A 55,458-nucleotide genomic window follows, 5' to 3' on the forward strand; every position below is an offset into this window, starting at 1 on the left:
GACTTGATCTCGCCGGTCTCGTTGTTGGTGAACTCGGCGGTGACGAAGAGCGGCGCGGCGTACGTGAAGTCGCGCTCCTTGCACTCGTCGATGGAGTTCTTCGGGGGCTCGAAGCGGTGGTCGCGGAAGGTCAGCGACATCGACCCGGAGAAGTCCTCGATCGGGGAGATCTCCTCGAAGATCTCCTCGAGGCCGGACTTGGTGGGGACGTCCTGTCCGTGGTCCAGGGCATCCTCGACACGAGCCTTCCAGGCGTCGTTGCCGAGCAGCCAGTCAAAGCTCTCGGTCTGGAGCGCAAGAAGGTTCGGAACCTCGAGGGGCTCCTTGATCTTCGCGAAAGAGATGCGCAGCGGGGCGGTGCTGGCGCCGTTGTTCGTACTAGCGGTCGAGGCGGTGCGCGAGGCGGCCAAGAGGGGTCCTTCCGAGGGCTCGGACTCACTACGCGCGTACCGGTCCCAAAACCCACACGGGAGAGGAGACGCCCAGGTCAAAGCGTGTCTCTCAAGATCGTACGAGCTCTGGACAGACCCCTGGTGACGGGCAGGGGGCAGTTAACAGGCAGCGCAAAGGGTCAGTGTAGCGACTCGCCACACTGATGTCCAGCGGAGGCTGGAGACCAGCAAATCTTCGATCTCTCCCTGCCTGGGGAGCGCCCGCCTCGCGTGGGGCCTCCCCTGAAGTTATGCCGAGTACCGGATGCCTTCGCGCTTGAAGCCATTCCCACTCCGTCATCGATCCATGCCTCGGAGTACGGACCGATGTGACGACCTGAGAATCGCGCGCCGCTGGCCGTTCGTCAAGGCCCCCCTGCCCCAGGGAGATCATGTCGGCGCGCCCCTGCCGGTGAAGATCACCATACCCGCAGGTGCGCGCGGGGCAAGCGCTCCGGCCGGGGGCCCGGCAACACAGCGAGGGCGACCACCCGGATGGGTGATCGCCCTCGTCGGCGACACGGAGGCCCGGCAGGGCCCCCAGGCCCGGCGGGCGGGGCTCACAACGCCCCGACCGGCCGGGACGGGGTCACTTGACCTCGACGGAGGCGCCGGCGCCCTCGAGGGACTCCTTGGCCTTCTCCGCGGCCTCCTTGTTGACCTTCTCCAGAACCGCCTTCGGCGTGCCGTCGACCAGCTCCTTGGCCTCCTTCAGGCCGAGCGAGGTCAGCTCGCGCACGACCTTGATGACCTGGATCTTCTTCTCGCCGGCGCCGTTGAGGACGACGTCGAACTCGTCCTTCTCCTCGGCGGCCTCCGGGGCGGCGGGGCCACCCGGAGCGGCGACGACGGCGGCCGGCGCGGCGGCCTCGACGTCGAACTTCTCCTCGAACTTCTTGACGAACTCGGAGAGCTCGATGAGGGTCATCTCTTCGAACTGCGCGAGCAGGTCGTCCTGGCTGAGCTTCGCCATGGTGGCGGTCCTTCCACTAAGTCGGCTGGTGCCGGTTGTGCTGTTGCATCAGTGCGGCGGGCGTTCACGGTGCCCCCCAAGCCGCGGGAGCGCTCTCGCTACTCCGCGGCGTCGGCGGGAGCCGGTGTACCGGCACCGCCCTGCTCGACCTTGTCGCGCAGCGCGTCCGCGGTGCGGACGAACTTCGACAGCGGGGCCTGGAAGGTCGCCGCGGCCTTCGCCATGGACGCCTTCATGCCACCGGCCAGCTTGGCGAGCAGCACCTCGCGGGACTCGAGGTCCGCGAGCTTGTTGATCTCCGCGGCGGTCAGGGCCTTGCCGTCGAGGACACCGCCCTTGATGACGAGCGCGGGGTTGTTCTTGGCGAAGTCACGCAGCCCCTTGGCCGCCTCGACCGGGTCACCGGTCACGAAGGCCACCGCGGTCGAGCCCTGGAGGTGCTCGTCCAGCTGGTCGAGCCCGGCCTCCTTCGCCGCGATCTTGGTCAGCGTGTTCTTCACCACTCGGTACTGCGCGTTCTCTCCAAGAGAACGGCGCAGGTCCTTCAGCTGCGCCACGCTCAGTCCGGTGTACGCGGTCACGACGGCCGCGTGGGAGCTACGGAGCTTGTCCGTGATCTCCTTGACGGCCTCGACCTTGTCCGGCGTCGCCATGAGCCTCAGCCTCCTTCCGGGTGATGTGACCGCCCTTCGGCTGCACGAGGCCCTCGCACACGACGAACGCCCCGGCGCAGGCGCACGGGGCGTGACTCGACCGCACGGACCCGGGGCCCGGCGGGAGGATCTGCCTCATTCACCTGCGCGGGCCGTCCGCGGCGTACGCGGAGCCTTCGGCCACCGCACCCCCTTGCGGGCGCACGGCGACGGCCAGCGGTCTTTGGCTACGAGGAGGAAGCGTACGGCAGCGGCCGTCCCACGGGCAAATCGCCCCCGGGACGGCCGGCCGTACGCGACGCGCCGTCCAGCGCTACATGGTGCCCCCGTTGAGTTCCGGGTTCTGCGTCACGTCGCTCATGTCCGCCGTCTCGGACGGCGGCGGGGCCTGCACCGTGACGGGCTCGTTGTAGCTCAGGAAGGTCATGGTGGTGTCCATGGGTCCCTCCTTCGTCTCGGCCCGCGTGCGGAACTGCTTGGTGTGGTCCTCACCGTCGATCCACATGTCCATGGTGAGCTCGTCGACGCCGAGCTCCGCCATCTCGTCGATCTTCTCCCGGCGGTCCTTCTTCGTCTCCGCGTCCTCGTCCTTCAGCTCCGCGCGGAGGTCGTCGAGGGTGACCGTGCCGGTGTAGCGGGTGGTCCCGACCCCCTCGATCTCCTCCTCGCCGACCTCCTTCAGGTCCTCGGCCGCGGTCATCATCTGGGCGTCGTCGGTCGGGTTCTCCTTCGCCAGCTCCTGATCCAGCTCCAGCAGCGCGTCCTCGCCGCCGGCCTCCGCGTCGGGCATGCCGATCTTGATCCAGGTCTTGCCGCCCATCTCGGCGGCGGCCTCTTCGCCGGGCTTCATGTACGCGGCGTCGTCGACGAGACGTATCTCCATCTCGCCGCTCTCCGCGGCGGTCGCCCCCTCCATCGTCATCTTCATCTCCATGGCGGGCGGGTCCGTGCTCATGGACCCGGTGCCCGCCATGACGCCTTCGCCGGGGACCTTGCTGTCCATCCGGTACGTCAGGGAGGTGAGCTTCTCCGCGTTGTCCGTGGCCTTGCGGACGGCGGCGGCGGGCGTGACATCCACCGCCTGGCCGGCGTTCCCGCCCTTCTTGCCGTCCGCCCTGCCGTCCGCCGTGCCGTCTCCCCCGTCGTCGGAGCAGGCCGTGAAGGCGGTCAGGGCGAGGGCTGCCGCGCCGAGCGCGGCACCGCCCCGTACGAACGTCGAGCGCATCGTCATCCTTTCCGTCCGGGCACACGTGTCCCGGCGAGTGGAAGGAACACGCTAGCGCCCCCGGCGAGGTGCGGTGCCGCCCGGGCAGAGGGGCCCGACCGTCCCGTGAACCTCGCCGGAGGCGCCAGGCGTCTCCGCCACCTGCTACTGGATCTCGGTGAAGTCGATGCTCTCCGCCGACGAGGGCTCCTCGACCTCGACCTCGGTGCCGTAGTCCGAGTAGTAGACGGTGGAGCTGAACTCGCCGCCCGTCATCTTCCCGGCCTCCTCACGCTTGATCATCAGGTCGTTCTCGTCCACCCAGATGTCGACGGTCTGCGTGGTGACGCCGGACGCCTCAAGCTGGTCCTCCAGGTCCGACAGCTGCTCCTCGCTGAGCGTCTTGGACGACGCGCGGGCCAGGTCGGCGACGTCCACGGTGCCGGAGTAGTGCGTGGTCTGGACGCCGCGCACCTCCTCCTGGCCGACCTCCTCGACGTCCTCCGAGGCCAGCAGCAGCGTCACGGCCTGCCCCGGGGTGCTGTTCTGCATCTGGTCCTTCATGTAGTCCCCGGACGGGCCCATGACCTCGGCCATGTCGTCGTAGTCGTAGCGGATCCACTTCTTGTCCGGGTACTGGGTCTGGAACGCGCCCTCGACGCCGGCGTAGTACGCGTCCGGCAGGTAGCGGGCATCCAGGGTGCCGTCGTCGTCCATCATCTGGATCGAGGAAGCCATCTGGCCGTCGGTGTACTTGACGGTGGCGGTGCCGATCGCGCCGTCGGACCAGTCGAGTTCGCCCTCGTTCTCGGTGGTCATCGCCTCGCCCATGACCATGGTGCTCTCGAACTTCGACGACGCCGCGCCCGTGGTCTTGTCGTTGATCGCCTGCAGCGCGGCCTGTGCGCCCCGTACGGTGCCGCTGCCGCCACCGCTGCCGCCGTCGCTGCCCCCGTTGCCGGAACCGCCGTCACCGCCGCCGGAGTCGGATCCGCAGGCCGCCGCGAATGCGAGCAGCACCGCCGCCCCCAGCGAGACACCTGCGCGCTTCACGGTCGTGTGCATGAGAATCGCCGCCCCCTCGTGGTCAGTTCGTTCGCCGGGCAGATGTTCTGCCCGTACGGCCAGTGAACACGAGAAACGGGCCGGACCCGGTTCCCTTTGGGCGTTCCGGATCCGACCCGTTGCCTGGCCGTGACAGTCGATGCGTGTTCGTCGAACGGGTGTTGCCCCGTACGGGCCCCGCCGGACCGCCTCAGACCGCGGAGTCCTCCGTCAGGAGGTTGCGCACCCGCGCCGGGTCCACCGGGATACCGGGGCCCATCGTCGTGGTGATCGTGGCCTTCTTGATGTAACGGCCCTTGGCGGCCGACGGCTTGAGCCGCAGCACCTCTTCCAGCGCCGCGCTGTAGTTCTCCACCAGCTTCTGCTCGTCGAACGAGGTCTTGCCGATGATGAAGTGCAGGTTGGAGTGCTTGTCGGTGCGGAACTCGATCTTGCCGCCCTTGATCTCGGTGACGGCCTTCGCCACGTCGGGCGTGACCGTGCCGGTCTTCGGGTTCGGCATCAGACCGCGGGGGCCGAGGACCCGGCCGAGGCGGCCGACCTTGCCCATGAGGTCCGGGGTGGCGACGACCGCGTCGAAGTCGAGGCGGCCCTTCTGCACCTCCTCGATCAGCTCGTCGGCGCCGACGATGTCGGCGCCCGCGGCCTCCGCGGCCGCTGCACGGTCACCGGTCGCGAAGACCAGGACCCGGGCGGTCTTGCCGGTGCCGTGCGGGAGGTTCACGGTGCCGCGGACCATCTGGTCGGCCTTGCGCGGGTCGATGCCCAGGCGCATGGCGACCTCGACGGTGCCGTCGAACTTCGTCGTGGACGTCTCCCTGGCGAGGCGGATGGCCTCCAGGGGTGCGTACTGCCGCGTGCGGTCGACCTTGGCGTCGCCGCCGCGGAGTGCCTTGCTGCGCTTCACTGCTGCTCCTGATGTGTCGGTACGGAGTCGTGGTCCGGGCCGGCGCAGGGCCCTGCCACAGGTGCTACGGAGTGCTGCGGACGGTGCCGCGGACCGCTCAGCCCTCGACCGTGACGCCCATGGAGCGGGCGGTGCCGGCGATGATCTTCTCGGCGGCGTCCAGGTCGTTGGCATTGAGGTCGGCCATCTTGGTGGTGGCGATCTCGCGGACCTGGTCGCGGGTGATCTTCGCGACCTTGGTCTTGTGCGGCTCGCCGGAGCCCTTCTCCACGCCCGCGGCCTTGAGGATCATCTTCGCGGCCGGCGGGGTCTTGGTGATGAAGGTGAACGAGCGGTCCTCGTAGACCGTGATCTCCACCGGGATCACCCAGCCGCGCTGCGACTCGGTGGCGGCGTTGTAGGCCTTGCAGAACTCCATGATGTTCACGCCGTGCTGGCCCAGCGCGGGGCCGACCGGCGGGGCCGGGTTCGCGGCACCGGCCTGGATCTGGAGCTTGATCAGCCCCGTGACCTTCTTCTTCTTGGGAGGCATGTCTCTCCGGGTCCTTGGATGAGAGGTTTGCGCCTCGGTCCGGCATCGCCTTCGCGATCATCCGGATGGAGGCAGACCGCACCACGATAGCCGTATCGGGTACGAGTCCTGAAACCGAGCAGGTCAGAGCGGCTGCGAAGCCCTCTGACCTGGTCGGAAGCGTACGGGGTGGGCGGGGCGCCCTCAGTCGTTCTTCTGGATCTGGTCGAAGCTCAGCTCGACCGGGGTCTCCCGGCCGAAGATCTCCACCAGGCCCTTGACCTTCTTCGAGTCGGCGTTGATCTCGTTGATGGTCGCCTGCAGCGTCGCGAACGGGCCGTCGGTGACGGTGACCGAGTCGCCGACGGCGAAGTCGAGCACCTGCACCTCGACCTTGCGGGACGGCACCGGCTTGCCCTCGGCCTCCGCGGCCTCGCGGGCGGCCCTCTCCTCGGCCTCCGGGGCGAGCATGCGGACGATCTCTTCGAGCGTCAGCGGGTACGGGTCGTAGGCGTTGCCGACGAAGCCGGTGACGCCCGGGGTGTTGCGCACGACGCCCCACGACTCGTTGGTCAGGTCCATCCGCACCAGGACGTAGCCCGGGAGCTTGTTCTGCCGGACGTTCCTGCGCTCGCCGTTCTTGATCTGGACGACCTCTTCCTCGGGCACCTCGGCCTGGTAGATGAAGTCCTCGACGTTCAGGGAGACCGCGCGCTGTTCGAGGTTGGCCTTGACCCGCTTCTCGTAGCCCGCGTAGGTGTGGATCACGTACCACTCGCCGGGCAGGCCGCGCAGCTCCGAGCGGAGCGCCTCGACGGGGTCGACGGCCTCGCCGCCCTCCGCCTCGTCGTCGGGCTTCTCGTCGCCGGCCGCCTCGTCCTCGGCGACCGCTTCCTCGGCTGCCTCGTCTTCGGCCGCCTCGTCCGCGACCGCCTCGTCTTCGGCCGCCTCGTCCGCGACCGCCTCCTGCGCGCCGTCCGCCGCGCTCTCGGCGTCCTCGTCGACCTCGGCGCTCTCGACGTCCTCCGCGCCTTCGATTTCGGCCTCCGCCGCCGCCCCGGCCTCCTCCACCTGCTCGGCAGGGGCACTCTCGGCAGGCTCTGCCTGCGCAGCGCCGGCAACCTCGTCGGTCGCGACTGCGTCGTTCAGGTTCGGGTCAGACACGGTAGCTGCTTCTTCCTGGCTCAAAAGGGGATGTGCACATGCAGTCGCCTACCTTACGTACTTTACGGGGCGGCGTACGCGAATCGGTCAGCCGAAGACGTACTGCATGAGTTCGGTGAACCCGAAGTCGATCACCGTCACGATGCCGATCATGACCACCACGAAGATGATCACCACGGTCGTGTACGTCGTCAGCTGGTTCCGCGTCGGCCAGACGACCTTTCGCAGCTCCGCGACGATCTGGCGGTAGAAGAGCGCCAGGCGGGCGAACGGTCCCTTCCGGCCGCGCTTGCCGCCGCGGCGAGCGGGTCGCGCGTCGCCTTCGGGGCGGTCAGGCGTCGCGGTGGAGGCTTCCGTCACTCGTCCTCACCTGGATCCCGGGTCGTTGACCTGCCGCGCCCGGTGGAGCCGCACGGCGGGGCTGCTGTGAACTGCCTACGCATCTCCTGAGGAGATGCGCGTAGCAGGGCCGGAGGGACTTGAACCCCCAACCGCTGGTTTTGGAGACCAGTGCTCTACCAATTGAGCTACGACCCTTTGTGTCATCCCAACCTAACGCATTCCTGCAGGGGCTTCACGAGCGCGTGCAAGATCTGCACCGGGGCTGGCACGGTGCATGAGTGTACGGGTTTCACGCCCCGCCGTCGAACGAGTACGCCGTGCGCCCCGCGTAAGAGCCGGGTAACCCATGTGCCGCGGCCCCCGCCCGTCTGGAACGATGGGCGCCATGACCGCTGCAAACTCCGCACCCCAGTCCCCGACCGAACACCGGGTGTCGGCCCGCGTCGGCGCTATCTCGGAGTCCGCGACGCTCGCCGTGGACGCCAAGGCCAAGGCCCTCAAGGCCGCCGGCCGCCCGGTGATCGGCTTCGGCGCCGGCGAGCCCGACTTCCCGACGCCCGACTACATCGTCGAGGCCGCGATCGCAGCGTGCACCAACCCGACGTACCACCGCTACACGCCCGCCGGCGGGCTGCCCGAGCTGAAGGCCGCGCTCGCCGCCAAGACCGCGCGCGACTCCGGCTACGAGGTGGAGCCGGCCCAGGTGCTGGTCACCAACGGCGGCAAGCAGGCGATCTACGAGTCGTTCGCCGCCCTGCTCGACCCGGGCGACGAGGTCATCGTCCCGACGCCGTACTGGACCACCTACCCCGAGTCGATCCGGCTGGCCGGCGGCGTGCCCGTCGACGTCGTCGCCGACGAGACCACCGGCTACCGGGTGTCCGTCGAGCAGCTGGAGGCCGCGCGCACCCCGCGCACGAAGGTGCTGCTCTTCGTCTCCCCGTCCAACCCGACCGGCGCGGTCTACTCCCGCGAGCAGGTCGAGGCGATCGGCCGCTGGGCCGCCGAGCACGGGCTCTGGGTGCTGACGGACGAGATCTACGAGCACCTGGTCTACGGCACCGCCGAGTTCCACTCGCTGCCGGTGGTCGTGCCGGAGCTGCGCGACAAGTGCGTCGTGGTCAACGGGGTGGCCAAGACGTACGCGATGACCGGCTGGCGGGTCGGCTGGGTCATCGGGCCGAAGGACGTCGTCAAGGCCGCGACGAACCTGCAGTCGCACGCCACGTCCAACGTCTCCAACGTCGCGCAGGCCGCCGCGCTGGCGGCCGTCTCCGGCGACCTGGACGCGGTGGCGAAGATGCGTGAGGCGTTCGACCGGCGGCGGAAGACGATCGTGCGGATGCTGAACGAGATCGAGGGCGTGGAGTGCCCCGAGCCGGAGGGCGCGTTCTACGTGTACCCGTCGGTGAAGGGGCTTCTCGGTAAGGAGATCCGCGGCCGGCGGCCGGCGAACTCGGTGGAGCTGGCCGAGGTGATCCTGGAGGAGGCCGAGGTGGCCGTGGTGCCGGGTGAGGCGTTCGGGACGCCGGGGTATCTGCGGCTGTCGTACGCGCTGGGGGACGAGGACCTGGTCGAGGGCATCTCGCGGCTGCAGAAGCTGCTGGCGGAGGCGTCGTAGCGGCGGCACCTCAATCGAGTGACGTCACTCGATTGCGATAGGGCTTGGGCTTGCCCGGACAGCCGTCCGGGCAAGCCCCCTTTCGTTGGTGCCGGTGTCGCCCGTCCCCGGGGATACGGCAAGATCTGCCCATGGAGCACGAGCACCGCCCCACCCCGCGAGACGTCCGCCGCCTGCCCAAGGCCCACCTGCACCTGCACTTCACCGGCTCCATGCGCTCCGCCACCCTGATCGAGCTGGCCGCCAAGTACGGCGTCCACCTGCCCGAGGCACTGAGCGGCGGCGAGCCGCCGAAGCTGCGCGCGACCGACGAGCGCGGCTGGTTCCGCTTCCAGCGGCTGTACGACCTCGCCCGCTCCTGCCTGCGCTCCCCCGAGGACATCCAGCGGCTGGTGCGCGAGGCGGCCGAGGAGGACCTCGCGGACGGCTCCCGGTGGCTGGAGATCCAGGTCGACCCGACGTCGTACGCGCCGCGCCTCGGCGGGCTGATCCCGGCGCTGGAGATCATCCTCGACGCGGTCGAGACCACCTCCCGGGACACCGGCCTCGGGATGCGCGTGCTGGTCGCCGCGAACCGCATGAAGCACCCGCTCGACGCCCGTACCCTCGCCCGCCTCGCCGTGCGCTACGCCGGCCGCGGCGTCGTCGGCTTCGGGCTGTCCAACGACGAGCGCCGCGGCTTCGCCCGCGACTTCGACCGCGCCTTCGCCATCGCCCGCGACGGCGGCCTGCTGGCCGCCCCGCATGGCGGCGAGCTGGCCGGTCCGGCGAGCGTCCGCGACTGCATGGACGACCTGGACGCGCGCCGCATCGGCCACGGCATCCGCGCCGCCGAGGACCCGCGGCTGCTGTCACGGCTGGCGGCGGCGGGCGTGACCTGCGAGGTGTGCCCGTCCTCGAACGTCGCGCTGGGGGTGTACGAGCGGCCGGAGGACGTGCCGCTGCGGGCACTGTGGGACGCGGGGGTGCCGATGGCGCTGGGCGCGGACGACCCGCTGCTGTTCGGGTCGCGGCTGGCGGCGCAGTACGAGCTGGCGCGTACGTACCACGGGTTCACGGACGAGGAGCTGGCGGAGCTGGCGCGGCAGTCGGTACGGGCGTCGGTGGCGCCGGACGACGTGCGGCGGGGGCTGCTGGCGGACGTGGACGGCTGGCTGGCGGCCGAGCCGGGGGACGGCGGCCGGGACCGCGGCGCCGGGGACGAGGGGCGTCAGGCGGCGGACGGCGGGTCCGCGGCGGGCGGGGGCTCTGCGGCGGGCGGGGGCCCTGCGGAGGACGGGGAGACCGTGGGCGGCGGGGCTGCGGCGGGCGGCAGGCAGACCGCGGCCCAGACCGTACGGGACACCGCCGCGGCGAAGTCATCCGCCGGCTGAACCGCCGCCGGCCCGCCGAAGGCCACGAAGAACGCCCGCTGGAAGCACGCGCCGAGCAGCAGCACCGCCGCGGCGCGGGTGTCCGCGTCGGCCCGGATACGGCCGCGCTCCCGCTCCCGTGCCAGGTACTCCGCGAGCGCGTCCCCCGCCTCGTACGGCCCCTTGCGCCCGACCGCGGCGAGTCCCTCGGCGAACCGCGTGAGCAGCCCGGGCTCGACCAGCAGCGCGCCCACCATGGGCAGCATCTCCTCGTAGAAGTCCGCGGCCTTCCGGGCGACGGCCCGCAGGCACTCCTCGACGCCGCGCTCGCCCGGGTCGTCGGCCAGCTCGGTGAGCAGCACGCCGAGGCGCGGCAGCCGCTCGAAGAGGACGCGGAGGAAGATCTCCTCCTTGTTGACGAAGTGCTTGTAGAGCAGCGCTTCCGAGCAACCCGCCTCGCGTGCGATCTCCTTAGTAGTCGCATGCACGAATCCGGCGGTGCGCACGAGACGCTCGGCGGCGTCCACGATGCGCTCCGGGGCCGGCCTTGACGGCGAGGTGGGCATTCACTCACCCTAACAGTGGGTGGGTGATTACCCACCCACGGGGAGGGGACGATGAAGCTCACGGTCTTCGGCGCGTCCGGTGGCACCGGCCGGGAGGTGGTCCGGCAGGCGCTGGCCGCCGGGCACGAGGTCACGGCGGTGGTGCGCAAGGGCGCGCGGCTGCCGGGTGCACGGCCGGCGGACGGGCGGAGCGGGACTGCCGGGGTTGCCGGGCCGGGCACCGGCGCCGCGGAGGGCGAGAAGGGCCGTAGGAGGGAAAACGACCAGGACCGGGCCGGCGTGGCCGGCGGCGGGCACGGGCGGCTGGCGGTGACGACCGTCGAGGACGTGACGGACCCCACCGCCCTCGGCCCCGTCGTCCGGGGCCGTGACGCGCTGCTGTTCTGCCCCGGCCTGCAGAGCACCGCCCGGCCCCCGGGCCGCCTCGGCGCGGCGGCGCACGCGCTGGTACGGGCCGCGCGGGCGGCGGGCGTACGACGGCTGCTCGTCGTCAGCACAGCGCCGGTCGGGCCGCTGCCGCCGGACGAGGGGGTGCTGGGGCGGGCGGTGTCGCCGGTGCTGCGGACGGTGTTCAAGGACGTGTACGCGGAGGCCGCCGCCATGGAGTCGGAGCTGGCGCACAGCGGGCTGGACTGGACGGTGCTGCGGCCGGGCAAGCTGACGAACCGGCGCGGCAAGGGGCGCTACCGCCGCCGCGTCGGCGGCAACGTGCCGGGCACCGGCACGCTGGCCCGCGCGGACCTGGCCCGCGCGGTGCTCGACCTGGTCGACGACCCGGCGGTGCGGGGGCAGACGGTGGGGCTGGGGTCGGCGCGGGGGTGAGGGTGGGCCGCGGTGCGGGTGGGCCGCCGGGCGGGGATGCAGGCGTGCCGCGGTGCGACTCGTACCGTAGGAGCCCAGGCGGGCGCGGGGCCCGTCGCTAGAGGCGCACGCCGACCGTCACCGGCTCGTTGACCAGCGTGACGCCGAAGGCGTCCCGCACCCCGTCGCGCACCTCGCGGGCGAGCGCGAGCAGGTCCTCCGTGGTCGCCGAGCCGCGGTTCGTGAGGGCCAGGGTGTGCTTGGTGGAGATGCGGGCCGGGCCCGTGCCGTAGCCGCGGGTGAAGCCGGCGCGGTCGATGAGCCACGCCGCCGACGTCTTCGTCAGCCCCTCCCCCGCCGGGAACGCCGGGGCGAGCACGTCGGGCCCGAGGCGGTCGGCGACGCGGGCGCGGAAGGCGGCGTAGGCCGGCTCGTCGAGGACCGGGTTGGTGAAGAAGGAGCCCGCCGACCACGTGTCGTGGTCCTCCGGGTCGAGCACCATGCCCTTGCCGGCGCGCAGCTTCAGCACGACGTCGCGCGCCCGGGCGGCCGGCACCCGCTCGCCGACCGCGACGCCGAGCATGCGCGCCGTCTCCGCGTACCGGATGGGCGCGGACAGCCCGCCCTCGTCGGCGAGGCGGAAGCGGACGCGCAGGACGACGAAGCGGCCGGGGTCGGCCTTGAAGCGGCTGTGGCGGTACGAGAAGCCGCAGTCGGCGCCGGGGACGGTGACGGTCTCGCCGGTGGTGCGGTCGTACGCGACGACCTCGGTGATCGTCTCCGCGACCTCCTGGCCGTACGCGCCGACGTTCTGGATGGGCGTCGCCCCGGCCGAGCCGGGGATGCCGGCGAGGCACTCGACGCCGGCGAGGCCGGCGTCGACGGTGCGGGCGACGGCATCGGACCAGTCTTCGCCGGCGGCCAGTTCCAGGGTGGTGCCGTCGAGGGCGAAGCCGGTGGTGGCGAGGCGCAGGGCGGTGCCGGGGAAGCCGGCGTCGGAGACGACGAGGTTGCTGCCGCCGCCGACGATGAGCAGCGGCGTCCCGGCGGCGTCGGCCGCGCGCACGGCGTCGACGACCTCGGCGTCGGTGGTGGCGGTGACGAGGCGGGCGGCGGGGCCGCCGAGGCGGAAGGTGGTCAGCGGGGCGAGCGGGGCGTCGTGGCGTACCTGCACGAGGCCAAGGTTACGGGCCGGGGGTGACAGGAGGCGCAGGCGGTGCCGGGACCCCGAGGGCGGCGGGGAGCAGTTCGCGTTCTTCGTAGGAGAAGTGTGCGTCGAGGCGGGCGGCGACGGCCGAGCGGCTGGACGTGGCCCCGACGACCGTGAGGCTCATGGCCGCCGGGCTGAGCCGCACGGACGTGCTGGAGCGGCGCGCGGACCCGGCGGCCCGGCGGCGGAAGCTGGTCAGCGGCGCGGCGTCACGGCGACGCGGCAACGGGGCGGCCGGCGACGGCCTACGCGCCCCGCCGCGGCGCCCGGTGCCGCCCGCGGCCGGCGGCGACGGCCCGTACGCCCAGGAACACCACCACCGCCAGCGCCACGACGCCCAGCACCACCTTGGAGTACACACCGACGAGGTCACTGATCTCGTGCCAGCGCGAACCCAGCCAGTACCCCGCGAGCACGAACACCGTGTTCCACAGCGCGCTGCCCGCGGCCGTGAGCCCCAGGAAGACCGGCACCGGCATCCGTTCGACGCCCGCGGGCACGGAGATGAGGCTGCGGAAGATCGGGATCATGCGGCCGAAGAACACCGCCTTCGTGCCGTGCCGGGCGAACCACGCCTCCGTACGCTCGATGTCGCGCACCTTCAGCAGCGGCAGCCGCGCCGCCAGTGCGACCGTCCGTTCGCGGCCGAGGAGCGCGCCGACCCAGTACAGCGCGAGGGCGCCGACGACGGAGCCGAGGGTGGTCCAGACGAGCACCGCCGCGAGGTTCAGCCCGCCCTGGTTCGCCGTGAAGCCCGCGAGTGGGAGGATGACCTCGCTGGGCAGCGGCGGGAACAGGTTCTCCAGGGCGATGGCCAACCCGGCTCCGGGCGCTCCGAGATCCTCCATGAGCCCGGCGGCCCACCCGGCGACGCCGCCGCTGGGCGCCTCTCCGGCAGCGATTCCGATCATGGCGTTGACGTTACGGGGCGCGTCCGGCAGCCGGAATCCGGGGTACCGCCCAACCCCGTACGGGAACCCGCACCTTGGGAGAGGGCACCACCCCACCCGCACCCTGCGGAAAGCCGCAATGCGCCGCTCCCCCGCCCGCGGTTAGCGTGACCGCATCATGCGTCCGATCCTGCTCCGCCGCCTGCGTACCGCGGCCGGGGTCCTCACCGGCGGCCTGACGGCCCTGGTCGAGCTGCCGTTCGTCGCGCTGAGCGGGCTGTGGCTCCTCGCCACCTGGCCCTGGCCCCGGCAGCCGCGGCCGGCCCGGCAGGCCCGGCAGGCCGCCGCCGGTGGCGCCCCGCGCGCGACCCGCCTCCCGTACGCGGCCGCCGCCCGCATCGCCGCCGCCGAGCGCACGCGCATGACGTACTTCTACGGAAGCGAACTCGCCCCGCCCCGCGCCACCCCGCGCGCGCTGCAATACCTCGCCCTCCGCTGGGGCGTCGGCGCGCTCGGCGGCGCCGTGCTCCTGACCGGGCTCGTCGGCGGGGCGTACGGCTCGACGCTGCTGTGGATCTGGTTCGTCGCGGAGGACGCCAGCCCGGTCGTGATCATCTCCTCCGCCCTCGCCGGCCTCTTCCTCCTCTTCCTGTCGATCCAGGGCGTGGACGGGGTCGCCGCCCTCGACAACCACCTGGCCCACCGCTTCCTCGGCCCCAGCCCCGCCGACCTGCTGCAGCGCCGCATCGGCGAACTCGCCGCCACCCGCGCCGGCATCGTCGCCGCCGTCCACGACGAGCGCCGCCGCATCGAACGCGACCTCCACGACGGCGTACAGCAGCGCCTCGTCGTCCTCGGCATGCTCCTCGGCCGCGCCCGCCGCACCGCGGCGGCCGACCCGGCGAAGTCGCAGGAACTGCTCCGCCAGGCCCACGAGCAGGCGCAGCTGACGCTCACGGACCTGCGCGAGGTCGCCTGGCACGTCTACCCGGCGGCGCTGGACGACGCGGGGCTGCGCGCGGCGCTGGAGGCGCTGGCGGAGCGCGCGGAGCTGCCCGTACGCATCGAGTACGCCCTCGCCGAGCCGCTGCCTGAAGCGGTCCGTACCGTCGCGTACTTCACGGTCTCCGAGGCCGTCACGAACGCGATCAAGCACTCGTCCGCCACGCTGGTGACCGTACGGCTGACGCGGGATGCGACGATGGCGCGCGTGAGCATCGAGGACGACGGTACGGGCGGCGCGAACCCGTCGGGCGGCGGCCTGCTGGGCCTCGCCCGCCGCGTCGCCGCCCTCGACGGCCGGCTCACCGTCTCCAGCCCGCCGGGCGGGCCCACCACCGTCACCGCGGAGCTGCCGTGCGCGTAGTGCTGGCCGACGACTCGACGCTGCTGCGCGAGGGCCTGGCCCGCCTCCTCGCCGACGAGGGCCACACCGTCACCGCCGCCGTGGGCGACGCTCCGGCCCTCGTCGCCGCGGTCGCCGCCGGCCCCCCGGACGTCGCGGTCGTCGACGTGCGCATGCCGCCCGGCCACTCCGACGACGGGCTGCGGGCGGCGCTGGAGATCCGCGAACGGTGGCCGGAGACGGGGGTCTTGGTGCTGTCGCAGTACGTGGAGCGGCGCTACGCGGCGGAGTTGGTCACGGGCAGCACGGGCGGCGTGGGATATCTACTGAAGGACCGCGTCGTCCAGGTCGACGAGTTCCTCGACGCGCTGGACCGCGTGGCCGCGGGCGGCACGGCGCTGGACCCCGAGGTCGTACGCCGCCTCCTGGCCCACAGCACCCGCACGGACCCGCTGGACCGCCTGACCCCGCGCGAACGCGAGGTCCTGGACCGCATGGCCCAGGGCCACACCAACGCGGCCATCGCCACCCGCCTGCACGTCTCGCAGAGCGCGGTGGAGAAGCACGTGAACGCCATCTTCGACAAGCTCGAACTGGGCCACGCGGAGGGCTACAGCCGCAGGGTCCTGGCGATCCTGCGCTACCTGGATCCGTAGGGACGTAGGGGCCGCGAACCGGCTAAGGGACGCGATAAGGCCCTCAATGCGGGTGCGGAAGCCGTCGCGGATGGGGCGTACGGCATCGACGCCCTGGCCGGCGGGGTTGACGTTGTCGGCGGCGAGCGGGAATCAGGAGCCGTAGTGCCGAAGCGTCTGCCCCAAGGCGGCGAGGACCGACGGCTCGACGCGGTAGAAGACCCAGGTGCCGCGGCGCTCGGAGGTGAGCAGGCCGGCGTCCTTGAGCTTCTTCAGGTGGTGGCTCACGGTGGGCTGCGAGACGCCGACGTCGGAGATGTCGCACACGCACGCCTCACCGCCCTCATGCGAGGCGACCAGGGAGAACAACCGCAGCCGCACCGGATCGGACAGCGCCTTGAACATGGCGGCGGTCCTCACCGCCTCCTCGGCGGTCAGGGGCCGCTCGGTCAGCGGCGGACAGCAGGGGGCCACCGATTCGGGGGCGCCGGGCTCCAGCACCGGCAGTGCGGTCTTGGTGTTCGACATACGTCTATGTTCACACAGGTCGAATCAGGTGGGCCCAACCACGGCCGGCACTCGGCCCAAGAGGCAGTGGGTGCCGGAGGCACGCGGCGATGCACGACCTCCGGCACACCGGGAGAGCGTGAAGATGTTCAGCAGTGACTCGGCCACGAGAGACCGTCGATCACGCTCGACGTCTGCCGGTCAGCGGGTACACCTAGCGGTAGTTGACGAACTGGACCGCGAAGCTGAGGTCCTTGCCCTTGATGAGGGAGATGACGTCCTGCAGGGAGTCCCGGCTCTTGGAGGTCACCCGCAGCTCGTCCCCCTGCACCTGCGCCTTGACGCCCTTGGGCCCCTCGTCGCGGATGATCTTCGCGAGCTTCTTGGCGTCGTCCTGGGAGATGCCCTCCTTGACGGTGGAGTACAGCTTGTACTCCTTCCCGGACGCCTGCGGCTCCCCCGACTCCAGAGCCTTCAGCGAGATCCCCCGCTTGACCAGCTTGGACTGGAAGATGTCCAGCACGGCCTTGGCCCGCTCCTCGGCGTTGGCCCGGATCTCGATCCGCTCCCCAGACCACCCGATGGCGGCCCCGACGCCCTTGAAGTCGTAGCGCTGCGAGATCTCCTTGGCAGCCTGGTTGAGAGCGTTGTCGACCTCCTGCCGATCGACCTTCGAGACGATGTCGAAACTGGAGTCGGCCATCTTCGGTGCGCTCCTCGTGCACTGGTTCCCTGATACCGCACCCCGGTCCCGGGGCCGTGGACCAGCCTAGTCACCCCACCCGACCCACGAGCCCCACAACCGAGTGGCGGACCACCCCCGGCCATCGGGTATGGTTTACGACGTTGCCGGACAGCCCCAGCGGCCGGACCAGGCGACATCCCTTGGCGGTGTGCCCGAGTGGCCAAAGGGAGCAGACTGTAAATCTGCCGGCTCAGCCTTCCCAGGTTCGAATCCTGGCGCCGCCACACCTGGAGAAACCCCCTCCGAACTGCGAAAACGCAGCATGGAGGGGGTTTTTTGTTGCCCGAACAGGCTTACTCGAACGAAGATCGAAAAGAGCCGTTTGTCTCACCTTGTTTCAGGCGATGCCGAGTCTGGATCAGCGCGTGTCCCCCAGGTGTCCCCCAGGGGGCCGGGGCTGCACGGCGAACGTCGCCGGGACCGACGGCGCGGGGGTGGTCGGGGTGAGGGTGTAGCCGGTGACCACGCGGCCGTCGGGCAGCACCACGCTCGTCACCACCGGGACGATGCCCGGCTGGATGGGCACGGGCGGCGCCGCCGCGGGGGCGGCGGGGCCCGGGGCTGGTGGATGGTCACGGGCGGTGTTCCGCCGGGCCATGACCGGAGTAGTCGGAGTGCATCCGGAACCGCGGGGAAGGGTTCCAACTTGTGCGACTGGTGCACCTACCCCATCGCCGCTCCGGAGCGCTCTTTCAGCGCCGGATCTGAGATCTGGCATGCGTCGCCGGAACCGGGGCTCGCCGTACAGACGGGCAGGGCGGGCGGGGCGGTCCGTGTCCGGTCGCAGGTGACGCGCCGTCGACCGGACGGGGGGCCGCCCCGCCGATGGCCAACGCCGGCCGGGGGCAGGACCAGTGGGCAGAATGGCGGCGGATGAGTACGGTGTGGGCGCGCACGCCTTCGCCGCGTTGCGAGACGTGAGCTGCTACAAGATCCTTAGTCCAACACGAGACTTGGACTTGCCGTCGCTGGACGCCGTGCGTAGCGTCCAAGTCGCGTACTGGAATAGCCGACGCGAGGGGGCACCATGGCGGAAATCAAATTACAGATGACCGCGGGCGGCCCTTGTCGCAGCAGCGATGAACCGGATGACTGCGGTAACGGGGACTGCCCCACCGTGTACCGGACCGACCGACCCGGCACCATTGCTGTGCAGGGGTACACCGTGGATCGAGAGACGCCAGACGGCGAATCGATCGTGACCGTTCCTGAAGAGGTTCTCAAGGAGGCCGCACGTGCCCTCGGGTGGTGATCCCATCTATCTAGATGGTGAGGAGTGGCAAGCGTACTTCCGCACCTTCAAGAAATCCGCGTTTCGCATGGAGGTTCACCAGACCTACACCATGCCTGGCGAACAAGACTCGCTTGCCGCATTCCTGCGCGGCGAGCCCATTCCGGAGAATTTCAGTGAGGATTGGCACGAGCTGATTCGGTCGCATCGCGCCGCCGGCCGAACGATGACGCGGGCGCACCTCGTACGCGAACCACTCACGCCATACTCACAGTACCTCTTCGAGTGGTGCATCCCCGGAAACGTTGCGGCTGGCGAGAACTACCAGATGTTCAGAGAGTCTGCGGGTGTCCCGCTCCAAGACTTCTGGCTGTTCGACGAAACCACGGTCGTTCACTTGAATTACAGGGAGGACGGCACTCAGATCAACCGTGAGTTGATTCAAGACCCTGACCTTCCCGCGTATTTGGCGTGGCGTGACGCGGCCTTGATGGAAGCTGTACCGTTCAGTGCGTACCGAACCTGAGCGCCAGGACGAGCAGCGAAACACGTTGGCTGAGGCCCTGCGGGAACTCCGCAGGGCTTCCGGTCTGTCTGGGCAACGTGTCGCCGACCGCTGCCACATGAGCCAAGCAAAGATTTCCCGGATCGAGCGGGGCCGGGTCCTGCCGTCCGTAATCGATGTAGAACGCATTCTGCAAGCGCTCGACGTGCCGGAGGACGCGGCGCGAGACCTGATAGCGCTGGCACGCAGCACCAACGTGGACTACACCGCATGGCGGTCGTACGCCCGAGTGGGGCTGTACGAGAAGCAAGCGGAACTTGCCGCCATGGAACGCAACGCGCGCTTGCTGCGCTACTTCCTGCCCGCTATTCCGACCGGATTACTCCACACGGAGGCGTACGCGCGTGCGTCGCTCTCCCCTCCGGTGGGATCCGAGCCTGGGAAGGACGTGGAAAGGATCGTTCAGGCGCGTTTGCGGCGGCAAGAAGCGCTGGCAGACGAGTCCCGCACTTTTATGTTCCTGATGACGGAACAGGCTGTCAGGTGGAGGCTTGCGGACGCTGAAACCATGTCGGGTCAGGCACGCCACATGGCGGAACTCGCGAGCCGGCCGAACATCGGAATTGGCATCGTCCCGTGCAGTGTCACCGTTCCCGCAATCCCGTTGAATGTGTTCGTTACTTATGACGACCGACTGGCCACTATCGAGATGTTCTCTGGCGAAGTCGTGTTGCGCGACCCGAGGGACGTTCGGCATCATCTCGACCTGTTCGACTTCTTCCACTCGCGCGCGCTGCACGGGGCGGATGCGGTCGCCTTCCTTCGGGATGCGTCCGCAGAGTTTATGCAAGTACGCGAGTAATCGTGGCCGCGCCCACCTGTAAGCGGAATCATGACGCCCATGGTGATGAAGGCGAATTACGGCCCGTTGGGGTCGGCCCGACAGTTGGCCGAAGCATTCCATCCCGTGACCGTGGACGCGGCAGGCGGTGGTGCGTCGTGAGAACGGCCGATGGGAAGGTTCAGGAGGCAGAGGCGGCGCGGGCTGAACTCTCGGCCGCGCTGCGGAAGGCGGGGGTTTCGTTCCCTGCCATGGACGTGAAGCCGCAGGGGGTGAAGGGCGGCAAGCCGTCTTACGGCATGGTCGAGTTGGGCACGGTGTCGCCGCCGGTGGCGCGGTGCCTGGCGCGGCTGATTGCGCGGGGGGCGGAGACGTGAGCGCGCGCCTGTCGGAGATGCGGTTGCTGCCGTGGACGACGCCGGAGGGGCGTCCGTGCTACGTGACCGGCGGGTCGGGGTGGCTGTCGGAGTACGCCGACGCCATCGAACGCCAGCAACTCATCTGGGGGCACGACCTGTTGGAGCGCTCAGCGCAGGTGCTCAAGGGCGGGGCGTCGGAGACCGAGTTGCGGTTCCTGGTGGAGCGGCTGAGCGAGGCACTGCGCGACGCGCTAAGGGTCGCGGAGTGCCGCGGGAACGGGTAGCCGAAGCGGACGACGACGACGGGCCGGGCTGGACACCCCCGGCTGAGGCGTTCGGATGAGCGGCACTCCCCGGTCCGACGCGGCTGTGTAGAGGCCCCCTGCGGCGTGCGGCGACGACCGCCCGCCGCAGGGAACGTGGCGGCGCCTCGTCCGGGGGCGCCGCCATCTCACGCCTGCACGTCCGGCGGCTGGTCCCGTTCCCCGTCTGGGGCCGGGCCACCGGGCGCGCGGGTCGGTGGCGTGTCGGGCGCTGCCGAACGCGGCCCGGCCCCCTTGGCTCCCACCCGGGGGCCGGGCCGCGTACAACCGGCTCACCTGTGGGGCAGGAGTGGGGCAGGCGACGCCCCACCCCGGAAACTGCCGGCTCAGACCGGCTTGCCGGGGTGGACTGTAAATCTGCGGGCTCAGCCGCCACGCTCCCTGCGCAGCCGCGCCAGGTTGTGCTCCGCGTCCGCGTGACCGGCCGCCGCGGCGCGGTGCCACCAGCTGTCCGCGCCGTCGAGGTCGCCGCGGTTCATCAGCAGGAAGCCCAGGTTGTACATCGCGTGCACCTCCCCCGCCGCCCCCGCCCGGCGCCAGCAGCGCTCCGCGGCGGCGGCGTCGCCGTGCTGGGCCAGCAGCAGGCCCAGGTTGTACGCACCCGTCGGTTCGCCCGCGTCGTCCGCCCGGCGGAGCCACCGCTCGGCCGCCGCGGCGTCGCCCCGGCGGGCCAGGCTGATGCCCAGGCCGACCATCCCCTCCGCGACCCCCGCCTCCGCCGCCCGGCGGAACCAGCGCTCCGCCTCCTCCTCGGCTCCGCGGGCGTCCAGCAGGACCGCGAGGTTCGCCATCGCGTGCTCCTCGCCGGCGTCGGCCGCGCGCCGGTACCAGGTCTCCGCCTCCTCGGCGTCGCCGCCCCGGCGCCGGAGCAGCCAGCCCAGTGCGAACATCGCCTCCGGGTGGCCGGATCCCGCGGCCGTACGGAACCACCCCTCCGCCGCCGCGAGGTCCCCGCGCCGCTCCGCGACGACGCCCAGGGCGGCCACCGCGCGCACGTCGCCGCGGTCGACCGCCCGCCGGTACCACGTCTCCGCCGTCTCCGGATCACCGCGCCGCAGCGCGTCGTCGCCCCGTTCCAGCCACCCGTCGCCGGGATCCGGCCTCCCCATACCGCCTCCGCTTCCCTCGGCCGTCCCAGTCTGGTTCCGCCGCAGGGGACCCCTCCCGGGCCGGCGGCCCGCTATAGGCTGCCCGCAGACCTGTTCCTCGTGGAGGGGGCCGCCGCCGTGATCGACACCACCGTCCCGCACATCGCGCGGGTGTGGAACTACTGGCTGGGCGGCAAGGACAATTACGAGGCCGACCGCCAGGCGGGGGAGCGCGTCAAGCAGGCGTTTCCGCAGATCACCGACATCGCCCGGGCCGACCGCGCCTTCCTCGGCCGCGCCGTCGCGTACCTCGTCGAGGAGGCCGGCGTCCGGCAGTTCCTCGACATCGGCACCGGCCTGCCCACCGCCGGCAACACCCACGAGGTGGCCCAGTCGCTCGCGCCCGAGGCGCGCATCGTCTACGTCGACAACGACCCCCTCGTCCTGACCCACGCCCGCGCCCTGCTCACCTCCCGCCCCGAGGGCGCCACCGACTACGTCGAGGCCGACGCGCGCGACCCGGAGACGATCCTCGCCGCCGCCGCGCGGACGCTGGACTTCGACCGCCCGGTGGCGGTCATGCTCCTCGGCGTCCTGCACTACGTCCCCGAGTACGACCGGACGCTCCAGGTCGTACGCCGGCTGCTGGACGCCGTGCCGTCCGGCAGCCATCTCGCGATCACCCACGCCACCTTCGACACCGCGCTCGGCGGTCAGGACGGCGCGGACGAGAACTCGGAGGCCACCGAGTACTGGAACAAGAACACGCCCATGCCGCTCGCGCACCGCGCCAAAGAGCTGATCACGGCCTACTTCGACGGCCAGGACCTCGTCGACCCCGGCGTGGTGTCCATGCCGCTGTGGCGCCCCGGGGCCATGCCCTTCGGCGAGCCGCCGCCCCTCTTCGGGTACAGCGGAGTCGGCCGGAAGCCGTGACCGCCGCCCGCGCCGCCGTCGAGCTGACCTTCCTCTCGCGGGTCGCGTTCCGGGGGCGGGAGATCACCGCGCCGCGGGTACGCGGCCTGCTGGCCCTGCTCGCCGGGGAGCTGCGCGGCGGCTGCAGCGTCGCGCGGCTCGTGGACGGGCTCTGGGGCGACGAGCTGCCGGCGGATCCGGCGAACGCGCTGCGGATCCTGGTGTCCCGGGCGCGGGCCCAGGTCGGGGCCGACGTCGTCGTCAGCACGCCGGCCGGGTACCGGCTGGCGCTGGCGGCGGACCGGGTCGACACCGCGGCGGTGGTGCGGTGCGCTGAGGCGAGTGCGCGGGCCGCGCGGGGCGGGGATCACGCCGGGTCGCTGGCCGCCGCGGAGGAGGGGCTCGGGTTCTGGGACGCGGCGCCGGAGACGGAGGCCGCGCCGGGGGATCCGGTGGCGGAGCTGCGGGCCGCGCGGGCGCCGCTGCACGGCGATCTCGTACGGGCCCGGGCCCTGGCGCTCGCGCGGGTGGGGCGGCGGGCGGAGGCGGCGGCGCCGCTGGCGCGGCTCCTCGCCGGGGCGCCCCGCGACGAGGAGGTGCTCGCCGAACTGCTGCGCGCCGAGGCGGCGTCGGCCGGGCCCGCGGCGGCGCTCGCCCGCTACGACACGTACCGGCGCGAGCTGCGCGACGACCTCGGCACCGACCCGGGCGCCGCGCTCCGGGCCGTCCACCAGGAGCTGCTACGCGACGAGGCCCCCGCCGTCCGGCAGGGGGTGCCGCACGACCCGAATCCGCTGCTGGGGCGGGACGGCGATCTCGCGGCGGTGGCGGGGCTGCTGCGCTCGTCGCGGCTGACGTCGATCGTCGGGCCCGGCGGGCTGGGCAAGACGCGGCTCGCGTACGCCGTCAGCCGGCGGGCGGAGCAGCAGCTGGTGCACTTCGTGTCGCTGGCCGGCGTCCGGGCCGACGAGGACGTGGCCGGGGAGGTGGCGTCCGCGCTGGGAAGCGGGACGGGAAGCGGGACGGGAGGCGGGGCGGGAGGCGGGGCGGGGAGCGGGACGGGAGGCGAGGCGGGCGCCGGAACCCGGAGCGGCACCGGAGGCGGCACGGGCGCCGGCACCGGGGGCGGGACCGGGCGGCCCGGCGCCGACGCCCACGCCGCCATCCTCGCCGCCCTCGGCGGGCGGCCCGCGCTGCTCGTCCTCGACAACTGCGAGCAGGTCGTCCACGGCGCCGCCGACCTGGTACGGGAGCTGGTGGCCCGCGCCGCCGACCTGCGCGTGCTCGTCACCAGCCGGGCGCCCCTCGGGCTCAGCTCCGAGGCCGTCTACCGGCTCCCCCAGCTCACCGCCGCGACCTCCGCCGAGCTCTTCGCCCAGCGCGCCCGCGCCGCCCGCCCCGACGTGGAGCTGCCGCCCGCCGCGGTCGCGGAGCTGTGCCGGCACCTGGACGGGCTGCCGCTCGCGGTGGAGCTGGCGGCGGCGCGGGTACGGGTGCTGTCCGTACCGGAGATCGCGCGGCGCCTCGGCGACCGGTTCGCGCTGCTGCGCGGCGGGGCGCGGGACGCGCCCGAGCGGCACCGCACTCTGCACGCGGTCGTGGAGTGGAGCTGGAACCTGCTGGCCGAGGACGCCCGGGCCGCCCTGCGCGCGCTGTCCGTCTTCCCCGGCGGCTTCACCGCGGCGGCGGCGGATCACGTCCTGGCCGACGACGACGCGGACGACGCGGACGACGCGCTGGAGCTGCTGGAGCAGCTCGTGGATCAGTCGCTGCTGAAGGCGGGCGACACCGCGGCCGGGATCCGCTTCCACATGCTGGAGACGGTGCGCGAGTTCAGCGCCGCCCGGCGGGCGGCGGCCGGCGAGGAGGAGGCGGTCACCGCCCGGTTCCTGGGCTGGGCACGGGACTTCGGGGTCGCCCACCACGACGCGCTGTTCGGCCGTGAGCCGCTACGGCACTGGGCCCGCCTGCGCGCGGAGCAGGACAACCTCGTGCTCGCCCTGCGCCACGCCCTCGCCCGCGGCGACCACGCCACCACCGCCGCGGCCGGCGCCGTGCTCGCCGGCGTCTGGACCACCGACTCCGCCAGCTTCCACCGCACCTTCGCCCTGGCCGCCGAGACCGCCCGCCCGCTGTCGCACTACCGCCCCGACCCCCGCCACACCGAGGTCACCCGCACCCTCAGCGCCCTGTGCACCGCGGCCCCGTTCATGGGCTACGGGCCGCTCCAGCCGCGCCACCTCGCGACCCTGCGCCGGCTGCCGCCTGCCGAGCCGGACACCCTGCTGCGGGCGCTCTCCGTCGTGCTCTGCGCCGTACCGGACATGCGCGCGCCCCACTACGAGGCGCTGGACGAACTCCGCACCAGCGACGCGCCGTTGCTGGCCGGCATCGCCGAGTGCGTCGCCAGCTACCTCTGGGAGCACGGGCACGAGCCGGAGCGTGCGCTGGCCGCCGCGCGCCGGATGCTCGCCGCGGTCGACGCCGTGCCCAACCCGTCGCTGAAGCTCCTCGGCCACTCCCGCTGCAGCGAGCTGTGCATGGAGGCCGGGCTGGGTGAGGAGGCGTACGTGCATCTGCTGGCGGCGCTGGACGCCCTGTCGTACCTGAGCGACCAGTCGCCCACGACGGGCCTGCGCCGCGGGCTGGTGCTGGCGTGCTTGCAGCGCGGTGAGCCGGACGAGGCGGAGGAGTGGCTGCGGCGGGTGGAGGAGGCCCGGTCGCCGGCGGAGCAGCCGCAGATGGTGGCGGGGGACACGGCGGGGTGGGCCGAGATCGCGCTGTCGCGCGGGCTGACCGAGCTGGGGCTGAAGCGGTGGCGTACGGCTGTGGAGCACCTGCGCGCTGCCGCCCCGCCCGCCACCCGCCCGGACGCCCCGCCGGACGCCCCTTCCGCCGCCCCGCCGGCCGACCCACTGGCCGACTCCTGGGGCATGCACATCGCCGCCACCGCCGTCGCCGCCCACGCCTACGCCGGCCGGCTGGAGCCCGTCGCCGCCCTGGTGGCCGAGCTGGAGGGCAGGATCCGTACGCTGCTCGCCACCGGCCCCCGCGCCGACGGACAGGTCCCCGCGGAGGCCGCGGTCGACGGCACCGCCGTGCTCTGCCTCGGCCTCGTCCGCCTCGCCGCGGGCGGGGCCGACGAATCAGCGGTACGGCTGCTGGCACTGGCGGAGCGGCTGTACGTGCCGCAGTCGTTCCACCCCACGCTGTCCGCCGCCCGCGCCCGCCGCACCGCCGAGAACGCCGACGGGGCGGCGTACGCCGACGCGGTGTCGGAGTACGCCGCCCTGGGGCGGGACGAGCTGCGCGAGGTGGCGCGCGGGCTCATCTCAGTTACTTAGCGTCGCGGTTGAACGACGCCATGGACCAGAAGTAGCCGAGCACGATCAGCCCCACGCACCAGACGACGGCCAGCCAGCCGTCGCGCCCGATCTCCGTACCGAGCAGCAGCCCCCGCAGCGTCTCGATGGCCGGAGTGAACGGCTGGTACTCGGCGATCGGCCGGAACCACCCCGGCATCGCGTCGAGTGGCACGAAGGCACTGGACAGCAGCGGCAGCAGGATCAGCGGCGTGGCGTTGTTGCTGGCGCCCTCGGCGTTCGGGCTGACGAGCCCCATGCCGACCGCGATCCAGGTCAGCGCCAGGGCGAAGAGCACCAGCAGGCCGAAGGCGGCGAGCCACTCCAGCACGGTCGCGTCGGTGGAGCGGAAGCCTATGGCCACGGCGATGGCGCCGACGAAGACCACGCTGGCGAGGCACTGCAGCACGCTGCCGAGGACGTGCCCGATGATCACGGAGCCGCGGTGGATCGCCATCGTGCGGAAGCGGGCGACGATGCCCTCGGTCATGTCCGTGGCGACGGAGACGGCGGCGCCGACCGTGGTGCTGCCGATGGTCAGGAGCAGCAGGCCGGGCACGACGTACGCGATGTAGACGTCGCGGTCCGGGGCGCCGCCGGCCAGGCCGGCGCTCATGGTGTCGCCGAAGACGTAGACGAAGAGCAGGAGCAGCATGACCGGGGTCAGCAGCAGGTTCAGGGTCAGGGAGGGGTAGCGCCGGGCGTGCAGCAGGTTGCGGCGCAACATGGTGGACGAGTCGCGTACGGCGAGGGCGAGGCTGCTCATCGGGCGTTCTCCTTGAAAGAGGCGGTCTGGGCCGGCTGGCCGGGCTGGTCGGGGGTGGCGGTGAGGGCGAAGAAGACGTCGTCGAGGTCGGGGGTGTGGACGGTCAGCTCGTCCGCGTCGACGTGCGCGGCGTCGAGCCAGTCGAGGATCGCGCGCAGCTCGCGCTGCGTGCCGTCGCTGGGGATCTGCAGGGTCAGCGCCTGGTCGTCGCGTACGGTCTCGCGCAGCGCGCCGGCGGCCCGCTCGTACGCCCCGGGGTCCTCGAACCGCAGCCGGACGTGACCGCCGGGGACGAGCCGCTTCAGCTCGTCGGCCGTGCCCTGGGCGGCGATCCTGCCGCCGTGCAGCACGGCGATGCGGTCGGCGAGTTCGTCGGCCTCTTCGAGGTACTGGGTGGTGAGGAAGACGGTGACGCCGTCGGCGACCAGCTCGCGGATGATCTGCCACATGTTGTGGCGGGAGCGCGGGTCGAGGCCGGTGGTCGGCTCGTCGAGGAAGATGATCCGCGGGCTGCCGACGAGGGTCATAGCGATGTCGAGGCGGCGGCGCATGCCGCCGGAGTAGGTGGCGGCGGGCTTGCCGGCGGCGTCGGTGAGGTCGAAGCGGGCGAGCAGTTCGGCGGCGGCCCGCCGGCCCTCGCGGCGCGGCAGGTGGTGCAGGTCCGCCATGAGGAGCATGTTCTCCTCGCCGGTGATGAGGTTGTCGACGGCGGAGAACTGGCCGGTGACCCCGATGGCGCCGCGTACGGCGTCGGGGTGGACGGCCGGGTCGTGGTCGGCGATGCGGATGTCGCCGGCGTCGGCGGTGATGAGGGTGGACAGGATCTTCACGGCGGTGGTCTTGCCGGCGCCGTTCGGGCCGAGGAGGGAGAAGACCGTGCCCTCGGGCACGTGCAGGTCGATGCCGTCGAGGACGGTCTTCTCGCCGTACGACTTGCGCAGCCCGGTGGCCGCGATGGCGGAGGTGGCGGTGGTGGTGGTCGTCGTCGTCGTCATGTCCCGTAGCCTGCGGGGCGCGGCGCTCAACGGCCTTTCAGCGCCGTTTCAGCGGCCGGCGTCGGCCGGAAAGCCGGTGAAATGCGCAGGTCAGGGGCGGGTGGTCGCCGTAGTGCCGCTGACCGCGCTCGGGATCGTCCGTACGAAACGGACGGGGCGCGCCTCCGTACGGAACGCACGGGCGCGCCTCCGCACGAAACGCACGGCCGCGACGCGCGCCGCACACCCGCCCGTTGGCGGGTCCGCACCACCCCACCGCCCCAGGACTGTCGCCCCGACTCACCTCCCTCCGGCGGCCGTTGTGCTCCAATCGAATATGGCCACGACCACCGACGGCGCCACGCCCTCCGTACCGGACGAACCGGCCCACCGTCTGCGTACCGAGGTCGAGCGGTTACGGGACGAGGCGACACGGCAGAAGAAAGTCGCCCACGGCAGAGCCGAGTTCTGGGCCAAGGCCGACATCGCGCTCGGCTTCCCCGCCGCCCTGCTCGCCGCCGTCTCCGGCGCCGCCGCGCTGGCGTCCGCGGACGCGCGGGTGCCGGCGGCGCTGGCCATGCTGGTCTCGGCGGGCTTCGCGGCGGGGGCGGCGTTCCTGCGCAGTGAGCGGCGGCGGCTGGCGAACAAGTGGTCCCGGCAGGCGTGGGCCGCGGTGGAGGCGAAGGCCATCGTGCTGCTGGCGCGGGACCGGATCGACGCCGCGGACCTGGCCGAGCTGTTCGAGGTGCGGCAGGCGGCGCTCGCGGCGTACGAGGGCGACGAGAACCCCCGGCCGCCCGGCCCGCCGCCACCGGCCGTTCCGCCTGCGGTCTGACACACCACCCTCCGGCGGTGCGGGGCGGGGACGGTGAGCGCCTCCGACCGGCTGGGCGTCGGCTCAGAGGGTGGGCTTGCCGAGGATCACGGTCCCGGCGGTGCGGAGCAGGGTCACGGGGTGTGACGTGGGGCGTAAGGAGTACGCCGGCGGCGAGCAGCCGGGTGCCGGGGGCGGCGTACGGGGTGGGAGGCGTACGGAGGTGGTGGGCGTACGGGGCGGGAGCTGGCTACGCCGTCGCTGTGCCGGCCACCGCCGCGACCGCTTCCAGCACCGGCGTGTCGCCGCCGACCAGCTCCAGCGTCAGCCCCGCCGTCCGCGGCTCGTCCAGCAGCGCGACCAGCACCGCCGCGACGTCGTCGCGCGCGACCTCCGAGCGGCCCGTCTGCTCGGCGAGGTTGACGAGGCCGGTGCCCGCGTCGTTCACCAGCCGCCCGGGGCGCAGGATCGTCCAGTCGAGGCCGGCCCGGGCCCGTACGTCGTCGTCGGCGGCGGTCTTCGCCCGCAGGTACGCGGCGAAGACCGGGTCCGTGCCGGGCGGCGGCTCGCGGTCGGTGCCCAGGGCGGAGACGACGACGAAGCGCCGCACGCCGGCCGCCTCGGCGGCGTCGGCGAAGAGCACGGCGGCGCCGCGGTCGACGGTCTCCTTGCGCGCCTCGCCGCTGCCGGGCCCGGCACCGGCGGCGAACACCGCGGCGTCGGCGCCTTCGAGCTGCCGGGCGACCTCGTCGGCGGCGGCGGACTCCAGGTCGCAGACGACCGGTACGGCGCCGACGGCCGTCAGGTCGTCGGCTTGGTCGGGGCGGCGGATGAGGCCCGCGACTTCGTCGCCGCGGGCGGCGAGCAGGCGCTCCAGTCGCAGGGCGATCTGACCGTGTCCTCCAGCGATGACGATGCGCATGAGTCCGACGTTAACGCCTCCCGGGCCCCCGTGCGCGGCGCGAAGCGCGCGGCGCGCGCGGAGCGCGGCAGTCGCCCCGCGCGGCGCGGCGGGGGCGGGGTGGCAGCCGGGGCGGGGGCGGCCGGGGGCGGGGTGGCAGCCGAGGGCGGGGGGGCGGCGGGCGGGGGCGGTGTGTCGTGCTCCGTCCGGGCTCCGCATTACCGTGTTCCGGCACTCATCCCTGAATTCCTGCATCCCTGCATTTCATCCCTGTATCCCTGTATCCCCGCACTCCCGCCCCAGGGTAGGACGCTCCTCTGACAACGCCGCCAACGACTGTGCCCGGGGCCGCCGTTCGCCGCGGGGAGAGCCCTCAGCCCGCCGTGCGCCGGAGGCCCTGGCGGGGCAGGTCGAGTTCCGCGGCGACGGAGTCGCAGTACTCCCGTACGGCGCTCGTACGGGCCACGACCCGGCCGCGGTGGATCACGATCCGGCTGTACCCCAGCGACAGTGCGCCCGCGACCGAGTCGCCCCGTACCGCGAGCAGCTCCGCCGGGAAGCCGGCCCTCACCCGCACCTCCGGCAGGCCCAGCACCGCCCGCGCCTGCCCGGCCACCGCGTCGTACGCCGCCGCCGGGTCGGCCTCGCGGGTGGCGGCGAGGAGGTACGCGGACTGCAGCGGGTCGCCGCGTCCCACGGGGTTCGCGGCGTCGCGTACGGCGCCGGTCCCGGCCGCAACGCGCACGCCGGCGGCGCGCAGCAGTCGCACGGGAGCGTACGAAAACGGCCGCGCCCCCGCACCGCCCCCCGGCCCGGCGCCTCCGCCCGCCGCGCCACCCCCGCTCCCCGCCCCCCGCACCGCACCGCAGTCCCCCTGCGGCAGACACACCACCGCCACCCCCGCACCGGCCAGCCGCTCCGCCACCCCCGCCGCCGTCTCGTACGGCACCCGCGCCAGCCCGCCGCACGGCCCGACGGCCACCCCCGCCCCGCACCGCAGCTCCCCCGCCACCGCCGCCACCCGGTCGAGCCGTGCGGGGTCCGCTCCGTCGCTGTGCAGGTCGACCGCGCAGCCGTACTCCGCGGCCACCCGCAGCACCGTCTCCGTAAAGCCGGCCGGGTCCGGGTCCAGGTCCGGGCAACCGCCCAGCGCGGTGGCGCCCATGGCGACGGCGTCGTGGAGGAGCGCCCGGCCGCCGGCCCCGGCGGCGCCGGTCAGCACCCGGGGCACGGCCACCACCGCGACATCGGCGAGCCCGCGCAGCGCGGCGCGGGCGGCGAGCACGGCCGCGAGGGCGTCGAGGGCGTGGGGGCCGTCGCGCCCGGCCGCGCCGCCGATGCGTACATGCGTACGCAAGGCGGTGGCGCCGTGCCCGAGTTGGAGGAGGGCGGCCTCCACGGCCCGCCGCTGCACGTCGACACCGGAGGCCCCCGAAGACCCCAAGACTCCCGAGACCCCCGAGGACCCCGACGACCCCGAGACCCCCGAGGACCCCGAGACCCCCGAGGACCCCGAGACCCCCGAGACTCCCGGGTTCCCCGAGGGCTCTGAGAACCCTGAAGCCCCCAGGGCTCCCGAGGACTCCAAGGCACTCGAAGCCCCCGCCGTGCTTCCCGCCCCGCCCACCGCCGTCAGCGCCGTGTCGAAGTGCGCGTGCGGCTCCGCCGGCGCCGGCAGCAGCAGGTACCCGCCGAGGTCCACCCGCGCCCCGCACTCGCCCGCCTCCCCCGCCAGGCTCCCGGCCGTCCCCACCGCCAGGATCCGGCCGCCCCCGAGACGTACGTCCACCGTCCTGCCGTCCGCGAGCCGCGCGCCGCACAGCACCAACGTCCCCTCGCCGTCCGGGCCGGATCCGTGCCGAGGCCGAGGCCGGGGCTGCTGCGGAGGAGGAGGGCTGCTGGGCATGTGACTCCTGCGGGCAGATCAGGGTAAACATCTCTGACGTGAGCAAAATCGCACAGTCAAGATCAGAAGCGAGCAGACTGCAACAGACGGCGCGAACGAGCCTAGGTGGAGCGGGCGCGCGCGGCGCGGAGGAGTCGATAAGTCGTACCGGCGTGGCAACCGGCAGGTCCGCCCGCCTGCGGCGATGGGCACGCCCGAGCGGGCGCGGTCAGGGGCGGGTTACTGATTTCACCTTCGGCCGCTCAGCGTGTAGTGTCTTCATCGCTCGCCCCAATAGCTCAGTCGGCAGAGCGTCTCCATGGTAAGGAGAAGGTCAACGGTTCGATTCCGTTTTGGGGCTCTGATGCGGTTCGCACCTCGCTATCCTGGGAGGCGCAGAGCATCGCAGCGGTGTAGCTCAGTCGGTAGAGCAAGCGGCTCATAATCGCTGTGTCACCGGTTCAAGTCCGGTCACCGCTACTCACCTCAAGTAGCCGATTGCAGGCTCGGACCTACGATCGGCTACTCTTTCTGCGTTGAAGAAGTTGTCCGTTCGTCAAGGAGCACTCACGTGGCTGCCACAGACGTCCGCCCGAAGATCACGCTGGCCTGCGTGGAGTGCAAGGAGCGGAACTACATCACCAAGAAGAACCGGCGCAACAACCCGGACCGTCTTGAGATGAAGAAGCACTGTCCTCGCTGCAACGCCCACACGGCGCACCGCGAGACCCGCTGATCGCAGGCCATCGAACCCCCCGTCCCACCCGGGACGGGGGGTTTGCCACGCTCCGCCCCGCACCCCGCGGGAGTCCCGGCACGCTACGGCTAGGGTGGTGGCCCGCCCGCGCGACAGGAGGGTTCATGCCGCTCGATCAGTCCTTCGTGGGCCGGAGTTATCCGCCCACCACCCCCTACGAGGTGGGCCGGGAGAAGATCCGCGAGTTCGCGGAGGCGGTGGGCGACGCGAACCCCGCGTACACCGACCCGGAGGCCGCGAAGGCCCTGGGCCACCCCGACGTGATCGCGCCGCCGACGTTCGTCTTCGCGATCGCGTTCCGGGCGGCGGGCCGGGTGATCGAGGACCCGCAGCTGGGGCTGGACTACAGCCGGGTCGTGCACGGGGACCAGAAGTTCGCGTACAGCCGTCCGGTACGGGCCGGGGACCGGCTCTCGGTGACGTCGACGATTGAGGCGATCAAGTCGATGGCCGGGAACGACATCATGGACGTGCGCGGCGAGGTGCACGCCGTCCACGGCGACGGCACGACCGGTGAGCACGTGGTGACGACGATGATCAAGCTGGTCGCCCGCGCCGCCGAGGCCGAGGAGGACTGAGGGGCCGATGGTGGCGAAGGTGGCGTACGAGGCCGTCAAGGCCGGCACGGAGCTGCCGGCGCAGTCGTTCCCGGTGACCCGCGAGACGCTGGTGCGCTACGCGGGCGCGTCGGGGGACTTCAACCCGATCCACTGGAACGAGCGGTTCGCCAGGGAGGTCGGGCTGCCGGACGTGATCGCGCACGGCATGTTCACGATGGCCGAGGCGATCCGGGTGGTCACGGACTGGGTCGGCGACCCGGGCGCGGTGGTGGACTACGGGGTGCGGTTCACCAGGCCGGTGGTGGTGCCGGACGACGGCGTGGGTGCGGTGATCGAGGTCTCCGGGAAGGTCGCGCAGAAGCTGGACGACCAGGCGCGTACGGTCCGGGTGGACCTGACGGCGACGAGCGCCGGGCGGAAGGTGCTGGGCATGTCGCGGGCCGTGGTCAGGCTGGCGTAGCGGGGCGTACGGGCGGGTTCGCACGGTCCGTACGGTCCGTACGAACCCGCCTGCCCGCCCGTCGGCCTCCGCCTCCGTCTCCGTCTCCGTCTCCCGCGTTGACAAGTTAGTGATTGGCCAATAACTTAGTCGCCATGGCAAGGATGAGCGCAGAGGAGCGACGCGAGAGCATCATCCGCGCGGCGATCACGGAGTTCGGCCGCGGTGGCTACCACGGCACGTCCACCGAGGCGATCGCCAAGCGGGTCGGGGTCTCACAGCCGTACCTCTTCCGCCTCTTCCCGAACAAGCGCGCCATCTTCCTCGCCGCGAGCCTCCGCTGCGTCGACGACACCGCCGAGGTGATGCGCGCCGCCGCCGAGGGCCTGCCGCCGGAGGAGGCGCACAAGGCCGTGGCCGTGGCGTACCAGCGGCTGATCGAGGACCGCGACCAGCTGCTGATGCAGATGCAGATGTACGTCGCGGTGGCCTCGGCCGAGTCGTCGGGCGACCACGAGTTCGGCAAGCCCATCCGGGCCGCCTGGTCCGAGCACCTCTACGACTTCGCGCTGCTGACGTTCCAAGGGGACGCGTCTGAGGCCACGAGCTTCCTCGCCTTCGGGATGCTCATCAACACCCTGGTCGCGCTCGGCTACCCGCCGGACGACCGGGTCTGGCAAGGGTTCTGGCCCGAGACCAAGCCGAGTACGTAATCCGGAAACCACCTCGCACCGCGCTGCCGCACGCGCGCGCAAGTTATTGATCAATAACTAATTCGGAGGGAACCTTGTCCGCCACCGCCACCGGCCCCGCCCCGCCCGGCCGCCGCCTCGGCGCCACCTTCTGGGCGCTGCTCCTGACCAGCGCCGCCAGCTTCATGGGCGCGCTCGACAACCTCGTCGTCACCACCGCACTCCCCGCCATCCGCGACGACCTCGGCGGCGGCTTGGCGGACCTGGAATGGACGGTCAGCGCCTACACGCTCACCTTCGCCGTCCTGCTCATGCTTGGCGCCTCGCTCGGCGACCGCTTCGGCCGCCGCCGGATGTTCGCCGTCGGCATCGGCATCTTCACCGCCGCCTCCGCCGCCGCGGCGCTCTCCACCGGCATCGGCGGCCTCGTCGCCGCCCGCGCCGTGCAGGGCGCCGGCGCCGCGCTGCTGATGCCGCTGTCGCTGACCCTGCTCTCCGCCGCCGTGCCGGCCGCGCGCCGCGGGATGGCGCTCGGCGTCTGGGGCGCGGTGCAGGGCGTGGCCGTCGCGTCCGGGCCGCTCGTCGGCGGGGCGCTGACCGAGCACATCTCGTGGCACTGGATCTTCTGGCTCAACGTGCCCATCGGCATCGCCCTCATCCCGCTGGTCCGGCTGCGCCTGGCCGAGAGCCGCGGCCCCCACAACCGCCTCGACGTCCCCGGCACCGTGCTCGCCAGCACCGCGCTCTTCGGCCTCATCTACGCTCTGGTGCGCGGCAACGCCGACGGCTGGGCCTCAGGACCCGTCCTCGCCGGGCTGATCGCGGCGCCGGTGCTGCTGACCGCCTTCGTCGCGTACGAGCTGCGCACCCCGAACCCCATGCTGCCCATGCGCCTCTTCCGCAACCGCAGCTTCAGCGCCGTCAACGCGTCGAGCGTGCTGATGTTCGTCGGGATGTTCGGCTCGATCTTCCTGCTCAGCCAGTTCCTGCAGGGCGTCGGCGGCTACTCGCCAACGGAGGCGGGCCTGCGCATGCTGCCGTGGACCGCGATGCCGCTGATCGTCACCCCGATCGCCGGCGCGCTGTCCGACCGCATCGGCGGCCGGCCCATCATCGTCGCCGGGCTGGTGCTGCAAGCCCTGGGCCTCGCGCTCTGGGCGCTGACGGTCGAGGTCGGCTTCTCGTACGGCTCGATCCTCCCGGCGCTGACCCTGAGCGGCGTGGGCATGGCGATGAACTTCGCGACCTCCGCGAACGTCCTGCTGTCCAGCGTCGCTCCCGAGGAACAAGGCATCGCCTCCGGCGCCAACAACGCGCTGCGGGAGATGGGCGGCGCGCTGGGCATCGCGGTGCTGGCGGCGGTCTTCTCCGCCCAGGGCGGCTACGAGACGGGGCAGAGCTTCGTCGACGGCATCACGCCGGCGCTGTGGGCGGGCGCGGCGACGGTGGCGGTGGGCGCGGCGGCGGCGCTGCTGATCCACCGGCACCGGCCGGCGGCGCCGGCGCAGGTCGCGTCGGCCACGCGCGACGCGGCGGGTGCCGCGGACGCGGCGGCGGGCGGGAAGGACCGTAACCCGGTCGGCGTCTGATAGTGAGGATGTACGTGAGCCACGGAACCGCCCCGCGCCACGCCGGCGCGGGGCGGTTCCGTACGCGCTCCGTACGCGCTCCGTTTCCGTCCCGGCGCCTCCCGTGCCGATACTTGTCCTGACGGACCGCGTCGACGCGAGATCCCAGGAGAGGTGCCGACCATGAAGCCGTTCAACCTCCTCTTGAACGTCCTGTGGCTGATCTTCTGCGGAATCTGGATGGCGATCGCCTACACGCTCGCCGCGCTGGTGTGCTTCGTCCTGATCATCACGATCCCGTTCGGCGTCGCGGCACTGCGTATCGCGGGTTACGTGCTGTGGCCGTTCGGCCGTACCACCGTGGAACGGCCGGGCGCGGGCGCGCCCTCGTTCGTCGGCAACGTGATCTGGGTGGTCTTCGCGGGCTGGTGGCTGGCCCTCGGGCACCTGCTCACCAGCATCCCGCTGTTCCTGTCGATCATCGGCATCCCCTTCGGGTGGGCCAACCTGAAGCTGATCCCGATCTCGCTGATGCCGCTGGGCCGCGAGATCGTCTCGACCGACGAGAGGTTCGGCCACGCCCGGCCGTACGCCCAGGCGCCGCGCTGACGCCGCACTGACGGCGAAGACCCCGGGCGGCCGGCGGCGTGTATCGGCTTTGTATGCGCGCCCTGTTGAATCGTCGGTGACAACGACGACAGGGGAGAACCGTGCGCAGACGTATCCGCCGCATGCTCGCCGCGGTGAGCACGGCCGCCGCCGTGGCCGTCGCGGCCCCGCTCGCCGACGCGGCCCAGCACGATGCGGCCGACGGCGTCTCCCCCGCGGCGAACTCGTCGTCCTTCCAGCTCGCCGATCCGGACACCGTACGGGCGGAGGACGGCAGGTACGTCACCTACGGCACGACGGTGCCCGCAGGGCGCGGCAAGCGGTGCGACGGCGCCACCGGCCGGCTCTACGTCCCCGTACTCGTCCACGGCTCGGGCAACACGGTCGGCATGACCGACTGCGCCTCCGGCGACGCGCTGCCCGGCGGACCGGGCGCCTGGGCCGAGCCGGGCGGCGCGATCTGGGCCCCCGGGGTGGCCCGCTTCGGGGACCGCTACTTCATGTTCTACACCGCCTCCCGCAAGGGCTCCGGGCAGAAGTGCATCGGCCGGGCCGTCGCGACGTCGGCCCGCGGCCCGTTCCGTAACGCGGGCGAGTGGGCCTGCCCGCCGGGCGGGCGGTGGGCGATCGACGCCAACCCCTTCGTCGGCGGCGGGTCCCTGTACGTCACCTACCGGGACGACGCGATCGCGGCCGGCGCGGAGACCGGCATCTCGACCGTACGGACCGACGGCGAGGGCCGGGCGGTCTGGAGCACCCGCCGGGACGTGCTGAAGAGCACCGACATCACCTGGGACACCCGCGGGACGAGCGGCGGCACACACGTCGTCGAGAACCCGTCGATGTGGCGACGGGCCAACGGCACCTGGTACCTGATGTACTCCGGCAACAACTGGGACAGCGCCCGCTACGCCACGGGCATCGCCGAGTGCGGGACCACACCGCTCCCCTCGTCCCGCTGCACACCCCTGCGCCGCGGCGTGGAGCGACCGTACTTCGGCTACACCGGCTCCGGCGGCCTCGGCCCGTACCGAGGCCTGCCGGGCAACCACCGGGGACCGGGCGGCATGGACGTCTTCGCCGTCGCCGACGGCAGCCTCCGGGTGGTATGGCACCGGTGGGACGGCGGCCCCCGCTACCCGATGAACGGCGCGCTGCGCCTCAACGCGGACGGCTACTACGTCCAGTAACGACCCGGCCGGACGAAGCTCGCGGAGGGAGAAGTCGTGGAGGGGATCACCAGGAGGCGCGCGCTCGGGCTGGGCGGCGCGGCCGTCGCAGGCACCGCGGGGGCCCTGTCCGCCGCCGGCCACGCGGGCGCGGCCGACGGCTGGCAGCGGCTCGTCGTCGTCACCGCCAACATCGGCCGCACGAACATGGGCCAACGGGAACGCGCCATCCGGGACGTCCGGCACGCCGTCACGGTCGACGGCCGGCTCACCCAGCCGCTGGTGGGCTGGCAGGAGATCGGCGAGGGGGACGGCAGCGACAACCGGGAACCCGGGTGGATCAACCAGTACTTCGGCACCGCCTACCGGAACATCTTCGAGTACGACAACAGCGCCCACCGGGTGCCGATGTCGATCCCCAAGGCGTACGACATCGTCGACCGCAGGGTCACCTTCGTCCACGGCGGCAAGGCGGGCGTCTCGCCGCACCGGGTCATCACCGAGGCCGTGCTGGCGCTGGCCGACGATCCTTAGTTGAGATTCGTCTTCGCCAACACCCACTACGTCGCGGGAGCGTTCAACGGCACGGCGGACCCGTACGAGGCGTGGCGGGACGACATGTGGCGGCGCCACTTCCGCAAGCACCGCGACGACGTGCTGGGGTACTGGCGCGCCCGCGGCTTCCCCGTGATCTGGACGGGCGACGTGAACCGCAACCCGATGCCGCTGATGCTGCCGAACCACGAGAAGCGCGCCTTCGCCCGCGGGATCGACCAGATCGGCTGGGTACCCGGCACGAACGGCACGCAGGTGCGGCTGCGCTGGACGAGGGTGGTCCCGATGTACGTGGACGGCCACGACGCGCGGGTGGCGGTGATGCAGGTCCGCCGCGTGTGACCGCCCCGGAGGGCGGGCGTCCGGGGCGGTCGCAGCCGCCTCTCAGTTGCCCGGGTTGCGGCCTGCCATCCGCTCCAGGCGGGCGATCCGCTCCGCCATCGGCGGGTGCGTCGAGAACAGGCGCGACATGTTGCCCGAGCCGCGGCGGAACGGGTTGGCGATCATCATGTGGCTCGCCGTCTCGATGCGGGGTTCCGGGGGCAGCGGGAGCTGCTTCGTGCCGGCTTCGAGCTTCCGCAGGGCGCTCGCCAGGGCCAGCGGGTCGCCGGTGAGCTGGGAGCCGGTCTGGTCCGCCTCGTACTCGCGGGAGCGGCTGACCGCGAGTCTGATGATGCTGGCCGCCACCGGGCCGAGGAAGAGGACCAGGAGCATGCCGAAGGGGCCGGGGCCGTTGCCGTTGCGGTCGCCGCCGCTGGGGATCAGCCAGGCGAAGTTCACCAGGAACATCACCACCGAGGCGAGCGCGCCCGCGATCGAGGAGATGAGGATGTCGCGGTTGTAGACGTGCATCAGCTCGTGGCCCAGGACGCCGCGCAGCTCGCGCTCGTCGAGGATCTGCAGGATGCCCTCGGTGACGCAGACCGCGGCGTTGCGCGGGTCGCGGCCGGTGGCGAAGGCGTTCGGGGCCTGGGTGGGAGATATGTACAGCCGGGGCATGGGCTGGCGGGCCTCGTTGGAGAGCTCGCGCACGATGCGGTAGAGGTTCGGCGCCTCGATCTCGCTGACCGGGCGGGCGCGCATGGCGCGCAGCGCGAGCTTGTCGCTGTTCCAGTACGCGTACGCGTTGGTGCCGATGGCCACGACGAGCGCGATGATCAGGCCCGTACGGCCGAAGATGCTGCCGATGAGCAGGATCAGCGCCGACATGCCGCCGAGGAGCGCGGCTGTCTTCAGCCCGTTGTTCGACCGGTGCACGGTGTGCCCTCCAAAGCCTGCCGCCGCAAGTGTCGGCCGTCTCCCTCCAGTGGACCCCTCCCACACCCAGAACGCCCGGCCTGCCGGGTAAGTTCCCTGGTCAGCGCAGACACCGATTGCGCCGGGCGGGTGAAGCGGCGTTACAGCAGGGCTTCGCCCGCGAAGCGGAGCACGAGCTGCGGGGCGCCCGACAGGGCGACGCCGAGGGCCGCGGTCAGGCCGATCGCGCCGCGCAGCGGGGCGGTCAAGGGGGTCGCCGGGGGCGTACGTACCCGGGTGGTCCCCGACGGCGACGACACCGACGGCGCCGGCCGCGCCGGCGGGCGGAACAGCAGCGCCGTCCACTGCAGGTAGTAGTACAGACCCACCACCACGTTCACCGCCATCACCACCGCCAGCCACCCCAGCCCGGCGTCCACCGCCGACCCCAGCACCGCCACCTTCGCGAAGAGACCGATGATCCCCGGCGGCAGCCCGGCGAGGTTGATCAGGAAGAACGCCAGCGCCAGCGCGACCGGCAGCCGGCTCGACGCCAGCCCCCGGAAGTCGGTCACCCGCCCGCCCCTGCCGCCTCTCGCCGCCACCGCGGCGACGCACGCGAACGCGCCCAGGTTCACCACCCCGTACATCAGCGCGTACGAGAGCGTGGAGCCCACCGTGCGCCCCGGCTCGTCGGCGTAGCCCGCGGCGGCGATCGGGACCAGCAGGTAGCCGGCCTGCGCCACCGACGACCAGGCCAGCAGCCGGACGGCGCTGTGCGGGGCGTCGAGGCGCTGGCGCAGCGCGGCGACGTTGCCCGCGGTCATCGTCAGCGCCGCCAGCACCGCGATCGCCGGGCCCCACACGTCGTCGTACGCCGGGAAGGCCAGCACGGTGACGAGGATCAGCCCGCTGAAGCCCACCGCCTTGCCGACGACCGACAGGTACGCGGCGACCGGGATCGGTGCGCCGACGTACGTGTCCGGCACCCAGAAGTGGAACGGCACCGCCGCCGTCTTGAACGCGAACCCGACCAGCGTCAGCACCACCCCCGCCGCCGCCAGCGTCTCCAGCCGCTCCGGGGCCGAGGCGAGCCCGTCGGCCAGCCGCGCCAGGTGCAGGCTGCCCCCGGCGGCGTAGACGAAGCTGACGCCGAGGAGCATGACGGCGGTCGCGGTGACGGACGAGAGGAAGAACTTCAGCGCCGCCTCGGACGACAGCCGGTCCCCGCGGCGCAGCCCGACCAGCGCGAACGCCGGCAGGGAGGCGACCTCCAGGGCGATCACCAGCGTGGCCAGGTCGCGGGCCGCGGGCAGCAGCGCCGCGCCGGCGGCCGAGGACAGCAGCAGGAACCAGAACTCCCCGGCGGGCAGCCGCGTCGCCCGTACGTCGTGCACGGACAGCAGCGCGGCGAGCAGCGCGCCCGCCAGCACCAGGAACTGCACGACCAGCGCGAAGCGGTCGGCGGTGTAGCTGCAGACGTTTGGTTCGCCGGTGAGACAGAAGGTGCCGCGGTCGCCGTCGAGCAGCGGCAGGAGCGCGAGCAGGGCCACGGCGAGCGCGGCGACCGCGCCCCAGCCGAGGAGGTGCTTGGCGCGCTCGGGCACGAAGAGGTCGGCGACGAGCAGCGCGACGGCGGCCACGGCGACGATCGTCGGCGGCGCGACGGCGAGCCAGTCGACGGACTGGACGACGGACTCGGCGAGGACGACGGAGTCCGCGGTCCCGGGTGCGTACGTCATCAGCTGCCTCCCGCGAGGAGCTTCTGCACGGCCGGGTCGGTCAGGCCGAGGAGGGCCGCGGGCCAGAGGCCGGCGAGGACGGTGAGGGTGACGAGCGGGCTCCAGGCGGCGATCTCGTAGCGGCGTACGTCCCCGAGGGGCGCCGGCTGCTGCGCCTTGTCGGCCGTCCTGTCGCCCATGCAGACGCGGCGTACGACGACGAGCAGGTACGCGGCGGTGAGCAGCGTGCCGAAGCCCGCGACCGCCATGCAGACCAGGTACGCCGGCCGGGAGAGCCCGGCGGCCGGGTCGTACGCGGCGAACATCGCCAGCATCTCGCCCCAGAAACCCGCGAGCCCCGGCAGCCCCAGCGAGGCGACCGCGCCGAAGGCGAGCAGCGCGCCCAGGCGCGGGGCGCTGCCGTAGAGGGCGGCGCCGGTGCGGCCGGCGAGGGCGTCGAGGTCGGTGGTGCCGGTGCGTTCCTTCAGGGCGCCGACGAGGAAGAAGAGCAGGCCGGTGATGAGGCCGTGGGCGATGTTGGCGAACAGCGCGCCGTTGACGCCGGTGGGGGTGAGGGTGGAGATGCCGAGGAGCACGAAGCCCATGTGGCCGACGGAGGAGTACGCGATGAGCCGCTTGAGGTCGCCGCGCGCTCCGGTCCTGGCGAGGGCGAGGCAGACGAGGGAGCCGTAGAGGATGCCGGTGACGCCGAAGGCGGCGAGGTAGGGGGCGTACGTCTCCATGCCGTCGGGGGCGATGGGCAGCAGGACGCGGACGAACCCGTACGTGCCCATCTTCAGCAGCACGCCGGCGAGGAGGACGGAGCCGACGGTGGGGGCGGCGGTGTGGGCGTCGGGGAGCCAGCTGTGCAGCGGCCACATCGGTGTCTTGACGGCGAGGCCGGCGCCGATGGCGAGGACGGCGATGAGCTGGGTGGTGTGGGTGAGGCCGGCCCCGTTGTCAGTGGCGAGTGCCACCATGTCGAAAGTGCCGCCCTTGAACCCGACCAGGAGGAGGCCGAGGAGCATCACGACCGAGCCGAGCAGCGTGTAGAGGATGAACTTCCAGGCGGCGGGACCGCGGCCGTCGCCGCCCCAGTGGGCGATGAGGAAGTACATCGGGATGAGCACCATCTCGAACGCCAGGAAGAACAGCAGCAGGTTGAGGACGGCGAAGGTGGCGAGCATGCCGCCTTCGAGGACGAGCAGCAGCGCCACGAACGCCCGGGGTGACGGCCCGGCGGGCATGACGAAGTAGCCGTAGACCGCGCAGAGGAAGGTCAGCAGCGCGGTGAGGACGAGGAGGGGGAGCGATACGCCGTCGACGCCGAGGTGCAGCCGGATCCCGAGGGCGGGGATCCAGCTGACGTCGGAGTCGGCCTGCATGGTCGCTGGACCGTCGGCGTCGTAGTCGAAGCCGGCGGCCAGGACGACGGACAGGACGAACACGGCGCCGGTGACGGTGACGCCGTGGCGCAGCACGGCCTGGTCGGGGCTCTTGCCCTTGAGGCCGGGCGGCGCGGGAAACAGGGCGGCCAGCGCGCCGAGAAGGGGGAGTACGACGATGGCGGCGAGGACGAGCTGCATCGCGGTGTGGTTCATATCCGGCGTCAGCCTCCCGTGACCGACGTGGTGGCGACGACCACGGCGACGGCCAGGACGAGCGCACCGCCGAGCAGCGCGCTGAGGTAGCTCTGCACGTTGCCGGTCTGCGACCGGCGGACCGCGGCGCCGAGCAGCCGGGGCGCGGTGCCCGCGCCGCGTACGTAGGTATCGACGACCGCGCCGTCCAGGAAGCGGACCAGCCGGGCCGCGGCCCGGACGGGGCGGACGAAGAGCGCGGCGTACAGGGCGTCGACGTGGAAGCCGCTGCCGGCGTGCCGGTAGAGGGCGGGGCCGAGCAGTATGCGGCCGGGGTCCGTGGAGGTGCCGTCGGGGGCGGCGCCCGGCGCGGTGGCGCCCCCTTCCGAGCGGCTGCCGTACACCGCCTCGTGCACGGCCTCCGCCTCGGCCTCGATGAGCGCGGGCTCGGCGTCGGGGTGGGCGGCTACGGCGCCGACGGGGACGCGGGCGGCGAGGCCGGCGGTCTGCTTCCACGCCGCGTACGTCGCCGCCATGCCGACGAGCGCCAGCCCCGTGCCGAGGACGGCGGTGGCGAGCGTGGGCGTGAGGGAGTGGTCGCCGAGCCAGTCGGGCAGCGTCCACACGGTCAGCCCGAACGCCGCGGTGGGCACGAGCAGCAGCCACAGCACGGCGTTCATGACCACCGGCTGCCGGCCGTGGTCGGGGGCGGGTTCGCCGCGGCCGTGGAAAGCGAGCAGCCACAGCCGGCCGGCGTACGCGGCGGTGAGCAGCGCGGCGGCGAGCCCGGCGACCAGCACGGTCCAGGCGGCGGCGCCGGGGACGCCCTCACCCACGGCGCCATGCCCGGTGATTGCAGCTTCGGCGGCGCCGAGGACGGCTTCCTTGGAGAAGAAGCCGGCGAAGGGCGGGATGGCGGCGAGGGCGAGGAGTGCGACGGTCATCGTCCAGTAGGCGTCCGGCACGCGCTTGCGCAGGCCGTCCATCCGGGCCATCGCGGCCAGAGAGTTGGTGCCGGCGGCGTGGATGACGACGCCGGCGGCGAGGAAGAGCAGCGCCTTGAAGGCGCCGTGCGAGAGGAGGTGGAAGACGGCGGCGTCCCGGGAGCCGGCGGCCAGCGCGCCGGTCATGTAGCCGAGTTGTCCGACGGTCGAGTAGGCGAGCACCCGCTTGATGTCGTCCTGCGCGAGCGCGGCCAGCGCCGAGCCGACCATGGTGACGGCGGCCAGCACCGCCAGCACCACCAGCGCGGCGGCCGACGCGGCGAAGACGGGCAGCAGCCGGGCCACGACGTACACGCCGGCCGCGACCATCGTCGCCGCGTGGATCAGCGCGGACACGGGCGTGGGGCCGGCCATCGCGTCGGGCAGCCAGGTGTGCAGCGGGAACTGCGCGGACTTGCCCGCGACCCCGGCGAGCAGCAGCAGCGCGATGAGCGTGGGGTGGGCGAGGCCGTCGCCGGAGACGGCCGCGGTCAGGATGCCGTTGATACGGAACGTCCCCGCCTCGGCGGCGAGCGCGAAGATGCCGAAGAGGAAGGGGACGTCGCCGAGTTTGGTGACCAGGAACGCCTTGAGCGAGGCGGCCCGCGCGACCTCCGTGTCCCAGTAGTGGCCGACGAGGAAGTACGAGCAGATGCCCATGATCTCCCAGCCGACCAGCAGCACCATCAGGTCGCCGGAGTAGACGACGAGGAACATCGCGGCGGTGAAGAGGGAGACGAGCGCGGCGTACGAGGAGTAGCGCGGGTCGTCGCGCAGATAGCCGGTGGAGTAGATCTGCACGCACGAGGCGACGACGCCGACGAGCACGGCGACCAGCACCGCCATGCCGTCGAGGTGCAGCGCCAGGTCGACGGGCACGGAGCCGGTCGGGGTCAGCTCGGTGGCGGCGGTCACCGGCTCGTCGCCGCCCTGCCGGACCGCGACGACGACCGCGAGCACGGCGGCGGTCACGGTCGGCAGCACGGCCAGCGGCTGCACCATGCCCGGCGAGCGGCGGCCGAGGAGCAGCCCGGCGACGGCGCCGAGGAAGGGCAGCAGGGGGACGAGTGCGGCGAGGGCGGTGGTGGTCACGCGGTGGCCTCGGCCTTCTTCGACACGGTTCCGGGCTCCCCCGGCCCGGCGTCGGTGCCGGTTTCGGTTCCCGTATCGGCTTCTCCTCGGGCGCCGCCGCCGGCGTCCGTGTCCGCGAGGTCGCGCAGGCGGTCGACGGCGGAGGTGCCCCGGTTGCGGTAGACCATCAGCACGATGGCCAGCCCGATGCCGATCTCGGCCGCCGCCAGCGCGATGATGAACAGCGTGAACGACTGCCCGGAGCGCAGGGCGTCGCGGAACGCGACGTCGAAGGCGACGAGGTTGAGGTTGACGGCGTTGAGCATCAGCTCGACGGACATCAGCACCAGGATGGCGTTGCGCCGGGCCAGCACGCCGTAGAGGCCGACGCAGAACAGCAGCGCGGCCAGCACGGCCGGATACGCGAGATGCATCAGCCCTCCCCGCCCTCGTCACGGGCCTCGGCGGCACCCGGCCCGGTGGCGCCGGCCTCGGTGTCGCCGGCCTCGGACCCGCCGTCCTTCCGGGACAGCACGATCGCCCCCACCAGCGCCGCCAGCAGCAGCACCGACAGCGCCTCGAACGGCAGCACCCAGTGCCGGAAGACACTGGCCCCCAGCAGGTCCGTCGTGCCCTCGGGCTCGTCCAGGTCGATCCACGTCGTACGGAACGCGTCCACGACCAGCGTCACCAGCAGCACCGCCGCCACCACCGCCACGCCCAGCGCCACCCACCGGTTGCCCGAGTCGGCGTCCGGCGAGCGGCCTATCGGCGCGCGGGTCAGCATCAGCCCGAAGAGCAGCAGCACCACCACGGAGCCGACGTAGATCAGCACCTGCACCCAGGCCACGAACTCCGCCGTCAGCAGCAGGTACTCGACCGCCAGCCCGCCGAGCGCGACCACCAGCCACAGCGCGGCGTGCACGAGCTGCCGCGTCGTCACGGTGATCACGGCGGCCCCGAGGGTCACCAGGCCGGTGAGCAGGAAGACGATCTCGACGCCGGTGGGCGACAGGAAGCCGTGGGATTCGGCGGCGAGGGTCATGCGTCGTCGCCCTCCCCCGCCGGTGGCTCCGCTGCCTCCCGTACCCCCGCGGCCCCCGCCTCCGCCGCGGCCTCCGCCTCTGCCGCCGCCTCTGCCGCCGCCTTCTCTGCGGCCTCTGCCTTCTCCGCCGTCTTCCGCGCCGCGCCCAGCTCCTTCGGCTCCTCCCCCGCCGCGTCCGGCGCCGGCGGTGGCGGCACCGTCCACATCCAGTCCCGCAGCCGCTCCCGCTCGTGGGTCAGCTCGTGGATGTCGGTCTCCGCGTACTCGAACTCCGGCGACCAGAAAAGCGCGTCGAACGGGCAGACCTCGATGCAGATCCCGCAGTACATGCACAGCGCGAAGTCGATCGCGAAGCGGTCGAGCACGTTACGGCTGCGCTCCCGCCCGCCGGGGGCGGCGGGCGGCACGGTCTCCTTGTGCGAGTCGATGTAGATGCACCAGTCCGGGCACTCGCGGGCGCACAGCATGCAGACCGTGCAGTTCTCGTCGAACAGCGCGATGACGCCGCGGCTGCGCGGCGGCAGCGCGGGCAGGGCGTCGGGGTAGTGCGCGGTGTGCGAGCGCCGCGTCATCGTGCGCAGCGTGACCGCAAGTCCCTTGGCAAGCCCCTTCATCGGTCAGATCACCACCTTCACGATGCCGGTCAGCGCGATCTGCGCGAGCGCGAGCGGGATGAGGGTCGTCCACGCGAAGCGCTGCAGCTGGTCCTCGCGCAGCCGGGGGTACGTGACCCGTAGCCAGATCACCACGAAGGCCAGGATCCCGGTCTTCAGCAGCGTCCACAGCCAGCCGAGCCCGTCGGCGTACGGGCCGTGCCAGCCGCCGAGGAAGAGCACGGCGGTCAGCGCGCTGAGGACGACGATCCCGGCGTACTCGGCGAGCAGGAACAGCGCGAAGCGCAGGCCGGAGTACTCGGTGTACGCGCCGAAGATGATCTCGGAGTCGGCGACGGGGGCGTCGAACGGCGGGCGTTGCAGCTCGGCGAGGCCGGCGGTGAAGAACACGACGCCGCCGACGAGTTGCCACGGCAGCCACCACCACTCGAAGCCGTCGGCGATCCCGACGAGGGAGACCGTCCCGGCGGCCATGGCGACGGAGGCGGCGGCGAGCAGCATGGGCAGCTCGTACGCGAGGAGCTGGGCGGCGGTGCGGAGGCCGCCGAGGAGCGAGTACTTGTTCGCGGACGCCCAGCCGCCCATGAGGGAGCCGAGGACGCCGACGCCCATGACGGCGAGCACGAAGAAGATGCCGGCGTCGAGTGCCTCGCCCACGCCGCCGTCGGGGGCGAAGGGGATGGCGACGAGGACGACGAGGTACGGGAGGAGCGCGACGGCGGGGGCGAGCTGGAAGACCCGCCGGTCGGCACCGGCGGGGACGACGTCTTCCTTCTGTACGAACTTGACGCCGTCGGCGACGAGTTGGGCCCAGCCGTGGAAGCCGCCGGCGTACATGGGGCCTACGCGGCCCTGCATGTGGGCCATGACCTTGTGCTCGGTCTGGCCGACGAGGAGGGGGAAGAGGAGGAAGACGACCAGCACACCGAGGAGGGTGAGCAGGGTCTCGACCACGTCGTTCATGGGGCGTCACCGCCTTCGCCCGCGGCGGGCTCGGCGGGTCGAGTGCCGTCGCCGTCGGCGGGGCTGTCGGGCGGCGCCGACTCGTCGTCGGCCCGCGGGCGTTGCCACGGGGCGTCGGGCGTACGGGTACGGGGGCGCGGTTCCTCGGCGGCAGCGCCCCCGCCGTCAGCAGCGCGCTGCGAAGCGGAACCCTCGCTCGCCGAACGCGTCCGCCGCGCGGCACGCGCCGGGCGGCCGGTACCGGCCTCGCCCCCGGCATCTGCGTCGGCGGCCGGCGGCTCCGCCGCCGTTTCGCCTCGCTGCGACGCCGAGCCCGCGCTTGCCGAGCGGGCGCGGCGGGGCGGGGCTTCGCCCCTGGTACCTCCGCGGCGGGGGGTGCGGGTCGGGGCCGGGGGGAGTGTGCCCTTCTGGGGGCCCCAGTCGTTCGGGTCGGGGACGCCGGGGGGTTGCATCTGGCGGCGCTTCGGGCCGCCGTCGTGGGGTTCGCCCGGTTCCTTCGCGCCCGGCCACGCCTTCGCCACCCGGGCCGCCAGCACGAAGTCCTTCCGCAGCGGGTGCCCCTCGAACTCCTCCGGCAGCAGCAGCCGCGCCAGGTGCGGGTGGCCGGCGAAGTCGACGCCGAACATCTCGTGCGTCTCCCGCTCGTGCCACGCCGCCCCCGCGTACACGCCCGTCGCCGTCGCCAGCGCCGGCGCGCCGTGCGGCACCGTCGTACGGAGCAGCAGCCGGCGCGGCGGCGTGCCGACCGCGACGACGTGGGCGGCGATGCGGAAGCCCGCGTCCGGTTCGTCGACGGCGCTGAGCCAGTCGAAGAACGTGCAGCCCAGCTCGTCACGCGCGGTCTGCAGCGCCGCGGTCCAGGCGGCGGGCGGAACGTCCACGGTCAGGACGTCGTACGCGGCACGCGCCACCGCACCCGGGCCGAACAGCTCCTCCGCCGCCCGCGGCAGCCACCCCACGGGTCCGGCGTCGTCCGCCTCCCCCGGCTCGGTCATCCGCCGCCCTCCCCGTTCGGCGGCTTCACCAGCCCACTCGTCAGCGCCGCCGTCGATACCCCAGACGCCCCGGCCGCCGCCCCGTTCCCGTACCGCTCCTCCAGCGACTCCCGCGCGATCTTCTCCTGCAGCTTCAGAATCCCCTGCAGCAGCGCCTCCGGCCGCGGCGGGCACCCCGGCACGTACACGTCCACCGGGATGATCTGGTCCACGCCCTTCGTCACCGAGTACGAGTCCCAGTACGGCCCGCCGCAGTTGGAGCACGCGCCGAAGGAGATCACGTACTTCGGCTCCGGCATCTGCTCGTACAGCCGCTTCACCGCCGGCGCCATCTTGTCCGTCACCGTCCCGGACACCACCATCAGGTCCGCCTGCCGCGGCCCCGGCGCGAACGGGATGACGCCGAGGCGGATGAAGTCGTGCCGGGCCATCGACGCGGCGATGAACTCGATCGCGCAGCAGGCGAGGCCGAAGTTGAAGACCCACAGGCTGTAGCGGCGGCCCCAGTTGAGCACGACCTTCATCGGCTGCGGCGCGAGCCGCTGGAGTACGCCGACACTCTGCACGGGTTTCACGCCCATTCCAGGACGCCCTTCTTCCAGGCATAGAGCAGGCCGACGGCGAGGAAGCCGAGGAAGATGAACATCTCGACGAGCGTCACCGCCCCGTACCCCGGCGCCGCGAACACCGTCGCCCAGGGGAAGAGGAAGATGACGTCGACCGCGAAGATCACGTACAGGAAGGCGTACACGTAGTACCGGACCTGCGTGTGCGCCCAGCCCTCCCCGACCGGGTCCACCCCGCACTCGTACGTGAGCAGCTTCTCCGGCGTCGGCACCACGGGCCGCAGCAGCCGGGCGGCGCCGAAGGCGACCACGACGAAAAGCAGGCCCAGCACGGCGACGAGGCCGACCACCCCGTAGCCGTCGAAGTAGTCGGCGGCAACGGCGTCGGCGGCGAGCATGTACGGCACGTCCGCTTCGCTCCCTGACTGCTGTGGCTGGATGACCCGAGCTTGACCCGTGCGTGACCCGTGCTCGTTCGGTCAGGACATCGACCTGTACGGGCAAGGAGTGTAGGCCCTGCCCTTCGCCCTGTGGCCATCCCGTGTGCGCCACTTCCGGCGCGCCCCGCCCACCCGCCCGGGCGGCCGAAGCGGAGACTCCTCCGCAAAGGGTGGGGTTACCCCCCGTACGTTCCCCCTACGCTCCCCATGGCGCCCCGGCACCCCGGCGCGGCAAGCTGGGGGGATGACGTACAGCCGCCCCGGCGCGGAGCCGCTGCCCAAGCCCCGCGGCGCCGAGCCGCTGCCGCCGCCCCGCCCGCCGCTCAGCGGCACGACCTGGCTTGAGATCGTGCACCTGCTGGTGAACCTCCCCATGGCGATCTTCGCGTTCCTCTACGTCTCCGTCTGGCTGTACGCCGGCGCGCTGCTGTCGATCACCGTCATCGGCCTGCCGCTGCTGGCCGCGGGCCTGGCCGGGGCGCGCGGGATCGGCTCGTGGGAGCGCGCGCGGGCGCGGGCGCTGCTCGGCGTGTACGTCGAGGCGCCGACGCCGATCCGGCGCAGCACGTACGGGGGCTTCCTGCCGTGGCTGTGGGCGACGCTGAAGGACCCGGTGGGCTGGCGGACCACGCTGTACAGCGTGATGCGGCTGCCGTGGGGGATCCTCACCTTCACCCTGACGATCAGCTCGATGTTCGTGCTGTGGCCGCTGCTGCCGTGGCTGGCGCGCGGGCTGTCGGAGGTGGACCGGGCGATGGTGCGCGGGCTGCTGGCGCCGTCGGACCCGCTGGAGCGGCGGATCAAGGAGCTGGAGGAGAACCGCGGGGTCGTCGTGGACACGGCCGCCGCGGACCTGCGGCGCATCGAGCGCGACCTGCACGACGGCGCGCAGGCCCGGCTCGTGGCCCTGGCCATGGGCCTGGGCCTGGCGAAGGAGAAGCTGCTGGAGGACCCCGAGGCGGCGGCCGAGATGGTCGGCGAGGCGCACGGCGAGGTGAAGCTCGCCCTGGAGGAGCTGCGGGACCTCGCCCGCGGCATCCACCCGGCGATCCTCACCGACCGCGGCCTCGGCCCCGCGCTGTCCGCCGTCGCCGCCCGCTGCACCGTGCCGGTCGCGGTGACCGTCGACCTCAAGGAGCGGCCGGCGCAGGCCATCGAGGGCATCGCGTACTACACGGTCTCCGAGCTGCTGCAGAACATCAGCAAGCACAGCGGCGCGAAGACCGCGAGCGCCGACGTGTGGCGGACCGAGGGCCGCATCATGCTGCAGGTCACCGACGACGGCCGCGGCGGCGCGAAGCTGGCCGGCGGCACCGGTCTGTCCGGGCTGGCGGAGCGGCTGGGGTCGGTGGACGGGCTGCTGGTCGTGGAGTCGCCGGAGGGCGGCCCCACGGTCGTCACCGCCGAACTGCCCTGGCGCAACCGCGAGTCGCAGGCGCGGGCGGGCAGCCCGCCGCAGGCCCGGGCGCGCGCGTAGCCGCACCGCCGAAGGTGGGGTTTTCCCCCGTACGGACAGACCGACCCGCTCCATGGCCCGTGGCGCCCCCGCCGGAGAGGCTGGAGGCACAAGCTCGACAGACCCGTCACCAGCGCTCCGGCAGAAGGACTTCCGACGATGGACAGCACCGCGTACGCTCCCGAGGCCCGCCGCCCGCGGCTTCCCCTCGCCCTGCGCGCCCCCTTCGAGGCACGCACCTGGCGCGAGTTCCTCTACCACCTGCTCAGCCTGCCGGTCTCGATCGCGTTCTTCGTCTACACGATCACGATGCTCTCGGTGGGCGTGGGCCTGCTGGTCACGTTCCTCGGCCTGCCGGTGCTCGCCGGGCTGCTGGCGGGCTGCCGCGGCATGGGCTACTTCGAGCGGACCCGCGCGCGGACGCTGCTGGGCCTGGACATCGGCGACCCGGAGCCGTTGCACCGGCGGTCCACCGGGTTCATGGGCTGGATCGGGTCGCTGTTCCGCAGCGGCGAGTCGTGGCGGTCCATGGTCTACGGCCTGCTGCACCTGCCCTGGGCGGTGTGCTCGTTCGCCATCTCGCTGACGGTGATGTTCTGGAGCTGGTCGCTGGTCACGTACCCGCTGTGGCAGTGGATCTTCCCGGCGCACTGGGGGCAGGACGGTCTCCAGGTGTACGGGAACGCCGACGGCGAGGGCTGGTATCTGGACTCGGCGCTGGAGCAGGTCTTCGCGGTCGGCGTCGGCGCGGTGTTCCTGGTCGCCTCGCCGTGGGTGGTGCGCGGACTGTCGTACGTGGACCGGGCGATGGTCATCGGGCTGCTCGGCCCGTCGAAGCTGGCGACCCGGGTGCAGGAGCTGGAGACGGACCGCGGGGTCGTGGTGGACACGGCGGCGGCGGACCTGCGGCGCATCGAGCGCGACCTGCACGACGGCGCGCAGGCCCGGCTCGTGGCGCTGGCGATGGACCTGGGCCTGGCGAAGGAGAAGCTGCTGGAGGACCCGGAGGCCGCGGCCGAGATGGTCGACGAGGCGCACGGCGAGGTGAAGCTGGCGCTGCAGGAGCTGCGGGACCTGGCCCGCGGCATCCACCCGGCGATCCTCACCGACCGCGGCCTGGGCCCGGCGCTGTCGGCGGTCGCCGCGCGCTGCACGGTGCCGGTGTCGGTGACCGTGGACCTGATGGAGCGGCCGGCGCAGTCGATCGAGGGCATCGCGTACTACACGACCTCCGAGCTGCTGCAGAACATCAGCAAGCACAGCGGCGCGAGCCGGGCGATCCTGGACCTGTGGCGGGCGGAGGGCCGGCTGATGATCCAGGTGACGGACGACGGCGACGGCGGCGCGAAGCTGGCCGGCGGCACCGGCCTGTCCGGGCTGGCGGAGCGGCTGGGGTCGGTGGACGGGCTGCTGGTCGTCGACTCGCCGCCCGGCGGCCCGACGGTGGTCACGGCGGAACTGCCCTGGCGCGCGTAGGCGCGGCAACGCCGCGCAGCAGGGCGGGGCCGGTTGCGTACGCGTCCGGGCCGGCCGGCCCGGGCGCGGCCAGCACGTGAACGGGGCGGCGCCCCGGCACACGCCGGGCCCGCCGGCTGTCCCGGCGCCCCGCGGGCCGAGCAGTTGCCGCAGCGCACCCGAGCACAGGGGAGCCGCGGCCCGCACCCGACTGGCACGCGACGCCCCACGGGCGGGAACCGCCGTGCGGCGCACGAGCGCGGGCGGCGCCCGGCACGTGACCGGCGGGCCCACCGACGCCCGCCACCCGCAGGCAGCGCCCGCACGCCGTCCGGCGGGCCCCGGTGGTCACAGCGGAACTGCCCTGGCGCGCGTGAGCGCGGCAACGCCGCGCAGGTGACCGGGCGGCCCGCCGTCGCCCCGGCGCACCACGACCGACGAGCCCGCCGTTACGCGCACGAGCGCGGGCGGCGCCCGGCACGCGACCGGCGGGCCCACCGGCGACCCGCCGCCCGCAGGCGGCGCCCCGCACGCGACGCGGGTGCCGCCCGCCGCCCCGCCTCCCCGCGCGGCGCGCACCCGCGCACCCGCGCACCCGCGCGGCGTGCGGCGCCCGGCCGCGGCTGGCCCGGCGCTCCCCCGGCACGCCCGGTCCCCTCCCCCCGCCCCCCGGAGGGCCCTCGCGGCTCCCCCCGGCGCCGAATCCTGGGATGCTGGAGGTCTACACATCTTCGTATGGGGGGCAGGCAACGGTGGAGGACAGCGTGCGGGTGGTCATCGCCGAGGACTCGGTGCTGCTGCGGGAGGGGCTCACCCGGCTGCTCACCGACCGGGGACACGAGGTCGTCGCCGGCGTCGGGGACGGCGAGGCGCTGGTCAAGACGGTCGGCGAGCTGGCCGCCGAGGGCAGCGCGCCGGACGTCGTCGTCGCCGACGTCCGGATGCCGCCGACGCACACCGACGAAGGCGTGCGCGCGGCCGTGCAGCTGCGGCGCGAGCATCCCGACGTCGGCGTGCTGGTGCTCTCCCAGTACGTCGAGGAGCAGTACGCCACCGAGCTGATCGCCGGCTCCAGCCGCGGGGTCGGGTATCTGCTCAAGGACCGCGTCGCGGAGGTCCGCGAGTTCGTGGACGCCGTCGTCCGGGTCGCCGAGGGCGGCACGGCGCTCGACCCCGAGGTCGTCGCCCAGCTGCTGGGCCGTAGCCGCAAGCAGGACGTGCTCGCCGGCCTGACCCCCAGGGAGCGCGAGGTCCTGGGCCTGATGGCCGAGGGGCGGACGAACTCCGCGATCGCCGGCCAGCTCGTCGTGAGCGACGGCGCGGTCGAGAAGCACGTGAGCAATATCTTTATGAAGCTCGGCCTGGCGCCGAGTGAGGGAGATCACCGCCGGGTGCTCGCGGTCCTCACCTACCTCAACTCGTGACCCCCCTGCCAACCGCTCCCCCAACCGCCCCCCAACCGCTCCCCCAGCCGCCGCCAAGCCGCTCTCCCGGCCATCGCCAAGCGGCCCGCAAGCCCCGCTGACAAGTGATTGTCAGCCCGGCGGGAGGCGGTCAGCAGGGAGTTAGATAGGGACAAAAGCGGATATACCCTGACGTCTCGCCACCGTCCAGTTTGCGGACACGCTCAGGAAGGTATGCCTAACCGACGTACGATGGTCACTGGGTCAGGCGGTCGGTATCCCGTTCCCGAGCGGCCGCCGCGAGGGAGGTCCACGAAGGTGACCAGCGAGGTCAACAGCAAAGAGGTCAGGCGCCTGGACCGGGTGATCATCCGGTTCGCCGGTGACTCCGGCGACGGGATGCAGCTGACCGGGGACCGCTTCACCTCGGAGACGGCGTCGTTCGGCAACGACCTCTCGACGCTCCCGAACTTTCCCGCCGAGATCCGCGCCCCCGCAGGGACCCTGCCGGGGGTTTCCAGCTTCCAGGTGCACTTCGCCGACCACGACATCCTCACCCCGGGGGACGCCCCCAACGTGCTGGTGGCGATGAACCCGGCCGCCCTGAAGGCGAACATCGGCGACGTGCCGCGCGGCGCCGAGGTGATCGTCAACACGGACGAGTTCAGCAAGCGCGCGATGGCCAAGGTGGGTTACGACGCGAGCCCCCTGGAGGACGGCTCGCTCGACGGGTACAGCGTGCACGAGGTGCCGCTGACCACCCTGACCGTCGAGGCGCTGAAGGAGTTCGGCCTGTCCCGCAAGGACGCCGGCCGCTCCAAGAACATGTTCGCCCTCGGGCTGCTGAGCTGGATGTACAACCGCCCGACCGAGGGCACGGTGGGCTTCCTGCGGACGAAGTTCGCCAAGAAGCCGGACATCGCCGAGGCCAACATCACCGCCTTCCGGGCGGGCTGGAACTTCGGCGAGACGACGGAGGACTTCGCGGTCTCCTACGAGGTCGCCCCCGCCGAGTCCGCGTTCCCGGCCGGTACGTACCGCTCGATCTCGGGGAACCTGGCGCTGGCCTACGGCCTGATCGCCGCGGGGCGGCAGGCGGACCTGCCGCTGTTCCTCGGCTCGTACCCGATCACGCCGGCCTCGGACATCCTGCACGAGCTGAGCCGGCACAAGAACTTCGGTGTCCGCACCTTCCAGGCCGAGGACGAGATCGCCGGCATCGGCGCCGCGCTCGGCGCGGCCTTCGGCGGCGCGCTGGGCGTGACGACCACCTCCGGCCCGGGCGTCGCGCTCAAGGCCGAGACGGTGGGCCTGGCGGTGTCGCTGGAGCTGCCGCTGCTGATCCTGGACATCCAGCGCGGCGGTCCGTCGACGGGGCTGCCGACCAAGACCGAGCAGGCGGACCTGCTGCAGGCGATGTACGGGCGCAACGGCGAGGCGCCGGTGCCGATCGTCGCGCCGGCCACGCCGTCGGACTGCTTCACCGCGGCGCTGGACGCGGCCCGTATCGCCCTGACGTACCGCACGCCGGTGATGCTGCTGTCGGACGGTTACCTGGCCAACGGCTCGGAGCCGTGGCGCATCCCGGAGGTCGACGACCTGCCGGATCTGCGGGTGCAGTTCGCCACCCAGCCGAACCACACCCTGGACGACGGCACCGAGGTCTTCTGGCCGTTCAAACGCGACCCGCAGACCCTCGCCCGCCCGTGGGCGGTGCCCGGCACCCCCGGCCTGGAGCACCGCATCGGCGGCATCGAGAAGGAGGACGGCTCGGGCAACATCTCGTACTCGCCGTCCAACCACGACCTGATGGTGCGCACCCGCCAGGCGAAGGTCGACGGCATAGAGGTGCCCGACATCGAGGTCGACGACCCCGAGGGCCCCGCGGGCGAGCGGGCGCGCACGCTGGTGCTGGGCTGGGGCTCGACGTACGGGCCCATCACCGCCGCCGTACGCCGCGTGCGCCGCGCCGGCGGCCACGTCGCGCAGGCCCACCTGCGCTACCTCAACCCGTTCCCGGCCAACCTCGGCGAGGTGCTGGCCGCGTACGACAAAGTCATCGTCCCCGAGATGAACCTCGGCCAGCTCGCGACCCTCATCCGCGCCCGGTACCTCGTGGACGCCTTCTCGTACAACCAGGTCAACGGCATGCCGTTCAAGGCCGAGCAGCTCGCCACCGCTCTCAAGGAGGCCATCGACAATGGCTGAGACGACCGCTGAGGGACCGGCGATCGACACCCTTTCGCTGATCCCCAAGGCCGAAGCCAAGCAGTCCATGAAGGACTTCAAGACGGACCAGGAGGTGCGCTGGTGCCCCGGCTGCGGCGACTACGCCGTCCTGGCCGCCGTCCAGGGCTTCATGCCCGAGCTGGGCCTGGCCAAGGAGAACATCGTCTTCGTCTCCGGCATCGGCTGCTCGTCCCGCTTCCCGTACTACATGAACACCTACGGGATGCACTCCATCCACGGCCGTGCCCCGGCCATCGCCACCGGCCTGTCCGCCACCCGTCGCGACCTGTCCGTCTGGGTCGTCACCGGCGACGGCGACGCGCTGTCCATCGGCGGCAACCACCTGATCCACGCGCTCCGCCGCAACGTCAACCTCAAGATCCTGCTCTTCAACAACCGGATCTACGGCCTGACCAAGGGGCAGTACTCGCCGACCTCCGAGGTCGGCAAGGTCACCAAGTCCACC

56 protein-coding genes, 4 tRNA genes and 1 pseudogene (2 of these 61 running past the window's edge) are annotated in these 55,458 nt (G+C 72.6%); 29 read left to right on the forward strand and 32 right to left on the reverse strand.

What is annotated here, in order from left to right; all coding sequences use genetic code 11:
* The 10 genes from rpoB to T328_RS14635 form a co-directional block, all read right to left on the reverse strand.
* Positions 1-410, reverse strand: the 5' end (the start) of a protein-coding gene (gene rpoB / locus T328_RS14590) for a DNA-directed RNA polymerase subunit beta (protein WP_496496451.1). It extends 3,076 nt beyond the left edge of the window; only the first 410 of its 3,486 coding nucleotides appear in the window; its start codon is at positions 408-410; the stop codon falls past the left edge of the window.
* 610 nt (positions 411-1,020) lie between these two features.
* Positions 1,021-1,404 (reverse strand): 50S ribosomal protein L7/L12, encoded by a 384-nt coding sequence (rplL, locus tag T328_RS14595; RefSeq protein ID WP_496496452.1) that lies wholly within the window; start codon positions 1,402-1,404, stop codon positions 1,021-1,023.
* 98 nt (positions 1,405-1,502) lie between these two features.
* Complete coding sequence (rplJ, locus tag T328_RS14600; protein WP_496496453.1) at positions 1,503-2,057, reverse strand: 50S ribosomal protein L10; 555 nt, start codon at positions 2,055-2,057, stop codon at positions 1,503-1,505.
* A 313-nt stretch (positions 2,058-2,370) separates the two neighbouring features.
* Positions 2,371-3,282, reverse strand: coding sequence for an SCO4651 family lipoprotein (locus T328_RS14605; protein ID WP_496496454.1), 912 nt, complete (start codon positions 3,280-3,282; stop codon positions 2,371-2,373).
* 144 nt (positions 3,283-3,426) lie between these two features.
* On the reverse strand, positions 3,427-4,326 hold the full coding sequence (locus T328_RS14610) for an SCO4651 family lipoprotein (RefSeq protein WP_496496455.1): 900 nt from the start codon (positions 4,324-4,326) through the stop codon (positions 3,427-3,429).
* Between the two features lie 190 nt (positions 4,327-4,516).
* Complete coding sequence (gene rplA / locus T328_RS14615) at positions 4,517-5,233, reverse strand: 50S ribosomal protein L1 (RefSeq protein ID WP_496496456.1); 717 nt, start codon at positions 5,231-5,233, stop codon at positions 4,517-4,519.
* 97 nt (positions 5,234-5,330) lie between these two features.
* Positions 5,331-5,765 carry a 50S ribosomal protein L11 gene (rplK, locus tag T328_RS14620; protein ID WP_018834878.1) on the reverse strand — a complete coding sequence of 145 codons (435 nt, stop codon included), beginning with the start codon at positions 5,763-5,765 and terminating at the stop codon, positions 5,331-5,333.
* Positions 5,766-5,948: 183 nt separating this feature from the next.
* Positions 5,949-6,908, reverse strand: coding sequence for a transcription termination/antitermination protein NusG (gene nusG, locus T328_RS14625; RefSeq protein ID WP_496496457.1), 960 nt, complete (start codon positions 6,906-6,908; stop codon positions 5,949-5,951).
* Positions 6,909-6,995: 87 nt separating this feature from the next.
* Positions 6,996-7,268: a preprotein translocase subunit SecE gene (secE, locus tag T328_RS14630; protein WP_027771083.1), complete on the reverse strand. Its 273-nt coding sequence runs from the start codon at positions 7,266-7,268 to the stop codon at positions 6,996-6,998.
* A 104-nt stretch (positions 7,269-7,372) separates the two neighbouring features.
* Positions 7,373-7,445 (reverse strand) — tRNA-Trp (locus T328_RS14635).
* Between the two features lie 190 nt (positions 7,446-7,635).
* Between T328_RS14635 and T328_RS14640 the strand changes: the two genes are divergently transcribed.
* Both T328_RS14640 and T328_RS14645 read left to right on the forward strand, forming a co-directional pair.
* Entirely contained in the window at positions 7,636-8,871 is a 1,236-nt protein-coding gene (locus T328_RS14640; protein WP_496496458.1) for a pyridoxal phosphate-dependent aminotransferase, read from the forward strand.
* 131 nt (positions 8,872-9,002) lie between these two features.
* Positions 9,003-10,034: pseudogene (locus T328_RS14645) on the forward strand (adenosine deaminase); the annotation flags it as partial.
* Positions 10,035-10,081: 47 nt separating this feature from the next.
* Here the strand turns inward: T328_RS14645 and T328_RS14650 are convergent.
* Complete coding sequence (locus tag T328_RS14650) at positions 10,082-10,789, reverse strand: TetR/AcrR family transcriptional regulator (protein ID WP_496496459.1); 708 nt, start codon at positions 10,787-10,789, stop codon at positions 10,082-10,084.
* Between the two features lie 51 nt (positions 10,790-10,840).
* Here T328_RS14650 and T328_RS14655 point away from each other — a divergent pair, with 51 nt between their 5' ends.
* Positions 10,841-11,611 carry an NAD(P)-dependent oxidoreductase gene (locus T328_RS14655; protein WP_496496460.1) on the forward strand — a complete coding sequence of 257 codons (771 nt, stop codon included), beginning with the start codon at positions 10,841-10,843 and terminating at the stop codon, positions 11,609-11,611.
* Positions 11,612-11,708: 97 nt separating this feature from the next.
* Here the strand turns inward: T328_RS14655 and T328_RS14660 are convergent, their stop codons facing one another.
* Both T328_RS14660 and T328_RS14665 read right to left on the reverse strand, forming a co-directional pair.
* Positions 11,709-12,764, reverse strand: coding sequence for a UDP-N-acetylmuramate dehydrogenase (locus tag T328_RS14660; protein WP_496496461.1), 1,056 nt, complete (start codon positions 12,762-12,764; stop codon positions 11,709-11,711).
* 281 nt (positions 12,765-13,045) lie between these two features.
* The gene (locus tag T328_RS14665; RefSeq protein ID WP_496496650.1) at positions 13,046-13,648 is read right to left on the reverse strand and encodes a DedA family protein; all 603 of its coding nucleotides are present in this window, start codon (positions 13,646-13,648) and stop codon (positions 13,046-13,048) included.
* 220 nt (positions 13,649-13,868) lie between these two features.
* Here T328_RS14665 and T328_RS14670 point away from each other — a divergent pair, with 220 nt between their 5' ends.
* Positions 13,869-15,056 (forward strand): sensor histidine kinase, encoded by a 1,188-nt coding sequence (locus tag T328_RS14670; RefSeq protein ID WP_496496462.1) that lies wholly within the window; start codon positions 13,869-13,871, stop codon positions 15,054-15,056.
* Complete coding sequence (locus T328_RS14675) at positions 15,056-15,691, forward strand: response regulator (RefSeq protein WP_496496651.1); 636 nt, start codon at positions 15,056-15,058, stop codon at positions 15,689-15,691. Before T328_RS14670 ends, T328_RS14675 begins: the two co-directional genes overlap by 1 nt.
* Positions 15,692-15,823: 132 nt before the next feature.
* Here T328_RS14675 and T328_RS14680 read toward each other — a convergent pair whose 3' ends face one another.
* Positions 15,824-16,198 (reverse strand): ArsR/SmtB family transcription factor, encoded by a 375-nt coding sequence (locus T328_RS14680; RefSeq protein ID WP_496496463.1) that lies wholly within the window; start codon positions 16,196-16,198, stop codon positions 15,824-15,826.
* A gap of 193 nt (positions 16,199-16,391) precedes the next feature.
* On the reverse strand, positions 16,392-16,880 hold the full coding sequence (locus T328_RS14685; protein ID WP_496496464.1) for a YajQ family cyclic di-GMP-binding protein: 489 nt from the start codon (positions 16,878-16,880) through the stop codon (positions 16,392-16,394).
* A 184-nt stretch (positions 16,881-17,064) separates the two neighbouring features.
* Here T328_RS14685 and T328_RS14690 point away from each other — a divergent pair.
* Positions 17,065-17,146 (forward strand) — tRNA-Tyr (locus T328_RS14690).
* A gap of 134 nt (positions 17,147-17,280) precedes the next feature.
* Here T328_RS14690 and T328_RS14695 read toward each other — a convergent pair.
* On the reverse strand, positions 17,281-17,520 hold the full coding sequence (locus T328_RS14695) for a hypothetical protein (protein ID WP_496496465.1): 240 nt from the start codon (positions 17,518-17,520) through the stop codon (positions 17,281-17,283).
* Positions 17,521-18,157: 637 nt separating this feature from the next.
* On the opposite strand from T328_RS14695, the gene T328_RS14700 reads away from it, so the two are divergent.
* The 4 genes from T328_RS14700 (at position 18,158) to T328_RS14715 (ending at position 20,142) form a co-directional block, all read left to right on the forward strand.
* Positions 18,158-18,679, forward strand: a complete 522-nt coding sequence (locus tag T328_RS14700; protein ID WP_496496466.1) for a DUF6879 family protein — start codon at positions 18,158-18,160, stop codon at positions 18,677-18,679.
* Positions 18,663-19,520, forward strand: a complete 858-nt coding sequence (locus T328_RS14705; protein ID WP_496496467.1) for a helix-turn-helix domain-containing protein — start codon at positions 18,663-18,665, stop codon at positions 19,518-19,520. The genes T328_RS14700 and T328_RS14705 overlap by 17 nt, the downstream gene beginning before the upstream one ends.
* Positions 19,521-19,750: 230 nt before the next feature.
* On the forward strand, positions 19,751-19,876 hold the full coding sequence (locus T328_RS14710) for a hypothetical protein (RefSeq protein WP_496496468.1): 126 nt from the start codon (positions 19,751-19,753) through the stop codon (positions 19,874-19,876).
* The gene (locus tag T328_RS14715; RefSeq protein WP_496496469.1) at positions 19,873-20,142 is read left to right on the forward strand and encodes a hypothetical protein; all 270 of its coding nucleotides are present in this window, start codon (positions 19,873-19,875) and stop codon (positions 20,140-20,142) included. The genes T328_RS14710 and T328_RS14715 overlap by 4 nt, the downstream gene beginning before the upstream one ends.
* 404 nt (positions 20,143-20,546) lie before the next feature.
* Here the strand turns inward: T328_RS14715 and T328_RS14720 are convergent, their stop codons facing one another.
* A complete protein-coding gene (locus T328_RS14720) occupies positions 20,547-21,290 on the reverse strand; it encodes a tetratricopeptide repeat protein (RefSeq protein ID WP_496496470.1) in 744 nt (247 codons plus the stop codon).
* A gap of 120 nt (positions 21,291-21,410) precedes the next feature.
* On the opposite strand from T328_RS14720, the gene T328_RS14725 reads away from it, so the two are divergent.
* Positions 21,411-22,205, forward strand: coding sequence for an SAM-dependent methyltransferase (locus tag T328_RS14725; RefSeq protein WP_496496652.1), 795 nt, complete (start codon positions 21,411-21,413; stop codon positions 22,203-22,205).
* The gene (locus T328_RS14730; protein WP_496496471.1) at positions 22,202-25,528 is read left to right on the forward strand and encodes an ATP-binding protein; all 3,327 of its coding nucleotides are present in this window, start codon (positions 22,202-22,204) and stop codon (positions 25,526-25,528) included. The genes T328_RS14725 and T328_RS14730 overlap by 4 nt, the downstream gene beginning before the upstream one ends.
* Here the strand turns inward: T328_RS14730 and T328_RS14735 are convergent.
* The gene (locus T328_RS14735) at positions 25,521-26,312 is read right to left on the reverse strand and encodes an ABC transporter permease (protein ID WP_496496472.1); all 792 of its coding nucleotides are present in this window, start codon (positions 26,310-26,312) and stop codon (positions 25,521-25,523) included. The two genes, T328_RS14730 and T328_RS14735, sit on opposite strands and share 8 nt — an antisense overlap.
* Positions 26,309-27,307 carry an ATP-binding cassette domain-containing protein gene (locus T328_RS14740; protein WP_496496473.1) on the reverse strand — a complete coding sequence of 333 codons (999 nt, stop codon included), beginning with the start codon at positions 27,305-27,307 and terminating at the stop codon, positions 26,309-26,311. Before T328_RS14740 ends, T328_RS14735 begins: the two co-directional genes overlap by 4 nt.
* Before the next feature lie 316 nt (positions 27,308-27,623).
* On the opposite strand from T328_RS14740, the gene T328_RS14745 reads away from it, so the two are divergent.
* Entirely contained in the window at positions 27,624-28,121 is a 498-nt protein-coding gene (locus tag T328_RS14745; protein WP_496496474.1) for a hypothetical protein, read from the forward strand.
* 229 nt (positions 28,122-28,350) lie between these two features.
* Here T328_RS14745 and T328_RS14750 read toward each other — a convergent pair whose 3' ends face one another.
* Both T328_RS14750 and T328_RS14755 read right to left on the reverse strand, forming a co-directional pair.
* Positions 28,351-29,022 carry an SDR family oxidoreductase gene (locus tag T328_RS14750; RefSeq protein ID WP_496496475.1) on the reverse strand — a complete coding sequence of 224 codons (672 nt, stop codon included), beginning with the start codon at positions 29,020-29,022 and terminating at the stop codon, positions 28,351-28,353.
* Between the two features lie 352 nt (positions 29,023-29,374).
* A complete protein-coding gene (locus T328_RS14755) occupies positions 29,375-30,907 on the reverse strand; it encodes an amidohydrolase family protein (protein ID WP_496496476.1) in 1,533 nt (510 codons plus the stop codon).
* A gap of 267 nt (positions 30,908-31,174) precedes the next feature.
* Between T328_RS14755 and T328_RS14760 the strand changes: the two genes are divergently transcribed.
* From T328_RS14760 to T328_RS14810, 11 genes are all read left to right on the forward strand, one after another.
* Positions 31,175-31,247, forward strand: a tRNA-Thr gene (locus T328_RS14760).
* Positions 31,248-31,293: 46 nt separating this feature from the next.
* Positions 31,294-31,366: transfer RNA gene (locus tag T328_RS14765), tRNA-Met, on the forward strand.
* 91 nt (positions 31,367-31,457) lie between these two features.
* Positions 31,458-31,622, forward strand: a complete 165-nt coding sequence (gene rpmG / locus T328_RS14770; protein ID WP_003948671.1) for a 50S ribosomal protein L33 — start codon at positions 31,458-31,460, stop codon at positions 31,620-31,622.
* A 125-nt stretch (positions 31,623-31,747) separates the two neighbouring features.
* Positions 31,748-32,221: an FAS1-like dehydratase domain-containing protein gene (locus T328_RS14775; protein WP_496496477.1), complete on the forward strand. Its 474-nt coding sequence runs from the start codon at positions 31,748-31,750 to the stop codon at positions 32,219-32,221.
* Positions 32,222-32,228: 7 nt separating this feature from the next.
* Positions 32,229-32,663: a MaoC family dehydratase gene (locus T328_RS14780; RefSeq protein ID WP_496496478.1), complete on the forward strand. Its 435-nt coding sequence runs from the start codon at positions 32,229-32,231 to the stop codon at positions 32,661-32,663.
* A 143-nt stretch (positions 32,664-32,806) separates the two neighbouring features.
* Positions 32,807-33,355 (forward strand): TetR/AcrR family transcriptional regulator, encoded by a 549-nt coding sequence (locus tag T328_RS14785; protein ID WP_496496653.1) that lies wholly within the window; start codon positions 32,807-32,809, stop codon positions 33,353-33,355.
* A 74-nt stretch (positions 33,356-33,429) separates the two neighbouring features.
* A complete protein-coding gene (locus T328_RS14790) occupies positions 33,430-34,923 on the forward strand; it encodes a DHA2 family efflux MFS transporter permease subunit (RefSeq protein WP_496496479.1) in 1,494 nt (497 codons plus the stop codon).
* Between the two features lie 162 nt (positions 34,924-35,085).
* Entirely contained in the window at positions 35,086-35,511 is a 426-nt protein-coding gene (locus T328_RS14795; protein ID WP_496496480.1) for a YccF domain-containing protein, read from the forward strand.
* Between the two features lie 101 nt (positions 35,512-35,612).
* The gene (locus T328_RS14800) at positions 35,613-36,701 is read left to right on the forward strand and encodes a family 43 glycosylhydrolase (protein WP_496496481.1); all 1,089 of its coding nucleotides are present in this window, start codon (positions 35,613-35,615) and stop codon (positions 36,699-36,701) included.
* A 36-nt stretch (positions 36,702-36,737) separates the two neighbouring features.
* Complete coding sequence (locus tag T328_RS14805) at positions 36,738-37,214, forward strand: hypothetical protein (RefSeq protein ID WP_496496482.1); 477 nt, start codon at positions 36,738-36,740, stop codon at positions 37,212-37,214.
* On the forward strand, positions 37,215-37,577 hold the full coding sequence (locus tag T328_RS14810; protein ID WP_496496483.1) for a hypothetical protein: 363 nt from the start codon (positions 37,215-37,217) through the stop codon (positions 37,575-37,577).
* A 42-nt stretch (positions 37,578-37,619) separates the two neighbouring features.
* Here T328_RS14810 and htpX read toward each other — a convergent pair whose 3' ends face one another.
* The 11 genes from htpX to T328_RS14865 form a co-directional block, all read right to left on the reverse strand.
* Complete coding sequence (gene htpX / locus T328_RS14815; RefSeq protein ID WP_496496484.1) at positions 37,620-38,492, reverse strand: zinc metalloprotease HtpX; 873 nt, start codon at positions 38,490-38,492, stop codon at positions 37,620-37,622.
* A 140-nt stretch (positions 38,493-38,632) separates the two neighbouring features.
* Positions 38,633-40,213, reverse strand: a complete 1,581-nt coding sequence (locus tag T328_RS14820; RefSeq protein WP_496496485.1) for an NADH-quinone oxidoreductase subunit N — start codon at positions 40,211-40,213, stop codon at positions 38,633-38,635.
* Complete coding sequence (locus T328_RS14825; protein ID WP_496496486.1) at positions 40,213-41,793, reverse strand: complex I subunit 4 family protein; 1,581 nt, start codon at positions 41,791-41,793, stop codon at positions 40,213-40,215. The genes T328_RS14820 and T328_RS14825 overlap by 1 nt, the downstream gene beginning before the upstream one ends.
* Before the next feature lie 8 nt (positions 41,794-41,801).
* Positions 41,802-43,847, reverse strand: coding sequence for an NADH-quinone oxidoreductase subunit 5 family protein (locus tag T328_RS14830; protein WP_496496487.1), 2,046 nt, complete (start codon positions 43,845-43,847; stop codon positions 41,802-41,804).
* Positions 43,844-44,260: an NADH-quinone oxidoreductase subunit NuoK gene (gene nuoK / locus T328_RS14835; RefSeq protein ID WP_496496488.1), complete on the reverse strand. Its 417-nt coding sequence runs from the start codon at positions 44,258-44,260 to the stop codon at positions 43,844-43,846. The genes T328_RS14830 and nuoK overlap by 4 nt, the downstream gene beginning before the upstream one ends.
* Entirely contained in the window at positions 44,260-44,871 is a 612-nt protein-coding gene (locus tag T328_RS14840) for an NADH-quinone oxidoreductase subunit J family protein (RefSeq protein WP_496496489.1), read from the reverse strand. Before T328_RS14840 ends, nuoK begins: the two co-directional genes overlap by 1 nt.
* Positions 44,868-45,485: a NuoI/complex I 23 kDa subunit family protein gene (locus T328_RS14845; protein ID WP_496496490.1), complete on the reverse strand. Its 618-nt coding sequence runs from the start codon at positions 45,483-45,485 to the stop codon at positions 44,868-44,870. Before T328_RS14845 ends, T328_RS14840 begins: the two co-directional genes overlap by 4 nt.
* A gap of 3 nt (positions 45,486-45,488) precedes the next feature.
* Positions 45,489-46,448, reverse strand: a complete 960-nt coding sequence (locus tag T328_RS14850; RefSeq protein ID WP_496496491.1) for a complex I subunit 1/NuoH family protein — start codon at positions 46,446-46,448, stop codon at positions 45,489-45,491.
* Positions 46,445-47,443: an NADH-quinone oxidoreductase subunit C gene (locus tag T328_RS14855; RefSeq protein ID WP_496496492.1), complete on the reverse strand. Its 999-nt coding sequence runs from the start codon at positions 47,441-47,443 to the stop codon at positions 46,445-46,447. The genes T328_RS14850 and T328_RS14855 overlap by 4 nt, the downstream gene beginning before the upstream one ends.
* Positions 47,440-48,024 (reverse strand): NADH-quinone oxidoreductase subunit B, encoded by a 585-nt coding sequence (locus T328_RS14860; RefSeq protein WP_496496493.1) that lies wholly within the window; start codon positions 48,022-48,024, stop codon positions 47,440-47,442. Before T328_RS14860 ends, T328_RS14855 begins: the two co-directional genes overlap by 4 nt.
* Entirely contained in the window at positions 48,015-48,407 is a 393-nt protein-coding gene (locus tag T328_RS14865) for an NADH-quinone oxidoreductase subunit A (protein ID WP_496496654.1), read from the reverse strand. Before T328_RS14865 ends, T328_RS14860 begins: the two co-directional genes overlap by 10 nt.
* 286 nt (positions 48,408-48,693) lie before the next feature.
* On the opposite strand from T328_RS14865, the gene T328_RS14870 reads away from it, so the two are divergent.
* The 5 genes from T328_RS14870 to T328_RS14890 all read left to right on the forward strand — a co-directional run.
* A complete protein-coding gene (locus T328_RS14870; RefSeq protein ID WP_496496494.1) occupies positions 48,694-49,926 on the forward strand; it encodes a sensor histidine kinase in 1,233 nt (410 codons plus the stop codon).
* Positions 49,927-50,064: 138 nt separating this feature from the next.
* Positions 50,065-51,381, forward strand: coding sequence for a sensor histidine kinase (locus T328_RS14875; protein ID WP_496496495.1), 1,317 nt, complete (start codon positions 50,065-50,067; stop codon positions 51,379-51,381).
* Between the two features lie 743 nt (positions 51,382-52,124).
* The gene (locus T328_RS14880; protein ID WP_496496655.1) at positions 52,125-52,784 is read left to right on the forward strand and encodes a response regulator transcription factor; all 660 of its coding nucleotides are present in this window, start codon (positions 52,125-52,127) and stop codon (positions 52,782-52,784) included.
* 297 nt (positions 52,785-53,081) lie between these two features.
* Positions 53,082-54,971, forward strand: coding sequence for a 2-oxoacid:acceptor oxidoreductase subunit alpha (locus T328_RS14885; protein ID WP_496496496.1), 1,890 nt, complete (start codon positions 53,082-53,084; stop codon positions 54,969-54,971).
* On the forward strand, positions 54,964-55,458 hold the beginning of the coding sequence (locus T328_RS14890) for a 2-oxoacid:ferredoxin oxidoreductase subunit beta (RefSeq protein ID WP_496496497.1). Its footprint extends 582 nt past the window's final position; the window shows 495 of its 1,077 coding nt (coding positions 1-495); the start codon lies at positions 54,964-54,966; its stop codon lies beyond the right edge, outside the window. Before T328_RS14885 ends, T328_RS14890 begins: the two co-directional genes overlap by 8 nt.

Source organism: Streptomyces sp. CNX435, from assembly GCF_059570575.1.

What these genes read in the sequence shown, in the direction of transcription:
- T328_RS14845 (WP_496496490.1), bottom strand. Translation starts at nt 45,485, where the DNA reads ATGAAGGGGCTTGCCAAGGGACTTGCGGTCACGCTGCGCACGATGACG.
- nuoK (WP_496496488.1), bottom strand. Translation starts at nt 44,260, where the DNA reads ATGCATCTCGCGTATCCGGCCGTGCTGGCCGCGCTGCTGTTCTGCGTC.
- T328_RS14840 (WP_496496489.1), bottom strand. Translation starts at nt 44,871, where the DNA reads ATGACCCTCGCCGCCGAATCCCACGGCTTCCTGTCGCCCACCGGCGTC.
- T328_RS14685 (WP_496496464.1), bottom strand. Translation starts at nt 16,880, where the DNA reads ATGGCCGACTCCAGTTTCGACATCGTCTCGAAGGTCGATCGGCAGGAG.
- T328_RS14755 (WP_496496476.1), bottom strand. Translation starts at nt 30,907, where the DNA reads ATGCCCAGCAGCCCTCCTCCTCCGCAGCAGCCCCGGCCTCGGCCTCGG.
- T328_RS14605 (WP_496496454.1), bottom strand. Translation starts at nt 3,282, where the DNA reads ATGCGCTCGACGTTCGTACGGGGCGGTGCCGCGCTCGGCGCGGCAGCC.
- rplL (WP_496496452.1), bottom strand. Translation starts at nt 1,404, where the DNA reads ATGGCGAAGCTCAGCCAGGACGACCTGCTCGCGCAGTTCGAAGAGATG.
- T328_RS14695 (WP_496496465.1), bottom strand. Translation starts at nt 17,520, where the DNA reads ATGGCCCGGCGGAACACCGCCCGTGACCATCCACCAGCCCCGGGCCCC.
- T328_RS14745 (WP_496496474.1), top strand. Translation starts at nt 27,624, where the DNA reads ATGGCCACGACCACCGACGGCGCCACGCCCTCCGTACCGGACGAACCG.
- T328_RS14865 (WP_496496654.1), bottom strand. Translation starts at nt 48,407, where the DNA reads ATGCTCGCCGCCGACGCCGTTGCCGCCGACTACTTCGACGGCTACGGG.
- T328_RS14780 (WP_496496478.1), top strand. Translation starts at nt 32,229, where the DNA reads ATGGTGGCGAAGGTGGCGTACGAGGCCGTCAAGGCCGGCACGGAGCTG.
- T328_RS14775 (WP_496496477.1), top strand. Translation starts at nt 31,748, where the DNA reads ATGCCGCTCGATCAGTCCTTCGTGGGCCGGAGTTATCCGCCCACCACC.
- T328_RS14735 (WP_496496472.1), bottom strand. Translation starts at nt 26,312, where the DNA reads ATGAGCAGCCTCGCCCTCGCCGTACGCGACTCGTCCACCATGTTGCGC.
- T328_RS14670 (WP_496496462.1), top strand. Translation starts at nt 13,869, where the DNA reads ATGCGTCCGATCCTGCTCCGCCGCCTGCGTACCGCGGCCGGGGTCCTC.
- T328_RS14850 (WP_496496491.1), bottom strand. Translation starts at nt 46,448, where the DNA reads ATGAACGACGTGGTCGAGACCCTGCTCACCCTCCTCGGTGTGCTGGTC.
- rplK (WP_018834878.1), bottom strand. Translation starts at nt 5,765, where the DNA reads ATGCCTCCCAAGAAGAAGAAGGTCACGGGGCTGATCAAGCTCCAGATC.
- T328_RS14665 (WP_496496650.1), bottom strand. Translation starts at nt 13,648, where the DNA reads ATGGAGGATCTCGGAGCGCCCGGAGCCGGGTTGGCCATCGCCCTGGAG.
- T328_RS14655 (WP_496496460.1), top strand. Translation starts at nt 10,841, where the DNA reads ATGAAGCTCACGGTCTTCGGCGCGTCCGGTGGCACCGGCCGGGAGGTG.
- T328_RS14860 (WP_496496493.1), bottom strand. Translation starts at nt 48,024, where the DNA reads ATGGGCGTGAAACCCGTGCAGAGTGTCGGCGTACTCCAGCGGCTCGCG.
- T328_RS14820 (WP_496496485.1), bottom strand. Translation starts at nt 40,213, where the DNA reads ATGACGTACGCACCCGGGACCGCGGACTCCGTCGTCCTCGCCGAGTCC.
- T328_RS14650 (WP_496496459.1), bottom strand. Translation starts at nt 10,789, where the DNA reads ATGCCCACCTCGCCGTCAAGGCCGGCCCCGGAGCGCATCGTGGACGCC.
- T328_RS14750 (WP_496496475.1), bottom strand. Translation starts at nt 29,022, where the DNA reads ATGCGCATCGTCATCGCTGGAGGACACGGTCAGATCGCCCTGCGACTG.
- rplJ (WP_496496453.1), bottom strand. Translation starts at nt 2,057, where the DNA reads ATGGCGACGCCGGACAAGGTCGAGGCCGTCAAGGAGATCACGGACAAG.
- T328_RS14870 (WP_496496494.1), top strand. Translation starts at nt 48,694, where the DNA reads ATGACGTACAGCCGCCCCGGCGCGGAGCCGCTGCCCAAGCCCCGCGGC.
- T328_RS14855 (WP_496496492.1), bottom strand. Translation starts at nt 47,443, where the DNA reads ATGACCGAGCCGGGGGAGGCGGACGACGCCGGACCCGTGGGGTGGCTG.
- T328_RS14785 (WP_496496653.1), top strand. Translation starts at nt 32,807, where the DNA reads ATGAGCGCAGAGGAGCGACGCGAGAGCATCATCCGCGCGGCGATCACG.
- T328_RS14710 (WP_496496468.1), top strand. Translation starts at nt 19,751, where the DNA reads ATGGACGTGAAGCCGCAGGGGGTGAAGGGCGGCAAGCCGTCTTACGGC.
- T328_RS14825 (WP_496496486.1), bottom strand. Translation starts at nt 41,793, where the DNA reads ATGAACCACACCGCGATGCAGCTCGTCCTCGCCGCCATCGTCGTACTC.
- T328_RS14795 (WP_496496480.1), top strand. Translation starts at nt 35,086, where the DNA reads ATGAAGCCGTTCAACCTCCTCTTGAACGTCCTGTGGCTGATCTTCTGC.
- T328_RS14680 (WP_496496463.1), bottom strand. Translation starts at nt 16,198, where the DNA reads ATGTCGAACACCAAGACCGCACTGCCGGTGCTGGAGCCCGGCGCCCCC.
- T328_RS14740 (WP_496496473.1), bottom strand. Translation starts at nt 27,307, where the DNA reads ATGACGACGACGACGACCACCACCACCGCCACCTCCGCCATCGCGGCC.
- T328_RS14875 (WP_496496495.1), top strand. Translation starts at nt 50,065, where the DNA reads ATGGACAGCACCGCGTACGCTCCCGAGGCCCGCCGCCCGCGGCTTCCC.
- T328_RS14610 (WP_496496455.1), bottom strand. Translation starts at nt 4,326, where the DNA reads ATGCACACGACCGTGAAGCGCGCAGGTGTCTCGCTGGGGGCGGCGGTG.
- T328_RS14640 (WP_496496458.1), top strand. Translation starts at nt 7,636, where the DNA reads ATGACCGCTGCAAACTCCGCACCCCAGTCCCCGACCGAACACCGGGTG.
- T328_RS14720 (WP_496496470.1), bottom strand. Translation starts at nt 21,290, where the DNA reads ATGGGGAGGCCGGATCCCGGCGACGGGTGGCTGGAACGGGGCGACGAC.